General features: G+C 40.0%; 54 protein-coding genes and 1 pseudogene (1 of these 55 running past the window's edge). 22 read left to right on the forward strand and 33 right to left on the reverse strand.

Going from position 1 to position 57,671, the window contains the following annotated elements; translation table 11 throughout:
- The 9 genes from G6Q48_RS08745 to fkpA form a co-directional block, all read right to left on the reverse strand.
- The coding region (locus G6Q48_RS08745; protein WP_234369306.1) for a GTP-binding protein at positions 1 to 100 on the reverse strand (100 nt) is incomplete at its 3' end.
- Positions 101 to 177: 77 nt separating this feature from the next.
- Positions 178 to 2,304 (reverse strand): elongation factor G, encoded by a 2,127-nt coding sequence (gene fusA / locus G6Q48_RS08750; protein ID WP_102138914.1) that lies wholly within the window; start codon positions 2,302 to 2,304, stop codon positions 178 to 180.
- Between the two features lie 89 nt (positions 2,305 to 2,393).
- On the reverse strand, positions 2,394 to 2,864 hold the full coding sequence (gene rpsG, locus G6Q48_RS08755; protein WP_004262486.1) for a 30S ribosomal protein S7: 471 nt from the start codon (positions 2,862 to 2,864) through the stop codon (positions 2,394 to 2,396).
- Between the two features lie 97 nt (positions 2,865 to 2,961).
- On the reverse strand, positions 2,962 to 3,336 hold the full coding sequence (gene rpsL / locus G6Q48_RS08760; protein WP_004265905.1) for a 30S ribosomal protein S12: 375 nt from the start codon (positions 3,334 to 3,336) through the stop codon (positions 2,962 to 2,964).
- A 136-nt stretch (positions 3,337 to 3,472) separates the two neighbouring features.
- Positions 3,473 to 3,760: a sulfurtransferase complex subunit TusB gene (gene tusB / locus G6Q48_RS08765; RefSeq protein WP_166265862.1), complete on the reverse strand. Its 288-nt coding sequence runs from the start codon at positions 3,758 to 3,760 to the stop codon at positions 3,473 to 3,475.
- A 57-nt stretch (positions 3,761 to 3,817) separates the two neighbouring features.
- Positions 3,818 to 4,147 carry a sulfurtransferase complex subunit TusC gene (gene tusC, locus G6Q48_RS08770; protein ID WP_241098780.1) on the reverse strand — a complete coding sequence of 110 codons (330 nt, stop codon included), beginning with the start codon at positions 4,145 to 4,147 and terminating at the stop codon, positions 3,818 to 3,820.
- Positions 4,148 to 4,201: 54 nt separating this feature from the next.
- Positions 4,202 to 4,606: a sulfurtransferase complex subunit TusD gene (tusD, locus tag G6Q48_RS08775; RefSeq protein ID WP_166265865.1), complete on the reverse strand. Its 405-nt coding sequence runs from the start codon at positions 4,604 to 4,606 to the stop codon at positions 4,202 to 4,204.
- Positions 4,603 to 5,307, reverse strand: coding sequence for a helix-turn-helix transcriptional regulator (locus G6Q48_RS08780; protein ID WP_102138910.1), 705 nt, complete (start codon positions 5,305 to 5,307; stop codon positions 4,603 to 4,605). Before G6Q48_RS08780 ends, tusD begins: the two co-directional genes overlap by 4 nt.
- A 297-nt stretch (positions 5,308 to 5,604) precedes the next feature.
- Positions 5,605 to 6,348 (reverse strand): FKBP-type peptidyl-prolyl cis-trans isomerase, encoded by a 744-nt coding sequence (gene fkpA / locus G6Q48_RS08785; RefSeq protein WP_166265868.1) that lies wholly within the window; start codon positions 6,346 to 6,348, stop codon positions 5,605 to 5,607.
- Between the two features lie 244 nt (positions 6,349 to 6,592).
- Here fkpA and G6Q48_RS08790 point away from each other — a divergent pair, with 244 nt between their 5' ends.
- The gene (locus G6Q48_RS08790; protein ID WP_004262507.1) at positions 6,593 to 6,814 is read left to right on the forward strand and encodes a SlyX family protein; all 222 of its coding nucleotides are present in this window, start codon (positions 6,593 to 6,595) and stop codon (positions 6,812 to 6,814) included.
- 80 nt (positions 6,815 to 6,894) lie between these two features.
- On the opposite strand, the gene slyD is transcribed toward G6Q48_RS08790, so the two are convergent.
- From slyD to kefG, 4 genes are all read right to left on the reverse strand, one after another.
- Positions 6,895 to 7,500, reverse strand: coding sequence for a peptidylprolyl isomerase (gene slyD, locus G6Q48_RS08795; protein ID WP_004262508.1), 606 nt, complete (start codon positions 7,498 to 7,500; stop codon positions 6,895 to 6,897).
- A gap of 86 nt (positions 7,501 to 7,586) precedes the next feature.
- Entirely contained in the window at positions 7,587 to 7,790 is a 204-nt protein-coding gene (locus G6Q48_RS08800) for a YheV family putative zinc ribbon protein (RefSeq protein ID WP_102138906.1), read from the reverse strand.
- A gap of 9 nt (positions 7,791 to 7,799) precedes the next feature.
- Positions 7,800 to 9,608, reverse strand: coding sequence for a glutathione-regulated potassium-efflux system protein KefB (gene kefB, locus G6Q48_RS08805; protein ID WP_166265871.1), 1,809 nt, complete (start codon positions 9,606 to 9,608; stop codon positions 7,800 to 7,802).
- On the reverse strand, positions 9,608 to 10,162 hold the full coding sequence (gene kefG / locus G6Q48_RS08810) for a glutathione-regulated potassium-efflux system ancillary protein KefG (RefSeq protein ID WP_102138904.1): 555 nt from the start codon (positions 10,160 to 10,162) through the stop codon (positions 9,608 to 9,610). The genes kefB and kefG overlap by 1 nt, the downstream gene beginning before the upstream one ends.
- Positions 10,163 to 10,384: 222 nt before the next feature.
- Here kefG and G6Q48_RS08815 point away from each other — a divergent pair, with 222 nt between their 5' ends.
- On the forward strand, positions 10,385 to 12,310 hold the full coding sequence (locus G6Q48_RS08815) for an ABC transporter ATP-binding protein (protein WP_166265874.1): 1,926 nt from the start codon (positions 10,385 to 10,387) through the stop codon (positions 12,308 to 12,310).
- A 160-nt stretch (positions 12,311 to 12,470) separates the two neighbouring features.
- Here the strand turns inward: G6Q48_RS08815 and G6Q48_RS08820 are convergent, their stop codons facing one another.
- From G6Q48_RS08820 to G6Q48_RS08850, 7 genes are all read right to left on the reverse strand, one after another.
- Positions 12,471 to 13,712, reverse strand: a complete 1,242-nt coding sequence (locus G6Q48_RS08820; protein ID WP_166265877.1) for an HlyD family efflux transporter periplasmic adaptor subunit — start codon at positions 13,710 to 13,712, stop codon at positions 12,471 to 12,473.
- Positions 13,699 to 15,936 (reverse strand): type I secretion system permease/ATPase, encoded by a 2,238-nt coding sequence (locus G6Q48_RS08825; RefSeq protein WP_166266206.1) that lies wholly within the window; start codon positions 15,934 to 15,936, stop codon positions 13,699 to 13,701. The genes G6Q48_RS08820 and G6Q48_RS08825 overlap by 14 nt, the downstream gene beginning before the upstream one ends.
- A gap of 14 nt (positions 15,937 to 15,950) precedes the next feature.
- Complete coding sequence (locus G6Q48_RS08830) at positions 15,951 to 17,195, reverse strand: TolC family protein (RefSeq protein WP_166265880.1); 1,245 nt, start codon at positions 17,193 to 17,195, stop codon at positions 15,951 to 15,953.
- Between the two features lie 177 nt (positions 17,196 to 17,372).
- Positions 17,373 to 20,294: an Ig-like domain-containing protein gene (locus tag G6Q48_RS08835; protein WP_166265883.1), complete on the reverse strand. Its 2,922-nt coding sequence runs from the start codon at positions 20,292 to 20,294 to the stop codon at positions 17,373 to 17,375.
- Between the two features lie 63 nt (positions 20,295 to 20,357).
- Positions 20,358 to 20,867 (reverse strand): cell envelope biogenesis protein OmpA, encoded by a 510-nt coding sequence (locus tag G6Q48_RS08840; protein WP_166265886.1) that lies wholly within the window; start codon positions 20,865 to 20,867, stop codon positions 20,358 to 20,360.
- Between the two features lie 945 nt (positions 20,868 to 21,812).
- Positions 21,813 to 24,086 (reverse strand): arginine decarboxylase, encoded by a 2,274-nt coding sequence (gene adiA, locus G6Q48_RS08845; protein ID WP_166265889.1) that lies wholly within the window; start codon positions 24,084 to 24,086, stop codon positions 21,813 to 21,815.
- Between the two features lie 104 nt (positions 24,087 to 24,190).
- Positions 24,191 to 25,051: an SIS domain-containing protein gene (locus G6Q48_RS08850; protein WP_166265892.1), complete on the reverse strand. Its 861-nt coding sequence runs from the start codon at positions 25,049 to 25,051 to the stop codon at positions 24,191 to 24,193.
- 255 nt (positions 25,052 to 25,306) lie between these two features.
- Here G6Q48_RS08850 and murQ point away from each other — a divergent pair, with 255 nt between their 5' ends.
- The 4 genes and pseudogenes from murQ (at position 25,307) to G6Q48_RS08870 (ending at position 28,461) form a co-directional block, all read left to right on the forward strand.
- Positions 25,307 to 26,218, forward strand: coding sequence for an N-acetylmuramic acid 6-phosphate etherase (murQ, locus tag G6Q48_RS08855; RefSeq protein WP_166265895.1), 912 nt, complete (start codon positions 25,307 to 25,309; stop codon positions 26,216 to 26,218).
- Positions 26,219 to 26,244: 26 nt separating this feature from the next.
- Positions 26,245 to 27,708 (forward strand): PTS N-acetylmuramic acid transporter subunit IIBC, encoded by a 1,464-nt coding sequence (gene murP, locus G6Q48_RS08860; RefSeq protein ID WP_102138897.1) that lies wholly within the window; start codon positions 26,245 to 26,247, stop codon positions 27,706 to 27,708.
- 114 nt (positions 27,709 to 27,822) lie between these two features.
- Positions 27,823 to 28,178 (forward strand): annotated as a pseudogene (locus tag G6Q48_RS08865) (type II toxin-antitoxin system RelE/ParE family toxin).
- Complete coding sequence (locus tag G6Q48_RS08870; RefSeq protein WP_102138896.1) at positions 28,162 to 28,461, forward strand: helix-turn-helix domain-containing protein; 300 nt, start codon at positions 28,162 to 28,164, stop codon at positions 28,459 to 28,461. Before G6Q48_RS08865 ends, G6Q48_RS08870 begins: the two are co-directional and overlap by 17 nt.
- Before the next feature lie 44 nt (positions 28,462 to 28,505).
- Here G6Q48_RS08870 and G6Q48_RS08875 read toward each other — a convergent pair whose 3' ends face one another.
- The gene (locus G6Q48_RS08875) at positions 28,506 to 29,111 is read right to left on the reverse strand and encodes a LysE family transporter (RefSeq protein WP_166265898.1); all 606 of its coding nucleotides are present in this window, start codon (positions 29,109 to 29,111) and stop codon (positions 28,506 to 28,508) included.
- A 101-nt stretch (positions 29,112 to 29,212) separates the two neighbouring features.
- Here G6Q48_RS08875 and G6Q48_RS08880 point away from each other — a divergent pair, with 101 nt between their 5' ends.
- From G6Q48_RS08880 to G6Q48_RS08890, 3 genes are all read left to right on the forward strand, one after another.
- Entirely contained in the window at positions 29,213 to 30,196 is a 984-nt protein-coding gene (locus G6Q48_RS08880) for a hydrolase (protein ID WP_166265901.1), read from the forward strand.
- Positions 30,193 to 30,411: a YheU family protein gene (locus G6Q48_RS08885; protein WP_102138893.1), complete on the forward strand. Its 219-nt coding sequence runs from the start codon at positions 30,193 to 30,195 to the stop codon at positions 30,409 to 30,411. The genes G6Q48_RS08880 and G6Q48_RS08885 overlap by 4 nt, the downstream gene beginning before the upstream one ends.
- Positions 30,412 to 30,589: 178 nt before the next feature.
- Positions 30,590 to 31,459: a phosphoribulokinase gene (locus tag G6Q48_RS08890; RefSeq protein ID WP_004265947.1), complete on the forward strand. Its 870-nt coding sequence runs from the start codon at positions 30,590 to 30,592 to the stop codon at positions 31,457 to 31,459.
- A 90-nt stretch (positions 31,460 to 31,549) separates the two neighbouring features.
- Here the strand turns inward: G6Q48_RS08890 and G6Q48_RS08895 are convergent, their stop codons facing one another.
- Positions 31,550 to 31,951: an OsmC family protein gene (locus tag G6Q48_RS08895; RefSeq protein WP_166265904.1), complete on the reverse strand. Its 402-nt coding sequence runs from the start codon at positions 31,949 to 31,951 to the stop codon at positions 31,550 to 31,552.
- A 355-nt stretch (positions 31,952 to 32,306) separates the two neighbouring features.
- Between G6Q48_RS08895 and crp the strand changes: the two genes are divergently transcribed.
- Entirely contained in the window at positions 32,307 to 32,939 is a 633-nt protein-coding gene (gene crp, locus G6Q48_RS08900) for a cAMP-activated global transcriptional regulator CRP (RefSeq protein ID WP_006813718.1), read from the forward strand.
- Between the two features lie 191 nt (positions 32,940 to 33,130).
- Positions 33,131 to 34,897, forward strand: a complete 1,767-nt coding sequence (locus G6Q48_RS08905) for a hypothetical protein (protein ID WP_166265907.1) — start codon at positions 33,131 to 33,133, stop codon at positions 34,895 to 34,897.
- Positions 34,898 to 34,946: 49 nt separating this feature from the next.
- Here G6Q48_RS08905 and G6Q48_RS08910 read toward each other — a convergent pair whose 3' ends face one another.
- From G6Q48_RS08910 to ppiA, 3 genes are all read right to left on the reverse strand, one after another.
- Positions 34,947 to 36,161: an aspartate aminotransferase family protein gene (locus tag G6Q48_RS08910; RefSeq protein WP_166265910.1), complete on the reverse strand. Its 1,215-nt coding sequence runs from the start codon at positions 36,159 to 36,161 to the stop codon at positions 34,947 to 34,949.
- Positions 36,162 to 36,290: 129 nt separating this feature from the next.
- The gene (locus tag G6Q48_RS08915; protein WP_102138889.1) at positions 36,291 to 36,866 is read right to left on the reverse strand and encodes an aminodeoxychorismate synthase component II; all 576 of its coding nucleotides are present in this window, start codon (positions 36,864 to 36,866) and stop codon (positions 36,291 to 36,293) included.
- Between the two features lie 448 nt (positions 36,867 to 37,314).
- Positions 37,315 to 37,887 (reverse strand): peptidylprolyl isomerase A, encoded by a 573-nt coding sequence (gene ppiA / locus G6Q48_RS08920; protein WP_102138888.1) that lies wholly within the window; start codon positions 37,885 to 37,887, stop codon positions 37,315 to 37,317.
- A 322-nt stretch (positions 37,888 to 38,209) separates the two neighbouring features.
- Here ppiA and yihA point away from each other — a divergent pair, with 322 nt between their 5' ends.
- On the forward strand, positions 38,210 to 38,821 hold the full coding sequence (gene yihA / locus G6Q48_RS08925) for a ribosome biogenesis GTP-binding protein YihA/YsxC (RefSeq protein ID WP_102138887.1): 612 nt from the start codon (positions 38,210 to 38,212) through the stop codon (positions 38,819 to 38,821).
- Between the two features lie 113 nt (positions 38,822 to 38,934).
- Here yihA and G6Q48_RS23180 read toward each other — a convergent pair whose 3' ends face one another.
- From G6Q48_RS23180 to G6Q48_RS08945, 5 genes are all read right to left on the reverse strand, one after another.
- On the reverse strand, positions 38,935 to 38,982 hold the full coding sequence (locus tag G6Q48_RS23180) for a hypothetical protein (protein ID WP_438361642.1): 48 nt from the start codon (positions 38,980 to 38,982) through the stop codon (positions 38,935 to 38,937).
- Positions 38,983 to 39,319: 337 nt separating this feature from the next.
- Positions 39,320 to 42,112, reverse strand: coding sequence for a DNA polymerase I (gene polA / locus G6Q48_RS08930; protein WP_166265913.1), 2,793 nt, complete (start codon positions 42,110 to 42,112; stop codon positions 39,320 to 39,322).
- 397 nt (positions 42,113 to 42,509) lie between these two features.
- Positions 42,510 to 43,130, reverse strand: a complete 621-nt coding sequence (dsbA, locus tag G6Q48_RS08935; protein WP_102138885.1) for a thiol:disulfide interchange protein DsbA — start codon at positions 43,128 to 43,130, stop codon at positions 42,510 to 42,512.
- 33 nt (positions 43,131 to 43,163) lie between these two features.
- Positions 43,164 to 44,159, reverse strand: a complete 996-nt coding sequence (locus G6Q48_RS08940) for a serine/threonine protein kinase (protein WP_102138884.1) — start codon at positions 44,157 to 44,159, stop codon at positions 43,164 to 43,166.
- Positions 44,160 to 44,165: 6 nt separating this feature from the next.
- Complete coding sequence (locus tag G6Q48_RS08945) at positions 44,166 to 44,435, reverse strand: YihD family protein (RefSeq protein WP_004262581.1); 270 nt, start codon at positions 44,433 to 44,435, stop codon at positions 44,166 to 44,168.
- Positions 44,436 to 44,651: 216 nt separating this feature from the next.
- Between G6Q48_RS08945 and mobA the strand changes: the two genes are divergently transcribed.
- The 8 genes from mobA to G6Q48_RS08985 all read left to right on the forward strand — a co-directional run bounded on the left by mobA (position 44,652) and on the right by G6Q48_RS08985 (position 53,292).
- The gene (mobA, locus tag G6Q48_RS08950) at positions 44,652 to 45,245 is read left to right on the forward strand and encodes a molybdenum cofactor guanylyltransferase MobA (RefSeq protein ID WP_166265916.1); all 594 of its coding nucleotides are present in this window, start codon (positions 44,652 to 44,654) and stop codon (positions 45,243 to 45,245) included.
- Positions 45,242 to 45,778: a molybdopterin-guanine dinucleotide biosynthesis protein MobB gene (mobB, locus tag G6Q48_RS08955; protein WP_102138882.1), complete on the forward strand. Its 537-nt coding sequence runs from the start codon at positions 45,242 to 45,244 to the stop codon at positions 45,776 to 45,778. The genes mobA and mobB overlap by 4 nt, the downstream gene beginning before the upstream one ends.
- A gap of 224 nt (positions 45,779 to 46,002) precedes the next feature.
- Positions 46,003 to 46,845 (forward strand): BglG family transcription antiterminator LicT, encoded by an 843-nt coding sequence (licT, locus tag G6Q48_RS08960; protein ID WP_102138881.1) that lies wholly within the window; start codon positions 46,003 to 46,005, stop codon positions 46,843 to 46,845.
- 190 nt (positions 46,846 to 47,035) lie between these two features.
- Positions 47,036 to 48,940 carry a PTS beta-glucoside transporter subunit IIABC gene (gene bglF, locus G6Q48_RS08965; protein WP_166265919.1) on the forward strand — a complete coding sequence of 635 codons (1,905 nt, stop codon included), beginning with the start codon at positions 47,036 to 47,038 and terminating at the stop codon, positions 48,938 to 48,940.
- Between the two features lie 10 nt (positions 48,941 to 48,950).
- On the forward strand, positions 48,951 to 50,342 hold the full coding sequence (gene ascB, locus G6Q48_RS08970) for a 6-phospho-beta-glucosidase (protein ID WP_166265922.1): 1,392 nt from the start codon (positions 48,951 to 48,953) through the stop codon (positions 50,340 to 50,342).
- 142 nt (positions 50,343 to 50,484) lie between these two features.
- The gene (locus tag G6Q48_RS08975) at positions 50,485 to 51,789 is read left to right on the forward strand and encodes a carbohydrate porin (protein ID WP_166265925.1); all 1,305 of its coding nucleotides are present in this window, start codon (positions 50,485 to 50,487) and stop codon (positions 51,787 to 51,789) included.
- Between the two features lie 155 nt (positions 51,790 to 51,944).
- Complete coding sequence (locus G6Q48_RS08980; protein WP_102138877.1) at positions 51,945 to 52,643, forward strand: helix-turn-helix transcriptional regulator; 699 nt, start codon at positions 51,945 to 51,947, stop codon at positions 52,641 to 52,643.
- A gap of 49 nt (positions 52,644 to 52,692) precedes the next feature.
- Complete coding sequence (locus G6Q48_RS08985; RefSeq protein WP_102138876.1) at positions 52,693 to 53,292, forward strand: glutathione S-transferase family protein; 600 nt, start codon at positions 52,693 to 52,695, stop codon at positions 53,290 to 53,292.
- Positions 53,293 to 53,347: 55 nt separating this feature from the next.
- Here the strand turns inward: G6Q48_RS08985 and gorA are convergent, their stop codons facing one another.
- Both gorA and G6Q48_RS08995 read right to left on the reverse strand, forming a co-directional pair.
- Positions 53,348 to 54,700 carry a glutathione-disulfide reductase gene (gene gorA, locus G6Q48_RS08990; protein WP_166265928.1) on the reverse strand — a complete coding sequence of 451 codons (1,353 nt, stop codon included), beginning with the start codon at positions 54,698 to 54,700 and terminating at the stop codon, positions 53,348 to 53,350.
- Positions 54,701 to 54,838: 138 nt separating this feature from the next.
- Positions 54,839 to 55,681, reverse strand: a complete 843-nt coding sequence (locus G6Q48_RS08995; RefSeq protein WP_102138875.1) for a 23S rRNA (adenine(2030)-N(6))-methyltransferase RlmJ — start codon at positions 55,679 to 55,681, stop codon at positions 54,839 to 54,841.
- A gap of 233 nt (positions 55,682 to 55,914) precedes the next feature.
- Here G6Q48_RS08995 and G6Q48_RS09000 point away from each other — a divergent pair, with 233 nt between their 5' ends.
- Together G6Q48_RS09000 and yhjD are read left to right on the forward strand one after the other, a co-directional pair.
- Positions 55,915 to 56,319: a DUF1090 domain-containing protein gene (locus tag G6Q48_RS09000; RefSeq protein WP_166266209.1), complete on the forward strand. Its 405-nt coding sequence runs from the start codon at positions 55,915 to 55,917 to the stop codon at positions 56,317 to 56,319.
- Between the two features lie 204 nt (positions 56,320 to 56,523).
- Positions 56,524 to 57,516: an inner membrane protein YhjD gene (gene yhjD, locus G6Q48_RS09005; protein ID WP_102138873.1), complete on the forward strand. Its 993-nt coding sequence runs from the start codon at positions 56,524 to 56,526 to the stop codon at positions 57,514 to 57,516.
- Positions 57,517 to 57,556: 40 nt separating this feature from the next.
- Here the strand turns inward: yhjD and G6Q48_RS09010 are convergent, their stop codons facing one another.
- Positions 57,557 to 57,671, reverse strand: partial view of an NAD(P)H-dependent flavin oxidoreductase gene (locus G6Q48_RS09010; protein WP_102138872.1) — the end only. 953 nt of this gene lie beyond the right edge of the window; only the last 115 of its 1,068 coding nucleotides appear in the window; its start codon lies off the right edge, out of view; the stop codon is at positions 57,557 to 57,559.

Raw genomic sequence — 57,671 nt, forward strand, 5'->3', positions numbered from 1 at the left:
TAGTGATAGCTGCTGTCAGAGTAGTTTTACCGTGGTCAACGTGGCCGATAGTACCAACGTTAACGTGCGGTTTTGAACGTTCAAATTTTTCTTTAGACACGACTCTATTCCTTATGGAGTTCCCTCTTCACGATAAAGAAGGAACTTAAATTAAAGTAGTTAACCGATAAAAATCGATTATTTAGCGTTACGAGCTTCGATTACAGCTTGTGCAACGTTGTTTGGTGCTTCATTGTACTTCAGGAACTCCATAGAGTATGAAGCACGACCTTGTGTCTGAGAACGCAGGTCAGTAGCATAACCGAACATTTCTGACAATGGTACTTGTGCACGAACGACTTTACCAGTAGGCAGGTCATCCATACCTTCAATCATACCACGACGACGGTTCAGGTCACCAATAACATCACCCATGTAGTCTTCTGGTGTTTCCACTTCAACTTTCATGATTGGCTCAAGCAGAACTGGTTTAGCTTTTTTGAAGCCATCTTTAAACGCGATTGAAGCCGCAAGTTTAAACGCCAATTCAGAGGAGTCAACATCATGGTAAGAACCGAAATGTAAACGAACACCCATGTTAACAACCGGGTAACCAGCTAATGGACCAGATTTCAGCTGTTCTTGGATACCTTTGTCAACTGCAGGGATGTATTCAGTTGGAATCACACCACCTTTGATGTCGTTGGCAAATTCGTAATCCATTTGAACGCCGTCTTTATCGTTTTTGTTCAGTGGGAACATATCGATAACGACATGACCGTACTGACCACGACCACCAGACTGTTTCGCGTGTTTACCTTCGATATCAGTCACTTTCATAGTGATTGCTTCACGGTAAGCAACTTGAGGTTTACCAACGTTCGCTTCAACTTTAAATTCACGACGCATACGGTCAACCAGAACGTCCAAGTGCAATTCACCCATACCAGCGATGATAGTCTGATTAGTCTCTTCATCACTTGATACGCGGAATGATGGGTCTTCTTGAGCCAAGCGGCCTAATGCGATACCCATTTTTTCTTGGTCAGCTTTAGTTTTTGGTTCAATTGCAACAGAGATTACTGGCTCTGGGAATTCCATACGCTCCAGGATGATTGGTGCATCAACAGCACATAAAGTATCACCTGTAGTTACGTCTTTCAGACCGATTGCAGCCGCGATGTCACCAGCGCGAACTTCTTTGATCTCTTCACGTTTGTTAGCGTGCATCTGTACGATACGGCCAAAACGTTCTTTTTTCGATTTCACTGCGTTCAGAACTGTGTCACCTGAGTTAACAACACCAGAGTAAACACGGAAGAACGTTAAGTTACCAACGAATGGGTCAGTTGCAATTTTAAATGCTAATGATGAGAATGGCTCATCATCACTTGCGTGACGCTCTGCAGGTGTGTCTTTACCGTCATCCAGAATACCATTGATTGCAGGTACATCTGTTGGCGCAGGTAAGTAATCAACCACCGCATCCAGCATCGCCTGAACACCTTTGTTCTTAAATGCAGAACCACAGGTAACCAGGATAATTTCGCTTGCAAGAACACGTTGACGTAATGCAGCTTTAATTTCTGCTTCAGTCAGTTCTTCACCGCCCAGATATTTTTCCATCAGTTCTTCTGATGCTTCTGCTGCGGTTTCGATCAGGTTGTTGTGCCACTCTTCAGCTGCTTCTTGCATGCTCGCAGGGATATCTTCGTATTCGAAGGTAACGCCCTGGTCTTCATCGCTCCACTTAATTGCTTTCATTTTCAGCAAGTCAACAACACCTGTGAACGCTTCTTCTGCGCCGACTGGTAATTGCAGTGGAACTGCGTTAGCTGCTAAACGTGATTTTAATTGCTCAACAACACGTAAGAAGTTCGCACCCATACGGTCCATTTTGTTAACGAACGCGATACGTGGAACTTTATATTTGTTAGCCTGACGCCATACAGTTTCAGACTGTGGCTGAACACCACCAACTGCACAGTAAACCATTACTGCGCCATCAAGAACACGCATAGAACGTTCTACTTCGATTGTGAAGTCAACGTGTCCCGGGGTGTCGATGATGTTGATACGGTGTGGCTCATACTGTTTTGCCATACCAGACCAGAATGCAGTAGTCGCTGCAGATGTGATAGTAATACCACGCTCTTGCTCCTGCTCCATCCAGTCCATTGTTGCAGAACCTTCGTGAGTTTCACCAATTTTATGGTTTACACCAGTATAGAACAGAATACGTTCAGAAGTTGTGGTTTTACCGGCGTCGATGTGTGCACTGATACCGATATTACGATAACGTGCTATGGGCGTTTGACGGGCCATTTTTTCCTCTCTCGTGGGCGTTCAATGCTTCATATAAAGGGTAGCAAATGGCTACCCTGAGATACATCACTAATGTAGGTAAGAAATAATTACCAACGGTAGTGTGCGAACGCCTTGTTAGCTTCTGCCATACGGTGAACGTCTTCACGTTTCTTAACAGCGGAACCTTTATTCTCAGCAGCGTCTGATAATTCATTTGCCAGGCGAAGTGCCATAGATTTATCACCGCGTTTACGAGCAGCATCAACGATCCAACGCATTGCCAGGGCATTACGACGAACCGGGCGAACTTCAACTGGAACTTGGTAAGTTGAACCACCAACACGGCGGGATTTAACTTCCACAGTCGGACGCACGTTATCCAGTGCTAATTCGAATGCATCAAGTTCAGTTTTACCAGAACGCTGAGCAAGGGTCTCAAGTGCGTTATATACGATTGCTTCAGCAGTAGATTTTTTCCCGTCTACCATCAGGATATTTACAAATTTGGCCAGTAATTCTGATCCGAACTTAGGATCTGGAAGAATTTTACGTTGACCTATTACGCGACGACGTGGCATGGATATGACTCCGTTGTTAATTCAGGTTTGTCCAAAACTCTACGAGAGTATTTTGACATTAAGATTAAAATGTTTGGCCTTACTTAACGGAAATCCATTAAGCCTTAGGTTTCTTCGCGCCGTATTTAGAACGAGCTTGCTTACGGTCTTTAACACCAGAACAGTCCAGTGCACCGCGAACGGTGTGATAACGCACACCTGGTAAGTCTTTAACACGACCACCACGGATAAGGATAACGGAGTGCTCCTGCAAGTTGTGGCCTTCACCACCGATGTAGGAAGAAACTTCGAAACCGTTAGTTAAACGAACACGGCATACTTTACGTAATGCTGAGTTTGGTTTCTTAGGAGTGGTAGTATATACACGAGTACATACGCCACGTTTTTGCGGGCAAGCTTCCAGTGCTGGAACGTTGCTTTTAACAACTTTCGAGCTACGAGATTTGCGTACCAGCTGATTAATAGTTGCCATTATTAAAAAAGCTCCTGGTTTTATTGCTTCGTAAACACGGATTTTGACCTCGTTCGCCAACATGACGATACACGAGGACGCGAAATTTTATTGCTGACTGGCTCAGGTGTCAAGAAATATACAACTTTTAATGCCTTTATATGGCAAAATGTTGTTTTTGGACTTCTGTTAGCTTCACAAAACCTTGATATGTGATCACAGAAACTGTGGTTGAGAGGGTATTTTGCAACCCGCGAGCGTTGATGTCGACATCCAAAGCGTACAGCTGCGCACCTGTTTTTTGTAATGCAGCAAGAAAAGGCGACTGTCCGACTGCCGCAACCACGCCATCCTGCATCAGTAAAACTACGTCTTCAGCCGTAATAAAACCTAGCATCGCAGAAAAATCACATTTAAATGGAGATGTTGCTAATGTATACAGCATAGAAAAGATCCTACTATAGATCAAAACCTAACCCAAGCTCAAAATTCGCACAATAGATTAAAAATTAAGCACCACATCACATTCCGCTATTTTAGCTCTGATCTCTTTCTTGTTGAGAATTGTTGGAGTCACAACCCATTCACCATTCTCCCCCAACCCTCTTTCTTGTAGCGAAGCACCGCAGAGATAAATTTTTTCAATGTCATATAATGGCAATATTTTAAATGTAACGATGTAATCTCGGGCAAGCACTTCAGCAGGGTGTTGGTTTGCTAGAAGCTGGTAGACACCATCAGAGAGAAAAAACACCTGAATGTCTTCTGTCAGCGCTGAAGTTGCTAATAATGCATCTAGCCCTTCTCGGCCACTGGCATTTCCATGGGGCATGGTTGTAAAGACAAAAGCTATTTTTTTCACACGATACCTTGTATTGAGCTGTTCTTAGAATTGAATCGTTCGGTCTGTGGTTATCATCGCTTCAGCAAGGCTCCCTAACCCGCTCATGATAAAGCCCTCAGCAAGGTTAGCCGTTGGAAGAGATAAACTTTGCGCTTGTTCTTGGTCAACCACTCCTCGACGCAGCGCAGCGGAAACACAGATATGCATTTCACACCCAGATTGTTTTGCGAGTTCCTGCCAAGCTGGAACTAAATTAAATTCATCTGTTGCCGGTGATGTGAGCAGGTTCGCATTGAAAACACCATCACGATAAAAAAAGAGTGTTTTCAATATATGCCCTTCTTTAAGAAGGGCTTTGGCAAATTGATACGCACTTGCTGCTTGTTGTGTACCGTAAGCAGGGCCTGTCACAACTAAGCAGTAAGTTAACGAATTTATATTACTCATTCACCACTCTTGAATTGACGAATGTATAAGTAAACGGTGTGTTTAGAAATATTCAGGCGGTCTGCAACTTGGTTAATGGCATCTTTAATATCGAAAATACCTTTTTCGTATAAATTAAGGACCACTTGCTTGTTTTTCGCATTATTCGAAACATTACGGTCAGCGCCAACTTCTTCGATCGTATATTCCAATGTTTGCGCGACAAGATCATCAACTGAAGAGGCAAAATTCACATCTGAAGTGACTTCTTGTTTGGTTTCTGGAACAAACGATTGAATAATTTCAGAGAACGGCACATCTAGGTTCATATTAATGCATAGTAAGCCAATCACACGTTGCTTGCGGTTACGAATTGCAATAGTCACGGATTTCATTAAATCACCGCTTTTTGCTTTCGTAAAATAAGCCTTCGATACATTCGATTCTTCGTCTGCCATATCATGCAGCATTCTCAACGCAAGGTCTGTTATCGGTGAGCCGATTTTACGCCCAGTATGTTGGCCATTTGCGATTCTAACCGCAGAGCAGTTTAGGTCTTCTAAAGAGTGAAGAACAATTTCACAATGCCCACCGATTAGCATTGCCAGACCATCCACCGCGGCTTCATATGATTTTAAAATTTCATGGTCTGTCTCAGAAAAGGGTTGGTTATCCAATATGTTAATATCGCTGAGGTCGTGTGATTGTATAGAATCAGACATTTCAACATCATCCTTCTAATGTAAAAACTCATCCTGTTGACTAAAAAGGCGTTCATTATTCGACTATTTGGCCTTCATTACTTTGTTTGTAGCCAACAATTGTGATGATAAAAAATAAAATAGAGTCTTCTGAAGTTAAAACTCCAAGACGTTGCCGTCAAGCGAATGAATGCAAGACAGTCTGTTTTATCACAAGTTTTAAACAATTTGAGAATTTTTTTGATGAGAAAGACAAAAAAGCCCAAGGCATGAATGCATTGGGCTCAAAAATACACTTAGCTAATGCTTAGTGAGTGCTTATTTCGCGGCAGATTTGATATCTAATAATTCAACATCAAAGACTAACGTTGAATTTGCAGGGATACCCGGCACGCCATTTTCACCATAAGCTAATTCAGCTGGGATCACTAACTGCATTTTCCCGCCTTTTTTCAGGTTAACTAAACCTTCAGTCCAGCCTTTAATGACTGAGTTTAATGGAATAGTCAGTGGCTCGTTACGTGAATATGAGCTGTCGAATTCAGTACCGTCAATCAGTGAACCTTTATAGTGAACTACGACAGTTTCATCTGCTTTAGGTTTCGCACCTGTACCGTCTTTTTCAATTTTGTACAGTAAGCCAGATTTGGTTTTAACTACGCCTTTTTCTTTAGCGTATTTCTCGCGATACTCAGCACCTTTTTTCTCATTCGCTGCTGATTCGTCTTTCATTTTTTTGTCAGCTGCTTCTTTGACTTGGCCTTCAAATTGACGCAGGGTTTCTTCAACTTCTGCATCGGTCATTTTGCTTTTGCCGTTAAATGCATCTTGAACACCTGCCAGTAATTGAGCTTTGTCCAAATTAATACCGATTGTTTTCTGTTCTTCTAAAGAATTCTGCATGTAGCGACCTAAAGATGCACCCAATGCATACGCATTACGCTCTTCTGCGTTTTTGAATGCGCTGCTTTGTGCTTTGGCTTCCGCTGCCATCACTTGCGGAGCAGCAAAAGTAAATGCTAGCGTAGTTGCTAAAAGGCTTGCCTTAAACAGTGATTTCATCCTAGTCTCCGATAACTTTTATTCGATTATATTCGAATAGCGAACTATTCGTTTTGTGGATAGGGCTCTTTAAGTTTAGACCCGTTATCCCATTGAGTATTAAAAAATATAAGAACTACTGAGACCACATTAACAAAAAGTCGTTTCATCGCCTATATCTTTAACTAAAACTTATCTGTTGATTTGTAATGTTCGGTTATTATGATGGTTTAATTACGATATAAACGCTTAAGGAGAGTCGAATATGGACTCATCTGATACATTTGAACAACGTTTGGAACTTTTAGAAAGTAAAGTTGCCTTTCAAGAACTGGCTATTGAGCAACTTAATCAGGTTATTACTGACCAGCAAATGCAAATGAGCCGCCTTCAAGAACACTTGCGCATTGTGGCTGAAAGACTGAAATCATCCCAAGATTCTCACTTAGCAAGACCTGAAGAAGAAACGCCGCCACCGCATTATTAATTTAGAATGCAAAACCATTGATTTTAAATGTAAAAAAGGAAGCTTTCGCTTCCTTTTTTTACAAACACTAATACTGCGTATTAGTGGCAGCCGCAACCGCCTTGTTTGTGACCATGTCCGTGGCCTTCACCGCCACCGCAGCAGCCGCCTTCTGAACCGTGGCTATGACCGCCACCACCACAGCAACCACCTTCGTGGTCGTGGTCATGGTCGTGACCGCCTGCACCATGGACGTGGCCATGTGCAATTTCTTCTTCTGTTGCTTCACGGATAGCCATGATTTCAACATTAAATTTCAGGTTTTGGCCTGCTAACATGTGGTTACCGTCAACGATAACTTCATCACCTTCGATACCTGTGATTTCAACAGGAACAGGGCCCATGTCAGTGTCAGCTAAGAAACGCATGCCCACTTCTAGCTCATCAACGCCCATAAATACATCTTTAGGAACACGTTGAACTAAGTTGTCATCGTATTGACCATATGCGTCATCTGAAGCTACTTCAACATCGAAGTTTTCGCCTACAGAACGGCCTTCTAATGCTTTTTCTAAACCTGAAATTAAAGACCCACGACCATGCAAATAGTCCATTGGTGCGCTTGCTGGTGATTCATCAACTAAAACACCGTCTTCTGTTCTTACTTGATAAGCCAAGCTGACCACCAAGTCTTTTGCTACTTTCATGACATCTCCTACTACCCGTAAGGGAAAAATTTTTGCCAATTGTACCGAAAAACTATGATGATGTATTGAGAATTGACAAATTTCTATTATTCAGGTGTAAAAATTCCAATAACCTGCTCTTTTTGTCTAACATGCCCCGTTGCTTCATCCCCCGCTTGGCGCTGTTGGTCACCGCAATTGACACACTCCACAACATCAATTTTATCTTCACGCCACATCATTAAAGTGTCTTGTGACTTGCATTTAGGGCAAGTCGCCCCTGCAATAAAGCGTTTACGTGTTGAAGACATTTCTAACCCTTATTGTTCATTATTCCAGCTATGAGGCTGGCGATGCTCTCGTTGCATTTCTTTTTCAAAGAGCTCATTAAGTTCACGGCGCGCCTCTTTAATGCGTGAAATTTGCCCGCTATCACTATTTTCATTTTCAGGGTAGATATCCCTGAGCATTTTCATGTCTAAACGGCGGAAATGCTGTTTGGCACGATAGGCTTTATGAGGATGCATTCCTGTGCTAACAAGAGCTTTACTACCTAATTCAAGCGCACTTGAGAATGTTTCACGGCTGAAATCAGTGACCCCACATTGTAATAGCTCATGTGCCTCAAGACGACCTTTAGCGCGTGCAATAATATGCAAGTTAGGGAAATTTTCTTGGCAAATTTGCACAATTTCCATCACTTCTTCTGGTACATCACTGGTGATCACAATTGACTTCGCTTTATCTGCTCCTGCGGAACGCAATAACTGCAGTTCACGCGCATCACCATAATATACGGTATAGCCGTAGCGGCGCATGGTACCAATTGCTGTAACATCTTGTTCTAGCACGGTGATTTTAACCTTGTTAGCCATCAATAAGCGGCCAACCACCTGCCCCATGCGGCCAAAACCGACCAAAATAACATGCGGGTCATTGTCTTCCACAAACGGTTTTTCACTCGAGACTGGTTGTTGATTATAACGGTAGTTCAAATAGGCATCTATCAGCTGCATCACAAGTGGCGTAGTCATCATGGAAAGTGTGACAACCACCAGCAGTAAGTCCATTTGCCATTCATTAATCACACTTGCCCCAAAGGCAGTTCCATAGATCACAAAAGCAAATTCACCACCTTGGCTAAGTACCCCGGAAAATTGCGCTCTTGCACCATTTCGAAGCCTAGCCGCTAAACTCAGGCCGTAAAGTACCAATGCTTTGACTCCGACTAATACTGCAACGGCAATCAATACTTGTGGTAAATAGGCCCATAGCACATCTAAATTTAATGACATACCTACTGAAATAAAAAATAGCCCCAGTAATAACCCTTTAAATGGCTCGATATTAATTTCCAGTTCATGGCGAAACTCTGTTTCCGCTAACATGACCCCTGCCATAAAGGTGCCCAGTGCCATAGAAAACCCAAGGCTTTCCATAATAAGTGCGGAGCCTAATACCACCAGCAATGCTGCAGCCGTAAAAATTTCATGAACGCCAGATTTAGCGGCAAGCCTGAACATCGGCCGCAATAAATAGCGGCCAACTACCCATAAGCCTGCGAATGCTACTATTTTCAAGCCAATTTTTTGCCAATCACTGGTTGCGGAGTCCCCGGCTAACAATGGGATCAGCGCCATAATAGGAATAACGGCCATATCTTGAAATAACAAAACAGAGAAACCAAGTTGCCCGCTTTCTTTATTGGACATCCCTTTTTCGTTCATCAACTGAAGTGCCATTGCCGTTGAAGACATCGCCATTCCTAATCCACCGACAATGGCGGCTTGCCAAGAGAATTTGGCTAAAAATAACAATGACGCCATGATAGCAGCGGTCACAACCACTTGAAGCGTACCAACACCAAAAATCGAGCGCCTAAGTTCCCATAATTTAGAAGGTTTGAGCTCTAAACCAATGAGAAACATCAGGAACACCACCCCCATTTCGGAGAAGTGTAAAATATCATCAACATTACGAATAAAGCCGAAAACAAATGGCCCAATCATGATCCCTGCAAGCAAATACCCAAGCACAGCACCTAAGCGGATTTTCTGTGCGATAGGCACCATTATTACCCCTGCACAGAGGAAAATAATAACGGACTCAAATAGCCCCAGTTCTGACATTAGGATAACCCTCCCGCGCCTAGTGGTTGTTGCATCCATTGGCGGTAGTCATCAATAAGCTGTTCAAAGCGTTCTTTCGGCTGCCGACGTGCTGCATAAATAATGGTTGGTTCTAGCCACTGCATATCACACATTAATGCGGTCAATTCAAATGGGCGAAGTATTTCCGTGAGTGGGTAATGGTTATACCCATCATGTTGGTAAGCGTGAATGGGCTCTCCGGTGGTGATCACCGAGCGCCAGTATTTGCCTTTTAATTTTTGATACCCCACGTCGGTAGCAAAACGGCGAGTTAACACGCGGTCAAACCACTCTTTCAACAATGCAGGGCAACTATAAGTATAAAGGGGATGCTGAAAAACAATGATATCGTGCTGGCACAATAATTTTTGTTCCGCGGTAACATCAATAAAATAATCTGGATAAATTGCGTATAAATCGTGCACAGTTACATGGTCAAAATCATGTATAGCACCCAGTAACGCCTTATTAGCCATAGATTCGTCGGGGTCTGGGTGAGCATAGACCACTAGCACTTTCGGTGTATTTGACATCTTTCCCTCCTCAAAGGCGTGTCAGACGGAACATTTTCCGTTACCATGCAGCCTGCTATACTCGTCATACTTCACGTTGCTGTGTTGTTGACTACGCGCATTCGCACTAGTCACCTGCTTAAGTAGGCTCCTAGCGACTCATTTGCTTGTCGCCTAACAGTACCGTGAATTATTTAGAGTATATACGTTGATAATTTAACATATTTTTAATAGACGGTTGCTATGATTGTTTTCTCTTCACTCCAAATTCGCCGAGGTGTTCGTGTCCTGCTGGACAATGCCACTGCGACTATTAACCCCGGCCAAAAAGTTGGTTTAGTGGGTAAAAACGGCTGCGGTAAATCGACGCTTCTTGCGTTATTAAAAGGCGAATTACAAGCTGAAGCAGGTTCTGCAACCTTTCCAAGCAATTGGTCCATGGCATGGGTGAACCAAGAAACCCCTGCGCTTGATGTGCCCGCTCTTGAGTATGTGATTGATGGTGATCGCGAGTTCCGAGCCTTAGAACAAAAACTTCAGCAAGCCAATGAAAAAAATGATGGCCATGCCATTGCTGTCGTACATGGGCAACTTGATGCCATTGATGCATGGACTATCCGTTCTCGCGCATCCAGTTTGCTACATGGTTTAGGTTTCAGCCAAGCACAGCTAGATTCCCCAGTAAAATCATTTTCCGGTGGATGGCGAATGCGTTTGAACTTGGCGCAGGCTTTGTTATGCCGCTCAGATTTGTTGCTGCTCGATGAGCCGACCAACCACCTTGATTTAGATGCAGTAATTTGGTTAGAAAAATGGTTGAAAAGCTACCAAGGCACCCTGATTTTGATTTCCCATGATAGGGATTTCCTCGACCCGATTATTGATAAAGTCCTGCATATCGAACAAGAAACGATGTTTGAATACACGGGTAACTACTCGTCATTTGAACGCCAACGCGCAACAAAGCTCGCTCAACAGCAAGCGTTATATGAAAGCCAACAAGCTAAAGCGGCGCATTTACAAAGTTATATTGACCGCTTTAGAGTGCAAGCCACCAAAGCCAAACAAGCACAAAGCCGTATTAAGATGCTTGAAAGAATGGAAATGGTCGCTCCGGCTCATGTGGATAACCCATTTCATTTTTCATTCCGTAAACCAGAAAGCTTACCGAATCCATTATTAAAAATGGAAAAAGTCAGCGCTGGCTATGGTGAAAAAGTCATTTTGCAATCCATCAAACTGAACTTAGTACCGGGTTCACGCATTGGCCTACTGGGGCGCAATGGCGCGGGTAAATCAACTTTAATCAAAATGTTAGCGGGTGATTTACCACCATTGCAGGGAGAAATCGCCCTCGCAAAAGGGATTAAACTCGGTTATTTCGCCCAGCACCAATTAGAGTATTTACACCCTGAAGAGTCACCTTTGCAGCATCTTGCCCGCCTTGCACCAGAGCAAACTGAGCAGCAGTTACGTGACTATTTAGGTGGTTTTGGCTTCAAAGGCGACCAAGTGACTGACCCAAGCGGCCGTTTCTCTGGCGGTGAAAAGGCCCGTTTAGTACTCGCTTTAATCGTCTGGCAGCGCCCAAATTTACTGCTACTCGATGAGCCAACTAACCACCTGGACTTAGATATGCGCCAAGCACTTACCGAAGCCTTAATGGCCTTCGAAGGGGCTTTAGTTGTCGTTTCCCATGATAGGCATTTACTGCGTACCACCACCGATGAACTGTATTTAGTCCATGGCGGTTCTGTCGAGCAATTTGATGGTGATTTAGAAGATTACCAACAATGGCTAGCTGAGCAAAATAAGCTCGAATTACAGCAAGTTCGTGATCAACAAGAGAAAGACAAGCCAGCAGCCGCGGCAACGGTTACAGCACAAGATAGAAAAGATCAAAAACGTCGTGAAGCTGAATTTCGTCAGTTAACTCAGCCTATCCGTAAAAAAATTACGGAATTGGAAAAGCAGATGGATAAACACTCCAACGCGCTGAGTGAGCTAGAAGCAAAACTTTCTGATGCAGCCATTTATGAACAAGATAAGAAAGCTGAATTGACGGAATGTTTGAAAAAACAAACTGAACATAAAGCCGCGCTTGAAGATGTCGAAATGGAGTGGATGGATTTGCAGGAACAGTTAGAAACCATGACCAGTGAGTCATGAAGCATTACCCTGATATTTAGTTTGAGTAAGATGAGAGCTTAATAATGCTCTCATCTTGTCTTGTTGCGTATTCCGCTGAGTCATATATAACACAACACACGGAAATATAACTAAAATACTATTATTTTGTTATAAAAATAATATCGTTGACGTATGGAATTTATCTTTCGGTTAATGCCTGCTTCATCCGTGTGATCGGCTTAATAAGGTAATCAAAAACACTTTTCTCACCCGTTTTAATATCAACGGAAGCAATCATTCCAGGAATGATATCCATTTTATTGTTATTTTTATCGAGTAAGTAATTCGTTTCTGTTTCAACAATAATACGATAAAACGTTTCTTCTTGATTTAATTTTAAATCATTACGCTGATTGTTATTACTTAAAGTGTCAGGGCTGATCAATTTTACAGTCCCTTTTAACCCACCATAAATAGCATAGTCATAAGCGGTTATTTTTACTACTGCAGGCATCTCTGGTCTTAAAAAAGCAACATCTTGTGGCCGAATATAAGCCTCAACCATTAATTTGTCATCTAATGGAATAATTTCTAAGATATCTTGCCCGGTATTAACAACGCCACCCACTGTCGTGATTTTAATATTTTTCACGATACCACGTACAGGTGCGTGAATCTCTGAACGTATAACATGATCTTCACGCATGCCCATATTTTCTTTGGCTTGAGCAAGCTCAGAACCAACACGAATTAATTCCTCATTCGCCTCTGCAATATAATTATTTTCACGCTCATTAATTTGTGTTGCTAGCTCAACAGACTGTCTTTCCATGCGTAACACTTCCACATGTGATACCAAGCCTTCTTTAGCTAAAGGTCGAGTGATTGCAATTTCTCTATCTAATAAGTTTTTACTTTGTCTTAAACCCGCAATAGCTTCGTCTCTTTGCCTTTTTTTTGCATTAAATGCATTCATTTCACGTTCCACTAACTTTTGGTCATTGACTGCCGAAAAGTCAGGTTCTTCATTACGTGATTCACTATATAATCGGATATATATTGCTTCTAAATTTTGTACCTTCGCTTGGCTTTCCCGCAAGACTGCCATACTTCTTGCATCATCTAACTTGAGAAGAATTTGCCCTTTTTCAACGATATCACCTTCTTTAACAAACATTTCTTCAATATTACCGGGATCGATACTTTGAATGACTTGTTCACGACTACTAGGAATAATCGTTCCCTGGCCTCGAATTATCTCTTCTAAATCACTGAAATAAGCCCAAATAATAAAAACAGTCAATAACAGTGCTAAGAATAGGATCGGAAGAAACAGTAATGTATGGCGCTCTTTTTTCATCACTGACTGTAAATCATGTGAAAAATCATGAGATTGATAACTGTTTTTGCTCCTCTCGGAAGATTGCTTATGCTTGTTCATGTTCAACCTTCCCTTCATGTTGTTTTATAGCGTGTCTAACCTGTGAAACAATACGAACTTGTGGCACAGCTGGGCGCTGAACTCTCGGTTTATCTGTGTTCACTGCTTTTTCTATATCATCTTTCTTTTCTAATGTTTTAAGCACCGAATCTTTAGGGCCATCTAGTACAATTCGGCCATTATCAACAACAATAATACGATCGACTAAACTCAAAATAGGTAATTTATGTGTCACAACAATAAGTGTTTTATTTTTTGTCCATTCACCAATAGCCGCTAATACGTCTTTTTCCGTTTCAACATCAATTCCTGTAGTTGGCTCATCTAATAAAACAACTTGTGGATTATGCAATGTCAGTTGTACTAAAGAGACAATTTGCTTTTGGCCTCCAGAAAGACCTAAGCCATCTTCACCTAGTGGCATATCTAAGCCAGCCGGATGTTGGCGAATAATTTTATCTAAATGAAAACGCTGCAACGCATGAATTAAGTCGTCATCAGAGGAATAACCGTCAAGGCGGGCAAGGTCTAGATTTTCACGCAATGAACCAAAAAATAACCGTGGTTTCTGTGTTAACATCGCCAATTTACTTCTTAAGTAAATAGGGTCTATTTGGCGAATATCTATATCATCTAAAAATATATTGCCTTCTTGCTGCTCATATAGCCCAGTTAATAATTTTAAAAGGGTGCTTTTTCCACCGCCGATTTTGCCTAAAATGGCCACTTTTTCTCCAGCAGCAATATTTAAATTAATATCTTCCAAGGCTGGTTGGCTATCTTTATTATAACGATAGCTGACATTAGATAACGTCAACGCACCTCTAACGGAGGTTGGTGAAATATATTTTTTATGATCTTCGCGCTCAATTGGACGTTCAAAAATATTTTTAACACCATTTAACGCTGTCCGAGCAGATTGAAAACGCGTTGCTAAGCCTGCAATTTGTCCTAAAGGTGCTAATGCTCGCCCAGACAGTATTACACTAGCAATCAATCCCCCCATAGTAATGCGTGAGTCTACATCACTAGCATGGATCAAATAGGTACCAACAAAAACTAATGCAACAGTATTGATTTGTTGCATTCCCGCACTGAAATTCAACATAAAGTTGGTTAAATTACGGACCTTTATGGATGCGAATGCCGTTTTCTCTGTTAATATTTCCCACCGCTGTTGAGCCCAATTGACTGCATTATTCAACTTTAACGTTTCAATACCTTCGATAGCTTCAACGGCTAAACCCTGTCTCTGAGAGGTTTCTTTCATTGATGCATTAATGCCCTCAGCTAAAGGTTTTTGAATCAAAATACCAGCGATAATAACGATAGGAATAATAGTCAATGGAACTAATGCGAGATAACCGCCAATCATACTGATCACGCCAATGAACAACAGAATGAAAGGTAGGTCAACAAGCGCTATCAAGCTAGCACTCGTCATAAATTCTCGGATGGATTCAAAATCACGTAAATTATTTGCATAAGAGCCAGATGAAGATGGTTTTTTATCTAAGCGAATCCCCATTACTCGGTGAAATAACATAGCGCTTATTATGATATCAGCTTTTTTCCCAGCAATATCAAGAAGGTAACCCCTCAGTATTTTTGCTAAAAATTCAAAGCATATTGCTAGCAGAACACCTATCGATAATACCCATAATGTTTCATACGCTTGATTTGGGATCACTCTATCATAGACATTCATGACATATAGGAAGCTAATTAACGCCAAAACATTAATTACGAATGAAGCTACGATAACTTGATAATAATACTTTTTAAACTGCCAAATTATTTTCCAAAAATGATTTTTTTCGTATTTTTCAATTTCAGAACGGCTCTCAGATTTTATATTTCGTTTTATAAACCAACTATACCCTGAATAATTTTTTGATAGCATTTCAATGCTAATTGACTGACAAATTCCTTCTTTCGTTAAGATTTCAAAATAACGTTCATTATTGTTTTCTTCTATTTTATTAATAACAATAGACTCATTATTTTCAAGTAATATAATAAAAGGAACAGCAATAGTCGGGATAGTTTTTAAATCAATCTCAATCAACTGGTTATCGAATTGATGTGAATTTAACACGTTAACAAGAGAGGAGTAATCTATTGATTTATCACCCTTTCTTTTTGTTTGAGATAGTAATACCTCTGGCAGGATCGCATACCCTAACCGCGCAGTAACTAGGGATATATTATTAATAATATTCATGTTATTTTTAGCACTTATTGATTCATCCATGCAGACATTTTTGCCTGCACACTAAGATAACTAAGTGTCGCGTCTCTAAAATCATTTTTCAAAGTGACTGCACTTGTCTGTATATTTGCTAACTCATTATAAGCATCTAATAAATCAATCAATGAACGACGGTTAATCGTAAATTGTTTTTCATAATTGCTGACAACTTTTTTTTGTTCCAAAATATAATTTTTAGCTATAGCTTCTTGTTCTTCACTTTTCATCATATTTATAGCTGCGGATTGGCTCATTTCTTCAATTTCACGAAATGTTATTTTAATTCGCTCATTGGATGCTAATAATGCATACTCTTTTTGTGCTTCACTATAATAACTAGCTTGGTCAAAGATATTCCAAGAAACACGTAAAAAAACCTCTTTATTATCAGGAGTTGCATTTATTTCTAAGTTTAGTGCAGGTTTTCTCATTGCACTTGCGACTTTAACATCTGCATCAAGGCTTTTTGCATCGGCAACCTGTGCTTTATAACTTGGGTTATTTTCCAGATTACTCTCTTGAAAGTTCCGTAAAATCTCAGTGCTATCAGTATTTCGAAACGGGTCAAGAAATTGATCTGCTAATAATTTTCTTTGCGTTAATATCGATAGCTGACTTAACGCTAAATTTAAATTCCGCTCTACTTCAGCTCGGTTCATCTCAACTTTCAAAGTACGTGCTTTAACTTGCGTTAATTCACTTGAACGACCAGGGTCATACTGAATTATCGTATTTAATTTCTCTAATATATGTTGATGACGAGCTAAGTTTTCATCAATGACAACAAGTGTTTCTTTATTTCTTAAAATAAGTAAATAAAGCTGACTAATTCGAACGCTTATATCTTCTTGTGAAAGAACATATTGATTCTCATAGTATTCTTGTTTGAATTTTTCTCTATCAACACCAGCCTCTATTCCTCCCCAAGCATAAACATTCATTGTTGTTTTCACTCCTGGATGAAACCCTGATTCCATAGAATTACTTTCATATTTATGATGTTGAGCAACTGGCTGTGTCCCCATCACACTTACCACTGGATAGTGCCCGGAGTTTGCCATTTTCACATTACTTTGTGCGGCTTGGTAATTCGCATAAGCTTCTTGAACTTCAGGCGTATTATATAAAGAATCTTTAAGTAAATTTCTCAGTTCAATAACATCAGCTACTGTATTCACAGAGAATACACTCAATAAGAATATAGCCAGAATATTAAAAGCTCTTAATTTCATATTTTAAATATATGTCTATAAAGAAGGATGTAAATACATTTCAACCTATTAATATTAGGAATATTAATAAAATAAAGAGGCAGGGTTAACCAGCCTTATTACTCATTAACATTTCCATTCATATAAATATATTAAAATGTTGGGGGCATTATTTTTAATACCCCCATAATTATAATTTTAGATTATTGCAGCTTGGTTTTCTTGTAACGCATCTAACGATGAATTCATGAAACCACTCAAATTGGTTGATGCAATACTCCCATCAACATCCATTTCATGCAGCTCCATAGTATTTTCTTGTGAAAATAGCTTCAGTAATGAAAGGTCACTCGTTATTGGTGATACACTAGTAGACTCTTTAAGATCACTTATATTCACAGTAATTGAAGGTTGATAACTCGTACCGTCATTATCTGTTAGAGTTAAAGTAAACTCTTCTTTATCAACACCAACTGGGCGTGTTGTACTTGGTCGATAAGAGAAATCACCGAAGTTTTTCTCTCCTAAAGAAATTGAAAAGAGCCCACCTGCATTGGTTTTAATCGCAATTTCACCGTTACCGAAATCAGCCCAATTACTTTTATCATTTCCATCAAATGACACTGATTTATTTAATGGATCATATTTGTAAGTTATACCATCGACTTCAACACTAATTGATTTCATTCCATCTGCACCAAAGGTTAAAGATGAAGTTGCATCTTTACCTTTAGAAAAACTACTTTCAATGACATTTTCATTTGGCACATATTTACTCAAAATATTGCCTAAAGAGCTCATGTCTTTCAACACAATCACGTCACTCTGGTCATTATCAGTGCCATGTTTACCATCGAAAGCAACGGGTTTCAGATAATCTGAACCAGTTTTTCCATTATTGACAGTCACCATGTCTTGACCAATTCCGATTGCAACAGAACGAATTCCATTATCTACCAAAAATTCAGTCCACTTATCTTCACCAATATCGGTATCAGCACTTCCTGGAACATAATCTTGAGGTGACTGCTCACTTATTCCTGGATCATAAACATTATTCCCCATATTAGGTGTTCCATCACTAATAAAGAAGAAGGTATTATCAACAGATTGCTCCGTCACAGGACCTGTACCACTTGCAGGAAGATTATTATAACTATCTACGATTTGCTGTAATGCCGCGTCATAGTTAGTATTAACCCCAATATTTAAGCTATGTGATATCTTACCTTGATTACCTTTTAGACTATTGATCAAATCTTTAGCTTCATCCAAAGTAAACCAATGTGAAGTACCATGCGTTGTTTGTAATGATGGATTGATAACCGATGCTTCATCCGCAAAACCATTCAAACTTACACGAACATCACCTGAATCAGCACTATTTAAGCGCTCTTCATAGCTATTTAATAAACTCTCGATTGAATCTAGCGCGGCATCATAGCGTGTTTTTATCGCTGTTCTCGAACTTTCATCTGAAATTCCGCTATCCCTTTTCCCCATGCTGCTAGATAAGTCTAATGAAATAATTACATTCGCATAGAATGTATTATTAGTTGGGGCTTGCACCACGACTTCAACATTATCAGAGAATGGCTTATCATCATGAATAATAATTTCAGTATCAACAATATCTATGCCATTACTTAATCCAAAATCAATTTTGAGTGAATCTGTACCTGCAGGATGATCAACAAGGCCTTTCAAATCAATATGATAATCAACACTAGTTTGGCCATTTTCATTCTTGATATCTGTGACGGTAACAGAAATAACGTCTTTGCCTTCTGAGGTTTTGCCTACAAAGCCATCACTTGTTACTTCCCATATAACAGGTTTACCGCCTGATGTCAGAGTCGTTGTAGGCTCTGTGATTTTGAGATCCTGCTCTGTAGTCGGCTTATCATTAGGGTTTGCTAATATTATTGTCCCTGTTGTCACGGCTAAAGCACTATCCGCAGTACCATCTGTTCTGAGCCCTTTTTCATAAACATCCACAACTGATGGTAATGATGGTGTAATTTCAATCGTTACTTCAGCTATGTTGGACACGTTGCCGTTTTTGTCTTTGACGGTGTAAGTGATGGTATCGGTGCCCACTTCACCACGATTTGGGGTGTAAACCAGTTTGCCATCGGCATCGAATGTTGCCGTGCCTTTAGTGCCGTTAGTCACGATCACCGCAGTGCTTGGGTCGATATCGCCGTCTAAATCGGTGTCGTTGTGCAGCACATCGATTGTCACTGGCACACCGTCTTTGGTGACTCTGCTATCGTCGTTTGCTATTGGCGCGGCATCGATAGTGACGGTGACGGTCGCGGTATTGGACACATTGCCGTTTTTATCGGTCACTTGGTAGGTGATGGTGTCGGTGCCCACTTCCCCACGATTTGGGGTGTAAACCAATTTGCCATCGGCGTCGAATGTTGCCGTGCCTTTATTACCGTTGGTCACGATCACCGCGGTGCTTGGGTCAATGTCACCATCTAAATCGGTGTCATTGTGCAGCACATCGATTGTTACTGGCGCACCCTCTTTGGTCACACCACGGTCATCTTTTGCTTCGGGGGCATGCTCTACTGGTTTAGAGCTACTACTTCCGCCACCTGAACTTGAAGCAATAACACCAGCAATAGGAATAAGTGCAGCTAACCACCATGGGTTAAATGCCCACACTGGTGCTAATGCATCACCGCCAATGGCTTGCCCTGTCGCTTGACCATCCGCTAATTGACTAATTGCATCACTTTTTTCGGCACTTTCTGGAATGTATGGGAAATACTGGCCATTTTCATGTTGACCAATAATTAGATTAGAACTTCCCTCGTGATAGCCAATTTCACCATTATCTGCAAAATAATTTTCGATAATAATATCTGGTTGCTCGATATCACTACCTTCAAAAGCAATAAATAAATTTTTATCAACTCGTTTGACTGCGATATTTTCTGGTGCAAAATTAGTTTCTTCATCAATTAAGAGATAATTAACATTTTTTTTTGCATTAATATGTAATGGCTGATTTTGTTGGCCTATACCCTGTTGCCCGGCAATAATAGAATGTTGCTCAATTGTTTTTTCGCTATTATTAATCTTAATTGATATTTTTTTTATAGACATAGTTATCCATTGCCTCATTGAAGACAATTATTCATTGTTTTAAATTTATTGGATTATTTTCAGTTATTGACAATCTTTGAGCATGTCAACACGCGATAAGGTATGAGACTGAACACTTATATTTCCTTTAATATCATTCAGTTCCTTCTCATCCATCGCTCTTAGTTTAGTTTTCCCATCAACTTCAACAATCAAAAATAGATGCTTTTTTCCAGCGTCTAATTGGAAAAAATCGGAAGAATTTAATTTAGTATTATAGCGTTCTTTTACGTCTGTCTTATGAGCTGTTAAATTGTTTCTTCCAGCACACAGCTCAATGCCCTTAACGGAATTACTTTCTAGCGAAGTTAAATATTCATTATTCACAAATATATTAATTGTTTTCCCTTTGACTTGATTGTCTAGGCGATAAAATAAAACCAATGCTTTATTATCATTGACCACATTATATTCTTTAAGAGTGTTCTTATTGTTCCATGACTCTTTATTATAACCATGCAGTCCATTATTCTTCATGCAGCCAGAGAGTGCAATTACACACAGTATTATTGCAACCCCATATACTTTTCTCATAACAACCCTTTTTGATACAGTCAATTTTTATTTAAAACGGAAGCTATTCCCTTATTTAAATAAGGAAATTAATATTGAATTGGTGACATCTAGAAATTGGATTTAATTAGAACCCAATAGCAAAAATATATGATTTGTACTCTATTGTTCTAACCTTATAATTTCCCCTCGCAAGGTAAAATATTTAGTTACATGTTGAAACTTTTGGCATTATATAGTTTGCAATTGATATACGTCAAATAAATAACCAATAGCTATATCAATCGAATGAATAGATATCAATATTGGCCGTTATTTTTTCGATTGACTTTAACTTGCTGTTTTATAACACAAAAAAATTGTTTAAAGTTTAAAATATTTTTTTATAACTCTTAAGGAGTAAAGAGCAAAAGATTAAAAAACAATTAAAATAAATATATTAATTTGAAAATATCACCTTTGTAAGTGTTTTAAATATTTTCAATCCTCTCTTCAATATGTTGCCAATTTGTTTTTTATTTGTTTAATTTGCGTATAATTTAGCCATGAGTAAGCAGAAAAACAGATATTTTCATAGCGTAATATTCCTATTATATATAGGGTTATTAAAGCATGATGTGAATATTCACATATAAAAATTAAATACGTTCTTTATCGAAACAATTATAAATTAGGAAATCTAGACTTTATTCAGGAATTATTATTCTCTTTTTTAGCATGATTATTCCTAGTTGAACGTTATCAAAGTATTCTTATTTAGATGAATAGAACTATCACATAATACCCATATAAATAATTGGGTTAATACCCTCTTTCACGTAAAACATAATATTAGAATAACTTTTAAAGATATTTAATTATTAAGTCATTAAATATTTCTAATGACTTAATAATTCCTGATAGCTTAATAGTTAAATATACTTACCCTATGATTATTTCTCTTTCTTAATGTTTTACTAAAAAAGATTAGTTAATTTCCCGTACACACATCACATAATACTGGCCATCAATAATTTCAGTGCCTTCGGTTTCATGCTCAAAACCCGGAAACTCGCTGTCCCATGCTTGAAGACTATGCAAGTAGCCGATATGCGGGCTGTTTTTATCGCCAAAGCTTTCACCCGATAACAACATAGGGATACCCGGTGGATAAGGAATAATCGAGTTAGCCGCAATACGTCCGGCAAGTTTCTCTAAAGGAACCGCTTCAACGCGGTTAGCGACAATTTCTTGATAGGCATCGCGTGGGCTCATCATCACGGCAGGAAGTTGCTCATAAGCCTGATTTAACTGTCCACCTGGGTTATTTTTTTGCAGATACACAAACATTTTATTGCCTAGATCACGGAGCCCCATCTCACCATAGATCTCAGGAGCCGCTTCAACGACTTCAGGTAATACCTTTTTCAGTGCCGTATTGTTGTCATAATGGCGCTTAAACGACAGCAGCGCATTGACCAGTGTTCCCCATTTCCCTTTTGTAATTCCCATCGAAAACAAGAACATAATTTGGAAATCAGTCGTACGGGTCGGCACAATACCATAGTGATTTAACCATGCCGTGACTAACGCAGCTGGGACGCCGCTACCCAGTAATTTACCGTCATCTCCCATTCCCGGTGACAAGATACTCACTTTAATCGGGTCCAGCATTGCCCAATTTTCAGGGATATCTTTAAAACCATGCCATTTATCTTCGGGGTTCATCACCCAACAGCTTTGTTCTTTCATCAACAGCTCAACAGGGGCGTCTTCAAAAGCATAGCGCTTGCCTGTTGCTGGGTCTTTTACCATTTCTTGATTCCATGGTTTGAAGAACCATTCATCGTCATTAATAAATTCTTTGTATAGATAGCCCAGTGATTGACGGAAGTCTATGGCTTCACGGATCACTTCATCAGTAAGTGAGCGCCCACTGTTACCGTCCATCATGTCTGCGGCAATATCATTTGAGGCACAAATTGCATATAGCGGCGAAGTGGTCGCATGCATATGATAGGCTTGGTTAAAACGATTGAAATCAATCGAATTACGGCCATTTCGAACGTGGATAAATGAAGCTTGCGAAAGCGCATTCAATAATTTGTGCGTAGAGTGAGTCGCAAAAACAGTGGGTTCATCGTCTTTTCTAGGATCATCACGCATCGCAAAGTGGTCATGGTAGATAGGGTTAAAACGTGCGTAGCCGTACCATGCCTCGTCGAAATGGATTCTATCTAATGATTTATCCAGCAAATCCTGTACTTTACGTGCGTGATAACATACGCCATCGTAAGTACAGTTGGTTACGACGCTATATGCAGGTCGTTTGCCTATTTTATCCGAAGTTAATGGATTTTCAGCGATTTTATCAGCAATCGCTTCCGGTGTCATTTCTTGAGGGTAAATCGGGCCAATGATGCCATAACGATTGCGGCTTGGTGTCATATAAACCGGTTTTGCTCCGGTTAAAATCAAACCTTGCTCAATAGATTTGTGGCAGTTGCGGTCAATCACAACAACATCGTCATCCGTCATGCAAGCTTGCATGATCGTTCGATTCGAACCTGATGTTCCTACGACCACGGAATAAGATTGATCAGCCCCAAAAATGCGTGCGGCATTCCTTTCACATTCACCAAATGCGCCAGTGTGGTCTAACAGTGAACCCACAGCAACCCGCTCTATACCAATATCCGTACGAAATAAGTTCTCCCCAAAGAAATCATGATAGATGCGACCTGCGGGGGTTTTGGTGAACCCAACACCACCTTGATGCCCCGGTGCTGCCCATGAATATTCATGTACATCACTGTATTTAATCAAGCTTTTCATCAACGGGGGTAATAAATTAGCACGGTAACGGATAATCGCGGCAAGGACACGGCCTGCAATAAAATCTGCGGAATCTTCTAAAATCCACGCAAATTCATCGACTTGTTCCATCATCTTACGGTCAAATGCCGTCAAGGCTTCTTCACGATCACTTAATAAAAAGACAGGGACATCTTCTTGCCTGCGGTGAAGTTGGGTAATTAACTGATGTGCTTGCGTTTGTTCCTGCGTGTCTGACATATCACGACCATATAACAAACAGTCAATACTGGTATTTGACCGAATGTATGCCATCCCATCTTCAAAATTACGAATGATCACGGTTTCTACGTGCTCATCTTTAAGTTCACTGGCGAGTCTTGCTACGGCATGGCTAATAACGGAGTCGTCATCGGTTAATTCCGTATAAACTATGAGTGCTCTCATCAATAACTCCCTTTTAACGTTTTAAAATCAAAATACTTATGATATTAGTCTTAACGCAAATAAGGCTTGATTGCAAAGTTATCGATGAGGATCTAAGCCATCAATCATTCATCTAATTTATTAATCACTACTCTTGCATTCATAACCAATGACTTCGCTTTCGCTTCCCTTCGTTGCAATAACGCCATAAAGATCAAATCAGTCAGTGTGTTTTGTGCAGTTCTTGATGAAATTGACGAACTACGCCATTCATCTTCCTCTGCGATACTTTCAAGAACATAATCAGCAATTTGCCCCAATGGTGAATCACCATCACGAGTAATCGCGATAACGCACGCCCCTTGTTTACGTGCAATGTTCGCTGCTGTTAGCATGTCTTTACGCCTTCCTGTAAAAGAAATGACGATTTGTACATCATGGGTATTAAGCGTGAGCGCAGCCGCTATTTGCACATGATGGTCTGACTCCACGAGTGTTGTAATACCAATTTTTTGTAATTTGTAACTTAAATCTTTCGCTGTTAATCCTGACCCACCAATACCGACAATTTGAACTCTCTGTGATTGGTCTATTCGTTCAACAATTCTTTCAAATTGATTGAAATCAATTAGTTTTGTTGTTTCTGTGATTGAATGATTTTTTTCCATTGCCAATTTCTGAGCAACAACCATCAAGTTGTCATCAGGCGCAATACGATTATGTAGAGCAGAATGAGGCGCTCCTTCCTTAAGTTGCTGGCGCCCAATAATCTCACTAAGTGCGAGTTTCAAAGCGGGATACCCCTTTACCCCAACTTTCTGACTAAACTTAACGATAGCAGACTGGCTGACATCTAAAATTTCCGCTAATTGCTGAGATGACAGATTCAGTACATTTTCGGGATTTTTAAGGATAAATTGTGCAATTTTGCGTTGGTTTTCCGCTAATCGCGGTAATGAGCAAGTAATGATATCTAATAGTGTCATGACACCCTCTCGAGATTAGCGTTCTTTTTTCGTTTTACAGAATAAATTAATAATAAATTATTCCTATTTTATTTGACCGATGACTTGAAAATAATTGTTTAAATTCAATCAACAATAGACATTCAATCTAAACTAAGTAACAAAATATTCTTTTATATTCGCAAATTAGAATAGGTAACACCGTGATTTTAATCACACCAAAGGAATAAATAATTCCTTAATATTAGTTCAATAACTGATTTAGGAGCAATTTTTATGACTATCGACTTAAGCAAAATGGTAACTGAAAGCCGTAATGAGGCCAGTACCAATATCGACCAACTCTCAACGGCTGAAATGCTGAAGGTCATTAATGATGAGGACAAGCTCGTTCCGTTAGCGGTTGAAAAAGTGCTCCCTGAAATTGCCCAACTGGTTGATAAAGTTGCAGAAGCCTTTTTAAAAGGGGGTCGTTTGATTTACTCGGGTGCAGGAACCTCTGGCCGTTTAGGGATCCTTGATGCCAGTGAGTGCCCACCAACTTATGGAACGCCCCATGAACAAGTTGTCGGTTTAATTGCCGGTGGTCACCAAGCTATCTTCCGTGCCGTAGAAAATGCAGAGGATAAGCCTGAGCTGGGTGAACAAGACCTCAAAGATATTCAATTCAATAAAAATGATGTACTCGTCGGCATCGCGGCCAGTGGGCGTACTCCCTATGTGTTAGGCGCGCTCGCTTACGCACACCAAATTGGTGCCACCACCGCGGCTATCAGCTGTAACCCTAATAGCCCTGTGGCTAATAGTGCTGATATCGCCATCACACCCGTTGTTGGCCCAGAGGTCGTTACGGGTTCCTCCCGTATGAAAGCGGGAACAGCCCAAAAATTGGTACTAAATATGATAACCACAGGGGCAATGATCCGTATCGGAAAAGTGTTTGGTAATTTAATGGTCGATGTCGAAGCAACAAATGCCAAACTTATTGAAAGACAAACAAAAATTGTGATGGAAGCGACACAATGCGATAGAAACACCGCAGAGTCTGCGCTTCAACAATGTGATAGGCACTGTAAAACCGCCATTTTAATGGTGTTATCTGGCTTGAATGCCGATGAAGCACGCCAGTTACTCTCTAATAATAATGGCTTTATTCGCACAGCACTCAATATCGCTACCTCCGCCTAACCTGCGGATTTTATGAGATAAATAGCATGGCTAAAATAACAATAGAAATGATGCAGCAAGTTCTGCAACACGTTGGTGGTCGTCGCAACATTAAGTTAGCAGGCAACTGTATGACACGCCTACGCTTGACGCTCAATGACGATCAGTTGGTCGACAAAGCCGCACTTAAACAAATCGCAGGAGTCCTTGGTGTTATTGAAAGTGATGAACAACTGCAAATCATCGTGGGCCCCGGCAAAGCACAAACTGCTGCGGATTTAATGAATCAATTGCTAGAAAGTGAAGATGACGACCATCAGGAGCCATCTTCCCCTCAAGACCTGAAAGATATTGCATCCGCAAACAAGCAGCAACTGAAAAAGAAACAAACCAGTGCCGTTCACCGATTTTTATCAAAATTTGCCACGATATTTACACCATTAATTCCGGGTTTTATTGCTGCTGGCTTATTATTAGGTTTTGCAACACTGGCAAAACAGAGCTATTTTCCTGCGGGTCTCCCGACAAAGCCTGAAGAGCAAACCCTACTCGTACATACTATTTTATATATGTCAGTATTTAGCAAAGGGCTGTTTAGCTTTCTAAGTATTCTTATTGGTTATAACACTCAAAAAGCCTTTGGCGGTAGCGCAGTAAATGGCGCCATCATCGCTTCACTGTTTGTTCTTGGATACAACCCAGAAATAGCCAAAGGGTTCTATTCTGACATGAATAGCTTCTTCGGGTTAGCTATCGACCCAAGAGGTAACATTATTGGGGTCTTGATTGCATGTATTTTTGGCGCATGGGTCGAAAAACAGGTACGTAAAATCATCCCAGCTAACCTTGATATGATTTTAACTTCAACAATTACCCTGTTAATTGTTGGTGCTGCGGTGTTTATCTTCATCATGCCAATTGGCAGTTGGTTATTCTCTGGCATGTCATGGCTTTTTGTGCATTTAAGCAGCAACCCATTCGGAACGGCAATACTAGCAGGGCTGTTCTTGATTGCAGTAATGTTTGGCGTGCACCAAGGTTTTGTTCCGGTATATATGGCATTGGTTGAAACTCAAGGCTTTAACTCACTTTTCCCTATCCTAGCGATGGCAGGTGGTGGGCAAGTTGGTGCCGCAATGGCGTTGTATGTTAAAGCCGCGAAAGATTCGATATTACGTAACCAAATTCGTGGGGCCATCATTCCAGGTTTCTTAGGTGTCGGTGAGCCGCTGATCTACGGTGTCACTCTTCCGCGGATGAAGCCGTTTGTCACAGCATGTTTAGGTGGTGCTGCGGGAGGTTTCTTTGTTGGATTAGTGGCTTGGATGGGGTTACCGGTTGGTTTAAATACTGTCTTTGGCCCATCCGGCTTAGTCGCTATCCCAATGATGACCTCTGCTGATGGCGTGTTCCCAGGAATGTTAGTTTATGTAGGCGGGTTATTCACATCCTACTTATTCGGTTTTATTTTTACTTACTTCTTTGGGACAAAAAATGTCGATTTAGACTAATAACTCGATCAAACAAAAAAGCAGCTAGTTGGCTGCTTTTTTGTTCTTGAGATCATAAGCCACAGCTTATACTTTCTGTATACGTCATAGCTTATGCAAGGATGCATCGTGTGGATAGTCATATTAACACCTCGTTTTGAAACCTGGCTAAACAAACAAAATGGGCGCACTCAAGAAAAAATTTTAGCTGCACTCAGAAATTTAGAAGTTTTGGCCCAAGATTGCCTCGCCCCTATGCCGATACAATAAAAGGCTCTAAGTACAGCAGCATGAAAGAACTCAGGGTTCAACATGCAGGCAAAGCCCTCCGCGCATTTTTTGTATTTGATATTCAGCGGCAAGCGATTGTTTTATGTGGTGGTGATAAAAGTAATGACAAACTTTTTTATCAAACTATGGTACGAATCGCGGATGATGAGTTTACTGCATATCTAAAATTGATGGAGAAAAAAAATGAAGACCCTACATGATGTAATTGCTGAACGCTGCCCAGAAAGCCAAGCAAGAATTAACGAGTTAGCGGATGAAATGATACTTGCAACGGGGCTTCAGTTAATGCGAGAGGAACTTAATATTTCACAAAAGATGCTAGCCAGCCGCCTTGGTATTTCTCAACCAGCTATTACTCAAATTGAACAACGAGGCAATGATCTTAAACTGGCAACATTAAAACGCTATGTCGAAGCAATTGGAGGTAAACTCAGCCTTACGATTGAATTACCGACAGGTAATAGCCGAGTCTTTCATATCTAGATTCACCAAGAAGCTCAATTATACTCGCTTCTTGGTAAAGCTGATCATTCCAACCAAATTAACGGCACACACAGTGCGGTTAATAAGCCCATTACCCAGTTAAAAATAAACCAAGCACGGCGGCTGCGCAAAAATAAGCTGATTAATGAACCAAATCCCATCCAAATTAAGCCTGCCACTAAGTTAACCACCACGAATGCGATACTCATCATTAAAATTGATTGGGTAAATAACTCACCGGGGAGGCTAAATCCCCCTACAGCACCTAAACCCATCATCCACGCTTTTGGGTTTAAAAATTGCAATAAGCCCCCTTGATACCAAGTCACGCTTTTCGCGACTTCGCTATTGGTCTTAAGTGGTGCATAATTAGCGGTGGCGGTTTTCCATGCGAGCCAAAGTAAATACAAGCTCCCAGCAATTTTTAATGCGATATAAATGGCGGGATAAAGCAGTAAAAGTGCAGCAATACCGAATGCAGAAAGATAAAGTATGGATTGCATGCCTAACATAATACCAAAGCATAATGTTATCGTATGGCGAAAACCGTAGTTTGCTGCACTTGACGTTAGCAACATATTGTTAGGGCCGGGAGTGACTGCAGCAATGAATAAAAACGTAAAAAGAGAAAAAACCAGCCCCAATGTCATTTATAATTTAGCCTCAAACTCAAATTTGTTTACTTGCATCACAAAAAAATAACAGTATGTTATGTGACTCACAAGAGTCTCCATTAAATAAAAATAAGGCTATGTCAGAAAACTTTCGTCCAATAAGTTGGGCTAAAAATCCACACCTCCAAACATTACTGCCAAGGATTTTCCGTAGAACACCGAAAATCAAACCGATATGGCAGCGCCTTGAATTGCCAGATGGCGATTTTATCGATCTCGCTTGGAGCGAAAAACCTGAGCTAGCGGCGCACAAGCCACGTTTAGTGATATTCCATGGCCTAGAAGGGAATTTTAAGAGCCCTTATGCCCACGGGATGCTAGAAGCTGCCCAAAATAACGGTTGGTTGGGTGTGGTGATGCATTTTAGGGGTTGTAGCGGTGAGCCAAATCGCCAGCAGCGAATTTACCATTCAGGCGAAACAAATGACGCCCGCTATTTCCTACGTTGGCTAAAAAAGACCTTTGGGGATGCACCAACCGCAGCTGTTGGTTATTCTCTTGGGGGCAATATGTTAGCCTGCTATCTCGCTGAAAGTGGGCAAAATGCAGATATCGATGTGGGTGTTGTTGTTTCTGCCCCTTTGATGTTGGAAGCCTGTTCTTTGCGAATGGAAAAAGGGATATCTCAATTCTATCAACGCTATTTACTAAATGGCTTAAAACGTAATGCAACGCGTAAATTAGTGCGCTACCCGGGATCACTCCCTTTAAACCTACTGCAATTGAAGCAGCTTAAGCGGATCCGTGAGTTTGATGATGTGATTACTGCGCGTATTCATGGGTTTGATGATGCTACCGATTATTATCAAAAATGCAGTGCATTGCCCAAATTAGCTTATATCACTAAACCAACGTTAATTATTCACGCCAAAGATGATCCATTTATGGCACCTGAAGTTGTGCCTGATTTATCATTTTTACCCCACAATGTGGAATACCAAATGACGGAACATGGCGGACACGTAGGCTTTGTGAGCGGTACCTTGAGAAAACCGCAAATGTGGTTAGAAACCCGCATTCCCCAATGGTTAATGCCTTATTTAAATAAGGAAATAATGTGATTGTTCCATGGCAAGAACTTGCCCCTGAAACATTGGAAAATCTGATTGAAAGCTATGTTTTACGAGAAGGGACAGACTATGGCTCCCATGAAAAAAGCTTGCAAGATAAGGTTAACGATGTGAAACGGCAGTTAGTTTCTGGTGAAATTGTGCTAGTCTGGTCTGAATTGCATGAATCGGTTAATTTCATGCCTAAGGGAAGTTTTTCTTTATGATATTTTTATTCCGTGGTTCATTTTGACGTCATCATCTACCATAAATTAAGTTGGGTGTTTTCTAACGCAACCATGTTGTAAAACTATCAAATAAGGCTCATAACCCTAACACCCGTTAATCCGCTTCATGCACTGTTGATTAAAATAGTGCTTATTAGCGCAACACAGGGAGTCTGCGATGTCCAAAAAGCACCCAATCATAGCCATCACCGGTTCAAGCGGTGCTGGCACAACCTCAACTAGCCAAGCATTTCGTAAAGTTTTTCACCAATTAAATATCCAACCGGCAACACTGGAAGGGGATAGCTTTCACCGCTATACACGTCCTGAAATGGATATGGCTATCCGTAAAGCCAGAGAACAAGGGCGGCACATCAGTTATTTTGGCCCCGAAGCGAATGATTTTGCTTTGCTTGAACAAACCTTAGTCGACTACGCAAAAACCGGCTGTGGGCAGTCCCGTAAATATCTACATACTTATGATGAAGCGGTACCTTATGGCTTGCAACCTGGGACATTCACCCCTTGGGAACCGCTGCCAGACAAAACAGATATTTTATTTTATGAGGGGCTGCATGGGGGTGTTGTTACTCCAGAACATAATGTTGCACAACATGTTGATTTGCTTGTCGGTGTAGTCCCTATTGTCAACTTAGAATGGATCCAAAAATTGATCCGCGATACCACAGAGCGAGGGCACTCTCGCGAAGCAGTCATGGACTCGGTTGTGCGTTCTATGGGGGACTATATTAATTACATCACGCCACAATTTTCTCGCACTCACATCAATTTCCAACGTGTTCCAACGGTAGACACATCTAACCCATTCTCAGCAAAAGCAATTCCGTCACAAGACGAAAGCTTTATTGTGATCCGTTTTCGTGGGCTAGAACAAATTGATTTCCCCTATTTGCTATCAATGATATCTGGCTCATTTATTTCCGCAATGAATACAATTGTCGTTCCAGGAGGGAAATTGGGGTTAGCAATGGAATTAATTATGGCACCAATAGTCGAAAAATTAATTAATCAAAAGAACAACAATTAAATTATTTTTTGATTAATAAACAAGATGCTTATCATTAATTAAGATAAGCATCTTTCAATTCAAATATATTAGTAAAAATTAAATTTATTTTTAGTTTTTTATTTCAAAGCTGTGTGTGACTTCAACGGTTTTCTCTAACATCAATGCCACTGAGCAATATTTTTCAGCAGAAAGTTGAACAGCACGTTCGACCGCTTTTTCCGTTAATTCATTCCCAGTTACAATAAAATGCAAATGGATTTTCACAAAATAACGCGGGGCTTCTTCACGGCGCAGTGAGGTTAATTTAACTTCACAATCAGTAACATCGTAACGGCCCTTTTGTAAAATCGAAACGACATCAATCGCGCTACAGCCGCCGGCCGCCATTAGCACCATTTCCATTGGACTTGGCGCTTTATCGCCCGCATTGCCATCCATCATCACTTGGTGCCCAGACGCTGACTCCCCTAAAAAAGAAAGTCCTTCAACCCACTTTACTCTTGCTTCCATTGTATTTCCCCTTGAAATGAAATCGATTTAAAGGCTACATTGTTCCATAGATACAATGAATGTTATATCAACTTTATTTGGCTGAAGCGATACAGGGGAGACTTTCTGTATTGGATATGCTACAAACAATACTTAGTTGATAGGATTAAGATCAAAACTCAACGGTTTAATTGATCATATTATAGTGTTGATATCAATTTGCGTTACCAAAAGCAATCAAAAGCGCTGAAGTAATCAGCCTCTTGATTATTTAAAGGTATATAAGGCAAATTAATATGCTAAGCTAGTGACTTTAAAGCCAGCCTTTCTAGACGTTTTTCCGAATGGCTGCAATAACATACAGAGGATAACGCTAATGGTTCTCGGCAAGCCACAAACAGACCCTACTCTTGAATGGTTTTTGTCACACTGCCATATTCATAAATATCCATCCAAGAGCACTCTTATCCATCAGGGTGAGAAAGCAGAAACCCTTTACTATATCGTTAAAGGTTCGGTGGCTGTTTTAATTAAAGATGAAGAAGGCAAAGAAATGATCCTCTCTTACCTGAATCAAGGGGATTTCATTGGTGAGCTTGGGTTATTTGAAGAAGGGCAAGAACGCACTGCGTGGGTTAGAGCAAAAGTCGCCTGCGAAGTTGCTGAAATTTCATATAAAAAATTCCGTCAATTGATTCAGGTAAACCCTGATATTTTAATGCGCCTTTCTGCGCAAATGGCTAGTCGCCTACAAACAACATCTGAGAAAGTCGGTAACCTCGCATTCTTAGACGTTACAGGCCGTATTGCTCAAACTCTATTAAATTTAGCCAAACAACCTGATGCGATGACACATCCAGACGGTATGCAAATCAAAATTACCCGTCAGGAAATAGGCCAAATCGTGGGTTGTTCCCGTGAAACAGTTGGCCGTATTTTGAAAATGTTAGAAGACCAAAACCTGATCTCTGCACATGGTAAAACAATTGTGGTTTACGGCACACGTTAATTAACCTTTCAGCCTGGCCACCTTTGGCTGGGCTATTATTGTAAACAGCGGTATATCAATGATATAGCGCTGTTTTTCATTTCTTTGCTTATGGCCCCTTTATTGACTTTCTAGCACACTCGCGTTTTTTGATATTAATTAAAATATACTTATATAAAATAATTAATAATTAATCATCCGAGATTTTATATATGCGCACTATTACTAGCACAAAAAACCAAGTTATTTCGCCACAATTAGAAAATAACAAAAAAGATTTTATTAAGAATAAAACCTTTTTTGAAAACTTACAATATGCAAATCAAGCATCTGTAAATTCCCCCACATTAGTGAAACAACCTACAGAACAGATAAAAAAGACACCACGTGAAAACTTTGTATCTTCATTAAATATAGGAAGTTTGCTACCTAATACCCAGCCAACTCATAAGACATTTTATCCTAAGCATAAAACTATTTTTGAAACTCAAAAAAATAAAAATATTGACATCCGCTCTATCGATTTCAAGACTAGCCTTGATTTTTTTAAAAATATGCCTAGTTCTCAAGATCAGAGCTTAGTTTCTCGCTATCCCCTCATATTTAAAAATTCGAGAAAAATAGAAAAAAATTTTACCCCAGTAGAAGACCATTCAATTACCCATAAAACTCAGGAAGACTTACCAATGCAAACAAGTAAAAAAAACAGCGTTGAAACCTCAACGTTTGTAGATTTTCATTTAAACCGTTCCGCAGGTATGCTATCTAATTTTAAATATAAAATAAAATCCATTCATGAGAAAAGCACTCGTTATTTAGAAAATAAATTAAAAAAAAACAATAATGAAGAACTATGCGTTAAGTTTGAAAATGGGAAGGCTAAAATTACTGATGAGGCTACTATAGCCAGAAAAAACTTAATGAAACAACATGAAAAAACTAATCATGCCAAGGCTACGAGTGATATCATTTATACAATACAGCAAGAAAAATCAGATTTATATAATAACTATAAAATCCTACTCGATGAAATGATCCGAGTTGAATCGAAAATTAATAAACTGATAAGCGGAGAGTCAAAACCTGAAGAGGAAATCCACCCCCTGTATCAAAATCATAAGCAGTTCGAAAAATTAAATATCATCGATATTATAGATTTCCCAATATCACCAAATGGTAAAGTTCGTGATATTAATGTTATCTTCAATAAAATGAGAGCAACCATCGAAATGCTGGAAGATGAATACAATAATTTTAAACAAGTAATTGAAAAAGAAGAAAAAAATAAAGATGATAAAATCAAAAATACAGATAAAATATCTTCTTTTGAACTCACCCACTCATCAAGTAATGTAAGTTTAAGCTCATCTGGCTATCATTCTGATGATATAAGTAATTATAAAGAAAAACAAAAAAGCCTAATACCTAAACGAATCAAAATGTACGATTTTTCACAGGTTAAAAAAATAGAGCACCCAATTAAATCAAAAAAAAGCCATATTCCTCAGTTAATTAAAGCTAATAGACCATCAACGACGAATAAAACAGAAATACCTACTGCAATAATGGACAACTATTTACGAAAAACAAGCTTAAAAAAAACGCTTTATCAAATTCCAGAACCAGGAAAAATTAGAAAGGCCGACAAAATTACCTATGGACACAGTGATTCTACCAATCGACTCCACAAAGGAGAGAAAGCAATCGTTAATTTACCTGAACACCTAAAAGCAAATAATGCTAGCTCCTTAATAATTAAACAAACGCAATCATCTAGACTAAGACAACGTCTGCCTATTAATAAAACTTCCCAAATTCATAAAGCAACCTCAATAACCCCAATGAAATTGAGTAAAATAGAAAAAGAAATAGAAAAAACGTCTAATGAATTAAAGCAACTTAGTAGCAAGATGGGGAAAGAAATACAGTTTCAAAAAAATACTATTTCAAAATTAAATTCAATAAAAAAAATTAAATAACATTAAAAAATAGATTGCAGAAAATATTTTCTGCAATCTTATCTCATGGTTAACTCAGCAATTTCCCGATCGCCGCATCTAATTTCGCCATCCCACTATTAATTTCTTCCTCAGAAATAATCAGTGAGGGCGTAAAACGCAATACGTTAGTGCCTGCATTTAACATCATTAAGCCTTCTACAGCACTGGCTTGCAAAATATCTTTCGAACGTTTTAATAATTTGCCATCTAACTCCGCGCCGATTAATAACCCCATTCCTCTGATCTCAGAAAAGATGTGGTATTTATCGTTAAGTTTATTTAAATGAGCAACAAATAATTCACGACGCTTTTCGACACCACTTAACACTTCTTCAGTATTAATAATATCAAATGCCGCATTCCCCACCGCACAAGCTAATGGATTGCCACCATAAGTCGTACCGTGCGACCCCACTTCCATGGTTTTTGCCACTTCTTCAGTGGTGATCATTGCACTGATAGGAAAACCGCCACCCAATGCTTTTGCCGTGGTTAAAATATCAGGCACAACGTTGTAATGCATATAAGAAAATAGTTTGCCTGTACGCCCCATACCGCTTTGTACTTCGTCAAAAATGAGTAGTGCGTTATTGTCGTCACACAGCTTACGAACTCCTTGCAGAAATTCTGATGTTGCTGCGGTTACACCACCTTCCCCTTGTACGGGCTCTAACACCACTGCACAGGTATTTTCATCAATCACCGCTTTGACTGCATCAAGGTCATTAAAAGGCACATGAATAATATCCGCGGGTTTTGGCCCAAAGCCATCTGCATATTTCGCTTGCCCACCAACCGAAACGGTAAATAATGTGCGCCCATGAAAAGCTTGTTTAAAAGCAATAATCTTCGTTTTATATGGGTTATATTTAGTAATGGCGTAGCGACGCGCTAATTTAAACGCGGCTTCGTTAGCTTCTGAGCCGGAATTCACAAAAAATGCACGGTCAGCAAATGTCGCATTCGTGAGCTTTTGTGCTAACTTCAGCGCCTGCTCGTTAGTGAAAATATTACTGACATGCCATAGCTTTTCGCTTTGTTCACGCACAGCCGACACCAAACTAGGGTGGCAATGCCCCAAAGCAAGAACAGCGATCCCACCGGCAAAATCAATATATTCTTTACCTTGCTGATCCCAAACGCGGCTCCCTTCGCCTTTAACTGGAATAAATTCCGCCGGCGAAAAAATAGGCAACATAACTTGATCAAAAGTCTGCCGATTTACTACTGGTTGCTCTGACATACCCCTCACCTGCTCTTATTTAATGCGAAAATGAAAACATAAGCATTAAATATGAATAAAAAATCAAAAAAGAGCAATAGCAAAGGGCATAATATGCATAATTAATTTATTCTGAACGATATTTCTAAATTAATATTTCAGAAAATTATTGAGTAATTCATGACCTTGTTCACTCAGAATGCTTTCAGGATGGAACTGAACGCCCTCTATAGGCAAGGTTTTGTGCCGTATTCCCATGATTTCATCAACATCACCATTATTCAGTGACCACGCTGATACATCAAAAGAAACAGGAAGCGTCTCTGCCGCAATCACCAGAGAATGGTAGCGTGTCACTGTCAAGGGGCGGTTCAAGCCCTTGAATACACCTTGATGGTTATGGTGGATAGCAGAGGTTTTACCGTGCATAACTTCTCGTGCTTTAACGACTGATGCACCAAAAGCTTGCCCAATCGCTTGATGCCCTAAGCAAATGCCTAAAATAGGTAGTTTACCTGCAAAGTATTTGATCGCCTCAAGGGAGATGCCAGCCTCATCCGGTGTACATGGCCCAGGTGAAATCACAAGATGTGTAGGCGAAAGCTGTTCAATTTCTTCGATGGTAATTTCATCATTACGTTTTACAACAACTTCAGTCCCTAACTCACAAAAGTATTGGTATAAGTTGTAAGTAAATGAATCGTAATTATCAATAAGTAGAAGCATATTAGCCTATCCGACTGATTTTTATCATTATGTATTAATTCTTATGCATATTTTTATCGTGTTGGCAATCAGAACGATGATTAAAACACCATAAAAATAATAAGGGCGGCTATCATAGCACAGCCAAAGCAGGAAAATAGCCTATTTAAGTCAATGATTGTTTTTTATCGGAGATAAGTTTCCATATAAAAATCATGGAATTATATTTACATCCCTATAACAAACCCGTATTTTGATTAAGATTTACTTTAAATACAACGAAATAAAAGGTTATTAAAAATGAGTAGAAGCTGACACATTTTAGTTAAGGCAGTCAATGAAGGGAAACTCAAAGGGGGGGTGAAAACGTTGTTTTTTATAAAAGTGGGCACGTTAAAGCAACCTACCCACTGTATTCGACACGATAGTTTTTAATCACTACCGTTTTTGATCGCTACCATTTTGATCACTATGGCTTTTTAATCACTTCAGCAGAAATGATTGTAATAGGGTCAACCGGGACATTCTGATATGGCCCCACGTTTTCCGTTTTTACTTTAGAGATTTTATCTGCAACATCCATCCCTTTCACCACTTTACCAAATACAGCGTAACCAAAATCACGTTGGCCGTGATCTAAGAAAGCATTATCTGCAACATTGATGAAAAATTGGCTCGTCGCACTGTCTTTATTCGCTGTACGCGCCATTGAGATAGTACCGCGCAAGTTACGTAAGCCGTTATCCGCTTCGTTTTTAATCGGTGCACGGGTTTGTTTTTGTTGTAAATCTTTATCAAACGCACCGCCTTGGATCATAAATCCAGGAATAACACGGTGGAAAGTGGTTCCGTTGTAATAACCTTCATTAACATACTGAACGAAGTTTTCTGTCGTAACAGGGGCTTTTTTGCTATTCAGTTCTAATTCGATATCACCCGCTGACGTGACTAATTTGATATAAGTCTCACCCGCAGATAATGCAAGAGAAGATGCGCTCATTGCGCAGACGGCCAAAAGTGGCACAAAAATTCGTTTTAACATGTAAGATCCCTTTCGTTATAGCTCATTACAACTGCAATCTAGCAATTCTAGAGTGAAGCCAACAAGAATGCTGAAGATTTACCTATATTTACGCCAAAAAATAGAAACACACTAAATACGCTAAATTCTAGACCAATTTCAGTAAAAGACGTCATGAATAATGGCTATTTCTCTATTATTGCCATTTCATCGCACACAACACATAAAAATAAGACCGTCCTCAAAAGGAAAAGTGGCTGAGAGGATATTTCGAGTTGTCGTGAAGCGCTAAGCAAAGCTATAATCCCCGAGCCTTTTGAGGCTAACTCAGGGAGAACGACAAATGGCAATTAAAAATCATAACTACCAGATGGCAAAATTTGTCATCAGTGCACCCGATATCCGTCATCTACCTAAAGATACCGGAATTGAGGTGGCTTTTGCTGGCCGCTCTAATGCGGGGAAATCCAGTGCATTGAATGCATTAACACAGCAAAAAAGCTTAGCACGTACCAGTAAAACACCAGGAAGAACTCAGCTAATCAACCTATTTGAAGTTGAGGAAGGCGTTCGCCTTGTTGACCTTCCGGGATATGGTTATGCCGAAGTTCCTGAAGAAATGAAACGTAAATGGCAACAAGCACTCGGAGAATATCTCCAAAAGAGAGAATGTATTAAGGGGCTTGTTGTATTAATGGATATTCGCCATCCATTAAAAGACCTCGATATGCAAATGATTGAATGGTCTGTTGCAATGAATGTACCCGTTTTAGTTTTGCTCACTAAAGCAGACAAACTTGCCTCTGGTGCAAGAAAGAAACAGTTAACGGAAGTTCGCCAAGCACTTGCTCCACTTGAAGGGGATATTGAAGTGGAATACTTTTCAGCGCTGAAAAAGATTGGTGTTGATAAACTCCGCATTAAGCTAGATAGCTGGTATAACACACCTGCTTGATTTCTCTTATTGTGAGCCAGAAATGGCTCATTACAGCCTTATATCTTCTAATTCTCTGAATTTTAGATAAAAAAATGCTCCAGTCAAAAAACTTTGACTGGAGCAGCTAATATTCAGCTAAATCCGATTACGTGAAGTAAAAGGTCTGAAAGATAGAACATCTTACCTCTGTACCCTACGCCTATTAATGTACTTTATTTTTCGCTCGAAAAAAAGCCTTTTTGTAATTTTTTTTCAAAGCTTTCTACGATTCAGCACTGAAATATGAATAGAATGAGCCAAAAAACGGATTTTAATTACATATTTATGAGATGCATGTCGCATAAAAATGTTAATCATTTTCTTGACTGTCATCACAAAAATAATTGATTTATTGCAGAGTTAGATTAAATTTCTAGTAAATAATTTCAAATGCATAATTATCTGTTATGCCTTTGCTGAACATAAAAAAACCTCCAATGACGTCTTGGAGGTTTGTATATTCAATATGGTTAAAAATTAATGAGCTTCATCCCAGTTATCACCAATTCCCACATCCACTTTTAATGGTACATCGAGTTTCATACTTTGTTCCATTAATGACTGAACTTGAGCTTGGACACGCTCTAATTCTGACTCTTTGACCTCAAAGACTAATTCATCGTGAACTTGCATTAGCATGTCTGCATGTGGTTTTTCCGTTTGCAACCAATTATCAACGGCAATCATGGCTTTTTTAATGATGTCCGCTGCGGTTCCTTGCATTGGTGCGTTGATTGCTTCGCGTTCTGCTGCTTTACGGCGCATTCCATTACTGGATTTAATGTCCGCTAAATATAAACGACGCCCCTCAAGTGTTTCAACATAGCCTTGTTCGGAAGCCTGTAAGCGTGTGTTTTCCATATAACGCAATACACCTGGGTAGCGTTCAAAGTAGAGATCCATATAGCGCTGAGCTTCACCACGAGGGATCCCCAATTGGCGTGCTAAACCAAATGCGCTCATGCCATAGATAAGCCCAAAGTTAATCGCCTTGGCACTTCGACGTTGATCGCTAGTAACTTGTTCCAGTGGCACACCAAAGACTTCAGCGGCCGTCGCCTTATGGATATCTTTCCCTTCAGCAAACGCGGTTAATAGGCCCTTATCTTGGGATAAATGCGCCATAATACGTAATTCAATTTGTGAATAGTCCGCTGCCATCACTTTGTAGCCTTCACGCGCAATAAAGGCTTGGCGGATACGACGCCCTTCTTCAGTTCTCACTGGGATGTTTTGTAGGTTAGGATCCCGAGAAGACAAACGCCCTGTTGCTGTGACAGCTTGGTGATAAGAAGTATGAACACGCTGAGTCCGCGGGCTAATCATTAGAGGGAGTTTATCCGTATACGTGGATTTTAATTTGGCTAAACTACGGTGCTCGAGTAACAATTTTGGCAATGCATGGTTCAGCGCCAATTCTTCAAGCACTTCTTCATTGGTCGACGCAGCCCCACTTGGCGTTTTCTTTATCACTGGCAGTTGTAATTTTTCGAATAAAATCGTTTGCAATTGCTTTGGTGAAGCGAGGTTAAACTCTTCCCCTGCAAGCTCAAAAGCCTCTTTTTCCAATTCAGCTAAACGGGCAGTAATCACTTTCGACTGCGCAGCAAGCACGTTTGCGTCAATTAAAACGCCTTTACGCTCCATTCGGACTAACACAGGCACAAGTGGCATTTCAATATTTTGGAAAATGTGATTAAGCTTAGGTTCAGCCTCTAGTTGTGGATATAACGCTTGATGCAGTAATAACGTGACATCTGCATCTTCCGCCGCATAATTAGCGGCTTGCTCTAAAGCAATTTGGTTAAATGTCAGCTGTTTTTTGCCCTTACCCGCGATTTCTTCAAAGCTCACGGTTTTATGGTTCAGATGGCGGTCGGCCAAGCTGTCCATATCATGGCGTCCCATCCCCGCAACACTGTTTAACACATATGACTCCAGCATTGTGTCATAACCAATGCCTTTTAATTCAATGCCATAATTTTCAAGAACTTCTGCGTCATATTTCAAATTTTGGCCAATTTTGAGGATTTTTTCACTCTCAAGTAAAGGTTTCATAACTTCCAAAACCTCTTCCAGAGGAAGTTGTACTGGCGCATCCAAATAATCGTGACCTAATGGCAAATAAGCAGCATGCCCTGGCTCAATTGCAAATGACATCCCCACTAAACGGGCTTCCTGAGTATCTAAGCTGTCCGTCTCAGTATCAAAAGCAAATAATGGTGCTTTGCTCAACTTTTCAACCCACTGCTCTAAATCGGCTTTTTCCAAAATCGTTTGGTAATTTTCAGCACTCAATGTTGGGACTGCTGGGCTTGATGACTTCACCGGTGACGCTGCTGGTGTTGGGCTTGCTTTTGTACTTGCGCCTTTCCCCTCCATCCAAGTCCCATTCTCAACATCAGTTAACCAACGTTTAAATTCATAACGGCTGAATAATTGATGCAGTTTATCCACATCAGGCTGAGCAACTTGCAGCTCTTCACAAGCTTTATCAAGTTCCACATCGGTTTTGATCGTCGCGAGTTGATAGGATAAAAAAGCCAATTCACGGTTTTCCGCCATTTTAGGGGCTAACGTTTTAGAACCTCTAAAGCCTAATGGGGCAATCGCGTCAAGATCACGATAAATTGCTTCTAAGCTACCAATGCCTTGGAGCAAGGCGAGTGCTGTTTTTTCACCAACACCAGGCACGCCTGGAATGTTGTCTGATGAATCTCCCATTAATGCTAAAAAGTCGATGATAAGTTCAGGGGGAACTCCGTATTTTTCTTTAACTTCATCAGGCCCTAGAATAGTGTTATTCATGGTATTGATTAGCGTAATATTAGGCTCAACTAATTGCGCCATATCTTTATCGCCCGTACTGATTAACACAGGCATACCTTTTCGGCTTGCTTCACAGGCTAATGTCCCGATAACGTCATCAGCCTCTACGCCTGAAACTACAAGTAAAGGCAACCCCATCGCTTCAACCATCTCATGTAATGGGGCGATTTGAGCGCGTAAATCATCAGGCATGGGTGGGCGATGAGACTTATAGCTTTCAAACAATTCATCACGAAATGTTTTTCCCTTCGCATCAAAGACAACCGCTACATGGCTAGGTTTATACTGCATAACTAAACTGCGTAGCATATTAAGCACGCCATACATTGCCCCAGTAGGCTCACCAGCACTATTGGTCAGTGGAGGGAATGCATGATAAGCACGGTATAGGTAAGAAGAACCATCAACCAAAATAAGGGGGTTTTCTGCAATCTGAGCCATAATCTGTCATCATCTTTTTAGTCAGGAACGAATACTAATAGGATGCCATAATGTGGCCTCAGATACATCCCAAGTTTTATATTCTGCTTAGTTAGATAATTAAAAACACACCAAATCATCCACTGTTATAAGTACCCCATTGATTACAGTTAATTAAAATTAATCACGCCGATTAACTAAGTATCTGACTAACATCCTGTGGATAAGCTTGTGTGTAAATTTGTGTTACTCAGTAAATTCAATAAGTAATATGACTATTAACAATATAAACAGAAAAGTAAAATCAAAGGGTTAGCACAAAATTGAATGGGTTTAATACAGGTGAGAGAAAGTCTTTGAATTGTGGATATTAATAGAAAAAAGAGACGATGGCGAGTATACCACCGTCTATTTACGATTATTTTTTATTTACTAAGAAGTTCACAACATTAGAGAACTCTTTACCGTAGTCAGCTGCGTTATCAACTGAGATACCGTTATTGCGAATTTGGTATTTACCATCAACAAATAGTGCAGGAACACCACGCAGTTTTAAGTCTTGCGCTGCATTTTGCTGTTTCGCAACGATAGATTTCACAACGAAGCTATTTAACGCTGCATCATACTCTTCACCAGAAATACCTGCTTTGATAAAGGCATTACGGATATCGGCTTTACTGTTAATAGTTTGCGTTTTTTGGATACCTTCAAACAGGATAGGTGTGACTTTGTCTTCTGCTTTCAGGACAATCGCAACGGCCCAAGCTTGAGTTAAATCAGCGCCTAAAGGACCAAGAAAGTCAACGTGATAGCGTTCCATCTTCACGCCTTCTGGCAAGTTTTTCTCTACTGTTTGAGGCACTTTATACACACTCTCAAATTGATAACAGTGTGGGCAATAAAATGAGAAGAACTCCAGAACTTGAGGTAAATTTGGTACAGCTTTAACATCAGTATACTCTTTACCTTCCGTGTAGTTTGCCGCTGCAGCACTAAAAGACATGGCAATACCAAGCAAAGCCAACATAATTTTTTTCATAGACTACATTCTCCAAAAACAAAAACTTAAAAGTTAAAACTGAGGGGTTAACTGCAAAGGGGCGTCTTGCAACCGTTCAATTTGTTGATTAAATTCGAGCGATTGTTTTTGCCAAAAATCATCAGCTTGTAGCCATGAAAATGCTCGAGGGAACGCAGGGTCTTGCCAACGGCGGATAACCCACCCGAGGTAATGTACCATGCGCATTGCTCTAAGAGGTTCAATAAGCTTCAGCTGTTTTACATCAAAATCACAAAACTCATTATACGTTTCTAATAACGTATCCAATTGAATGACTTGATCTTGACGAGAACCATTAAGCAGCATCCAGAGGTCTTGGATTGCAGGCCCGTTTCGGGCATCATCAAAATCCACCATCCAAGCTTCATCACGCCATAGAATATTGCCTGGATGGCAATCACCTTGTAGGCGAATAGATGAATGTGAATCAGGCCATTGTAATTTTACTTGTGCAATCAATGCATCTAAAGACGCCATAAATTGGGCTTTATACCGTTCTGCAATCAAAGGGCTTGATGCCATCACTTGGCGGGGTTGCGCCAAATATTCATCGAGACCTATTGTCGGACGAAATGCAAAGTTTTTACGCTGACCAATTTGGTGTATACGCCCTAGTAAGTGGCCTACACTTTCTAATTGAAACAAATTGTCGGTTTCATATTGCCGGCCACCGATACTCGGAAAAATTGCAAATATAAACCCACCAAATTCCAATACCGTTTGCCCTGCAAACTCAAGAGGTGCGGCTACAGATAACCCTTCGTCTCGCAGTTCTAAAGTAAAATCGTGCTCTTCTTGAATTTGTGAGCGGTTCCAACGTTCAGGACGGTAAAATTTAACCACATAACGTTGCCGATTTTCGTCTTGGAACTGATAAACACGATTTTCGTAGCTATTTAATTCAAGTAGCCCTGATTCGGGGTAAACCCCAACTTCCATTAAGGCATCTAAAATTAAGTCAGGGGAAATTCCACTAAAATGGAAATTCGAATGTTCTATTTCATCCATCGCGCTTTAGTCTTTAATGATGCCACGGGCACGCAAAATAGCGGTTTTAAAGTCATCTTCATAATCTTTTTTTAAACCCGGGATCGCTTCATTGCTGTCCGAGCCACGCATTTTTAAATGATAAATCAGCACATCGTCTGTTAACTCAGATAAACTACCTTTAAAGCCAGCTTCATCAGCTAATTTTTGCAATAATTCTACCAAGTTTAAATCTGAATTATCTTTCCAGACAGGATGCAGAAGCTCAATAACTTCATTTAAGCGATGGCATTTCATGTTTATTCCTTTATCACGAATATTTGATACAAGTTACCAATAATCATACAAGAGAAAAAGCGAACTGTTGTCAATCTACGTAAAGTTTAACGGCAATACGCACGAATATTCATTGATTTTATAGCAAAATAGAATAAATTTTAGTAATTACTATACTCGAAAGTGTTTTATAGGAATGTTGAAACATTTTCTTGAAGATATTCAGGGATATTGAACATGTCATTTCGTCAGTCAATAACCGGTGTGATACTCGCTGGTGGCCGAGGCACTCGAATGGGGGGGCAAGATAAAGGGTTGGTACTTTTATCGGGAAAACCGCTCTATCAACATATTTTAGCACGCTTACAACCCCAAGTTGGCGAAGTACTCATCAATGCAAACCGTAATCAGGCACGTTACAGCGAAAGCCTATTGACCGTCATTTCTGACTTAAATAACCATTTTTCTGGCCCATTAGCAGGAATGCAATCTGCTTTGCACCACGCGACAACTGACTGGTTACTGTTTGTGCCTTGCGATGTTCCCGCTTTTCCTCTCAATTTAGTGGAGAAAATGTTTAATGAGAAAGAAAAACATTTAGCCTGCTACGCTTGTGATGCAGAACGAGAACACCCTACATTTGCTTTATTACACCGTTCACTAAAAACTCAACTCGATGATTACCTTGCAAGAGGTGACCGTAAATTAATGCTATTTATGCATGAAGTTAATGCAAAAGGCGTTATTTTCTCACCTGAGTCTGGTTCATTTGCGAATCTTAATACACTGGAAGATAGCCGTAACTGGGAGCTACAACAAAAAGAATCATGAAGCAAAATACTCTACCCCTACTTGGAATTACCGCTTACAGCGGCACAGGAAAAACAACCCTATTAAAAAAAGTTATTCCTCTGCTCAAGCAGCGTAACGTACGCGTTGGTTTAATTAAACACACTCACCATGACATGGAAGTGGATAAACCAGGCAAAGACAGCTTTGAATTACGCAAAGCTGGTGCTGACCAAACGCTTGTTGCCAGTGAAAAACGCTGGGCACTGATGACTGAAACCCCCGACGCGAATGACATGGATCTACGCTATTTAGCCAGCCGTTTCGATCCCGCTTCATTAGATCTGATCCTCGTTGAAGGATTCAAACATGAGACGATCGACAAAATTGCCTTGTTCCGTTCTGAGGTGGGTAAACCGTTAAACGGCTTAATAGATGACTATGTGGTTGCTGTTGCCAGTAATGAAATCATTGATACTCACGTGCCGCAGTTAGATATCAATAGCCCAGAACAAATTGCTGATTACATTGTGTCTTGGTGGCAAAAAAGTGTCTTGGCAGCAAAAAACAATTAAATAAGCACGATACCGTCATTAGCCATGCAAAAAAGAGATTGGCTGAATTGAGCGTGTGAGTTCACATTTTCATACTTTGCTGTTTGAATAACCCAAAAAGTTTAATTACAGTATTTGAAAATTAAGTTATTGGATTGTTACTGCACTTATTACGCAGGCAAAACCTGATTAGTCAATGAATTGTCATTGTGCTATCAGGTTTTTTTCGTTTCAGGGGAAACAAAATGCAGATCGCAAAAATTTTAAACAACAATGTGGTCGTTGCCCTAAATGAACAACAGCAAGAAATTGTCATCATGGGGCGTGGACTCGCCTTTCAAATGAAGGTTAATGACTTTATCGATCCTAAAAAAATAGAAAAAATCTTTGAGTTACGTAGCCATGAATTAACAAACCGATTAAGTGAATTGTTGAGCCAAATACCGATTTCTGTCATGAAAGTCTGTGACAAGATAATTGAAAATGCGAAAAGTAAACTTGGCAGCCTACATGAAAGCTTATATATCGTTTTAACTGATCACTGTAATTATGCAATTGAAAGGCAACAAAAAGGCCTCGCTATCACTAATACCATGTTATGGGAAATTCAGCGACTTTATCCCAAAGAGTACCAGTTGGGATTAGCGTCACTGGCCTTAATTAAGCAAGATTTAGAGATTGAATTACCCATCGATGAAGCTGGGTTTATCGCGTTACATTTCGTTAATGCACAATTGACGGGTGAAATGCCAATTGTCATGGAAACGATGGAAATCATGAATGAAATCATGAATATCGTAAAATATCACCTACAAATTGAATATCACGAGGACACGCTAAGTTACCAGCGGTTTGTGACTCACTTGAAATTTTTCACCCATCGAATGATGAGCAATGAACCTGTTCCTAATGACGATATTGCAATGCATCTTGTCATCAAAGAAAATTATTCAATTTCTTGGAAATGTGCCGAAAAAGTCAGTACTTTTTTAGCCAAGAAATATCAACGCGACTTAACAGATGAAGAACGAATGTATCTCACCATTCATATAGAGCGTATTAGGAAAGAAAAGTCGTCACATAAATGACAGGAAGTAAGCCTAAAACTATTTATTAATACAAACTAATAAAAACCAGATGGATTGTTACTGCCTTCCGGCAGGCAAAACCTGATTTATACCACTAATCTTATTCGTATTGGTGGTAAGTCAGGTTTTTTTTTGCTTATTTATCAATAGTAATGTGGCTTTCATTATTGAGGTAATAAAGGAATTAATTATGAAATACCAAGCCTTAGCGGAACAAATTATCGAAAACGTTGGAGGAAAAGACAACGTTGTTGATTTAATACATTGCGCAACACGCCTACGCTTTAAACTAAAAGAAAGCCAAAAATCCAATGCAGAGCAATTAAAGCAAAGCCCTGAGATTATTACCGTGGTCGAAAGTGGTGGTCAGTTTCAAGTTGTAATAGGCAATCACGTTAACGAAGTTTTCCAAGCCGTTAACCAATTACTCGATACAACGCCAAATTCAATCAATCAGCGCCCAAAAACAGATGAAAACGCAGTAAAAAAAGATAAAGAAAACCTATTTAGTTACTTTATCGATATCGTTTCTAGCATCTTTACCCCTATTTTAGGCATTATGGCCGCTTCGGGTATTTTAAAAGGGTTGCTATCATTATCAGAAGCATTAGGTTGGTTATCCTCAAGCAGTGGTACTTATCAAATCTGGTTTGCGGCAAGTGACGCTTTATTCTATTTTTTCCCTCTCGTGCTCGGCTATACCGCAGGAAAAAAATTTGGTGGAAGCCCATTTGTTACGATGACGATTGGTGGGGCACTCATTCACCCAATGATGATGAGTGCTTTTCAACAAAGCCTCATTGCTGGCACTCCACCTGAATATTTTTTAGGTATCCCAGTCACTTTTATTAATTATGCGGCTTCTGTTATTCCGATCATTTTCGCTGCTTGGTTAAGCTGCCTGCTTGAGAAGCGACTAAACCAAGTTTTACCTTCAACAATGAAGAATTTCATTACGCCTTTCCTGTGCTTACTCATTATTGTCCCGCTTACTTTCCTTGTTGTTGGGCCTTTAGCAACATGGGTAAGCATGTTAATTGCGGAAAGCTTCCAAGCTATTTATAACTTTGCCCCTGTTATCGCTGGTGCCTTCATGGGTGCAGTTTGGCAAATATGCGTTATTTTCGGCTTACATTGGGGAATTGTCCCAATTGGTATTAATAACTTAAGCGCCCTAGGCCACGATGCGCTGTTCCCTCTACTACTTCCCGCTGTAGCAGGGCAAATTGGCGCCACTTTAGGTGTTTTGTTAGCCACAAAAAATGCAAAAATGAAAATCATGGCGGGCTCTTCAGTCACGGCTGGCTTATTTGGTATCACGGAACCTGCCGTTTATGGTGTTACCCTTCCTCTTCGCCGACCTTTTATTTTTGGCTGTATTGGCGGTGGTGTTGGCGGTGCAATTGTCGGCTATAGCCAAACACTGACATTCTCATTTGGCTTGGTTAATATTTTCACTTTTGCACAGATCATCCCTGAACACGGTATTGATAATACCGTTTGGGGAGCCATTATTGGTACAGCACTCTCTTTCTTATTTGCTGCTACCGCAACCCGTTTTTTTGGTATAAAAAAAGAAGCAATATCTCCTGAAACACCCATTAAAGCGGATATTGCCTCTACACCTCATGAAGCACCTAATGAAGTTCTTGCCCCCCTGAGCGGTGCAGCTATCCCATTAAAAGATACCCCAGATGAAACTTTTGCAAGTGGTTTACTTGGGCAAGGTGCCGCCATTATTCCAAGTACAGGGGAAGTCTATGCGCCATTCGATGGTGAAGTGAGCTCATTATTTAAAACAGGCCATGCATTAGGGCTGTTAAGTCAAAGCGGCATTGAACTGCTCATTCATGTGGGGATCGATACCGTAAAACTAGATGGGCTTCATTTTTCACCTCAAATTAAACAAGGTGATGTATTCAAAGCAGGTGATTTATTGCTGACATTTGACCGAGAAAAAATTCTCGAGGCAGGATATGACTTAACAACCCCTGTCATTGTTAGCAACAGTGATGATTATGCGTCAATCGAGTTTGTTGAACTCAATAAATCAATTCAACGCGGTCAAAAATTTATCACCGTCAACCACAAATAAGGAGCTAGGCATGGTTAAATTTCCAAATTCATTTTTATGGGGTGGCGCAATTGCAGCCAATCAAGCTGAAGGTGCTTATTTAACTGCGGGTAAAGGACTCAGCACATCTGATGTTCTGCCTCATGGCATATTTGGCTCATTAATTGAAAGAACGCCAAATGAGAGTTTTATTAAAGATATTGCCATCGATTTTTATCATCAATATAAAACCGACATCGCACTTTTCGCTGAAATGGGTTTTACCTGCTTACGCACCTCTATTGCATGGAGCCGTATATTTCCACTTGGTGACGAATTAACAGCTAATGAAGAAGGCCTCGCTTTTTATGATAGTTTATTTGATGAAATGGCGAAATATAACATTCAACCTGTTATTACTTTATCCCACTATGAAATGCCCTACCACCTAGTGACACAATATGGCGGTTGGGGAAACCGTAAAACAATTGAATTTTTCGAACGTTATGCGCGTACAGTCTTTGAGCGCTATAAAGATAAAGTCAAACTGTGGCTGACATTCAATGAAATCAATATGTCTTTACATGCACCAATGACTGGCGTAGGCCTGCCTGAAAATAGTTCTCCTTCAGCGGTTTACCAAGCAATTCACCACCAGCTCGTTGCCAGTGCAAGAATCACGAAAGCCTGCCATGACATTATTCCTGATGCCAAAATCGGTAATATGTTATTAGGGGGGCTTGTTTATCCATTAACCTGTAAACCTGATGATGTGTGGGAAACCCTGACGGAAAATCGTAAATGGCTGTTTTTTGGTGATGTACAGTGTAGAGGGCAATACCCAGGCTATATGCTGCGTTATTTTAAAGACCAGCAAATTAATATTACGATAACAGAAGAAGATAAGCGTGATTTACAGCATACCGTGGATTTTATCTCATTCAGTTATTATATGACGGGCTGTGTGACTGCAGATAAAGATGAATATGAGAAAAAACGCGGAAATATTCTCAGCATGGTTCCAAATCCTCATTTAGAAAGTTCAGAGTGGGGATGGCAAATAGATCCCAAAGGGATTAGAACACTTTTAAATTTATTATGGGATAGATACCAAAAACCATTATTTATTGTTGAAAATGGATTAGGCGCTATTGATGAAATAACGCCTGAGGGAGAAATTATTGATGATTATCGTATTCAATATATAAACAACCATTTAGTTCAGATACACGAAGCCATCCAAGATGGTGTAGACATTATGGGCTATACCAGCTGGGGGCCAATCGATATTGTTAGCGCATCCAAAGCTGAAATGTCAAAACGCTATGGTTTTATTTATGTTGACCGTGACAACCAAGGCAATGGCTCTCTCGAAAGAAAACGTAAAAAAAGCTTTTATTGGTATCAAAGTATTATTAAGAGCCAAGGAGAGTTATTACGCTAATAAAATAAACACCTCAATATAATAAAAACCATCTCGGGATAATTTATTTATCTCGAGAGCCCTTAGATTAAAAAAACAACTGCATAAACCCATTATTTACTATTGGGTTAAGGCAAACTATTGCTAATAGGTTATTTCCGACATGAATAAAAAATTATTATTCTCTTTGTTATTTTTAACGTTACCAGCTATCGCGAATGAGCAACAATGGAATGGAACTGTTTTAGGCTTTGAACCCGCCCCTAAAGGAATATTTGGCGATATGTTAGGAATACGTCCTATATTATCCGACCACGGTTTTTCATTTCACAGCAATTATTTGAGCCAAATCGCCTATAATGCAGGGGGTGGCTACAATAATGATAAACATACTGCTTATATCGACCAATTTGCTTTTACATTCACACAAGACCTTGAACGTTGGACAGGTATTCCTGATGCCCGTATTGAAGGAAATATTGTCAATCGAAACCATGAAGACAACCTGACCGTTAAACGCCTGCAAGACCCTCGGGTACCGAATAACGACCTTGCACAAGAAAGCTATGGGGGCGGCTCCATAACACGATTAGGATGGCTTACTTTCGCTCGTAGCTTTGATGACCGCCGATTAACCTGGCGTATTGGTATGATGAACAAAGTACAAGAGTTTGACCAAATTATTCCTTGTGATTTCCAATTACTCAGCCAATGTGGTGGAAAATCAGCTAACGCCCTGACATGGAGTAACTGGAATATTCATACTTGGGGAACAACTGTTAGCTATAAAATCACCCCCGGAATCACCATCAAAACAGGGGTTATGGAGCAAAATCCTCAAGCGACAGATAGAAGCCATGCATGGAGTTGGTCAACCAAAGGCAGTAAAGGCATTTTATTACCTTTAGAAATTGAAAACCGTACTTTCGTCAATGGGTTGCCTGGTGCTTATAACCTGGGATTATTATATACCAATGCCAAACAGCATGATCTGTATAAAGATAAAAGCTACAACAACACATGGTTTGCCTATGGCGGAATGAACCAACAATTAACTCGCCACCAAGACGATGAAAATCGAGGTTTAAGTCTATCTGTTAGTGGTAGTTACCATGATGAGCGCAGTAATTTCATGAATTATGTTGTCTCAAGCTCCCTTCGCTACCGCGGGGCTTTTGATGCCAGACCTGAAGATTGGATTGGCCTCGGAGTTTCCTATATTGAGCTCAGTGACCACTTTGCAAAAAACCAAAAAATACAAAATGAGCAGCTAGGGATCACCGATTATAATGACCCGTTATATCATCCTATTACTTCAAACGCATTAAATGCAGAACTCTATTATCGCTTTAAGCCTGTTCATTGGTTAGAACTCCAACCAAGTATGCAATATTGGCATCAACCGGGTGGTGTCAAAAAAACATCAGATGCATGGGTCTTGGGGCTGAAAACTGTTTTAACGTTTTAAATGATATTACCGTTTATTCTATCTCTATCGATAAAGGGAGCTCCCCACTCCCTTTATCACCAATAAATTAGCATTCCGCTTATTATTTTTTTACTATAGATAGACAAATTATCTTTGCTGTTTTTCTCACTCTATAATATTAAGCAGACAACTTCATGACCCGCACGCAGCGCCTACTCACATTATTGCAGATACTCAAAGAGAATCGCTATCCTATTACGGCAGAAGCACTTTCATCACAACTGCAGGTCAGCGTGCGTTCGATCTATCGGGATATAGAGTCATTACGTGACCAAGGTGCGGAAATTATTGGTGAAGCCGGTATTGGCTACCAATTAAAAACAGGTCTGTTATTACCGCCTTTAACTTTTGATGAAAATGAGCTCGAAGCCTTAATATTAGGTTTGCGTTGGGTAAAAAGTAACACAGATACAGAACTTAAAAACTCGGCAATACGAGCGATAAGTAAGATTAATGCGGTGGTGGCAGGTCATTCACAGAAAATCTTAAATCAAAATACCTTATTTGCCCCAACCACTCATTTCTATGACATTAATGACACAATAGCTAAAGATTTGCGTTTAAGCTTGCGCGAAGAATGCAAAGCTCAAATGACTTACCTAGATGGCCAAAACCAACCTAGCGAACGTATTATTTGGCCAATTGCGATTGGTTATATGAAAGATTCACAAGTGTTGGCCGCTTGGTGTGAATTACGTGAAAGTTACCGCCATTTTCGTTTAGATCGCATTCAGTCTTATCATGCTCTTTCAGATAAACTACCTTATCCCAAAAATTACCTACTAGAGCGCTGGCAAAAAGAAGTATTGTGCGTCTCTCCTGACAATTTCTGACACTCCGCTCCCTTATAGTAAGCACTCAACTTCATATAAGGAAATCACCATGAGCGAACTGGTTCTGTTTACTAATTCAATGTCACGTGGCAATACTGTCGACCTACTTTTAAAAATTTTAGACGTTCCTTACAAACGTATTGAATTAGACTATGGTGCAGATATGCACACAGCTGAATATCTTGCAATTAATCCCATGGCAAAAGTCCCTGCGCTTGTTGATGGTGATGCCGTCGTCACTGAAACCGCTGCAATTTGTTTGTATTTAGCAGATAAGTTTATTGAAAAAGGTTTAGCACCAGCTTTGAATGACCCTAAACGTGCAGATTACTACCGTTGGTTCTTATTTACTGCTGGCCCAATTGAATCTGCCTTTACCATCAATAATTTAGGCATTCAATTAGACGAAGAGCAACAAAAGTCTTCTGGTTTTGGTTCTGTCGAACGCACAATGGCTTGTTTAGAAGTGGGTTTAAACAGCGCGAAACCGTTTATTTGTGGTGAACAATTTACTGCTGTCGATGTGTATGTTGGCGCATTTGTGATGTTTTTAGTCAAATACCAAGTCATGGAAACCACCCCTGCGATGCAAAAATACCTTGATAGCTTAGCGACCATCCCCGCAATTACAGAACTGTTGGCGAAATAATGCAAAAAAAAGCTAAGTTCATTCGAACTTAGCTTTTAATTTAAATAACCAAGACTTAACGCATGGTCACAAATTCTTCTGCCGCTGTTGGGTGAATAGCAACAGTATTATCAAAGTCTTTTTTGGTTGCACCCATTTTTAATGCAACTGCGAAACCTTGTAACATTTCATCCATACCAAAACCAATACCATGGATACCGACGATTTTTTCATCGTCGCCAACACAAACTAGCTTCATGCGGCAAGGCTGACGGTGCGAAGTAACCGCGGTGTACATTGCTGTGAAAGATGACTTATAACATTTAACTTTATCCGCGCCATATTTTTCAATCGCTTCTGGTTCAGTTAAACCAACAGTGCCAATTGGTGGGTGTGAAAACACCACAGTTGGAATATTACTGTAATCTAAGTGCTCATCCGGTTTATTATTAAATAAACGCTCAGATAAACGACGACCAGCCGCAACCGCAACTGGGGTTAATTCAACCGCTCCAGTGTTATCACCCACCGCGTAGACACCCGGTACATTGGTGTTCTGGTATTTATCAACCTTGATATAGCCTTTTTCATTCAGTGCGACACCTGTGGCTTCAATATTCAGGTTATCAGTCATTGGTTCACGGCCAATTGCCCAAATTAATGCATCTACTGTTTGTTCTTGGCCATTTTCCAATTTTAATGTCAGTGAACCATCTGCATTTTTCACGACTTCTTTTGGAATTGATTCTGTGTGCAGTTTTGGACCTTCCGTATTCATGACTTCCACTAATGTTTCAACAATAAGTGGGTCAAATGAACGTAACGGGGCATGTTTACGCACGAATAAATGCGCCTCTGCACCTAAACCATTTAATACACCAGCGAGTTCAACGGCAATATAACCGGCTCCCACAACCGCAACACGTTTTGGCAAGGCTTCAAGTTCAAAGAAACCGTCAGAAGTCATCCCGTATTGTGCCCCTGGGATAGCAGGGATCACCGGGCGACCACCTGTCGCAATCAAAATATGGTCGGCCGTATAGGTTTCACCATTCACTTCAACAGTATGCGCATCAATAAAACGCGCAAACCCATTGATAACATCAACTTTATTATTACCTAAGACACGGTCATAAGATTGGTGAATGCGGTCAATGTAAGCAGTACGGCTATCAATCAATGTTTTCCAGTCAAAACGATTAATTGTCGCATCAAAACCATAATCAGGGCCATAATTGCGAATAGCTTCAGAAATTTGTGCCGCATGCCACATTACCTTTTTAGGTACGCAACCCACGTTAACACAAGTCCCACCTAATGCTTTCGCCTCAATTAAGGCACATTTTTGCCCATACATTGCTGCACGGTTCATCGACGCAATACCACCGCTTCCGCCACCAATTGCGATATAGTCGTAATGTTTGCTCATAATTTGGTTATTCCCATTGATTGAATGATTTATGAATGCATTTTCTCGCATCATGCTATTGATTGTCATGGCATAAATAGCGCTTTACGATAGATAACACCTGTTAATTTAATTGGCATTATCTATCAAAAATATAGGTTACTCTGGCACAATCCAGTCAACTAACGTATGTCCAGTGCCTTCTGGGACGAGTGTTTTATGTAACCACGGCAGCACATTCTTCATTTGCTGCTCAAGTTTCCAAGGTGGGTTGATCACTATCATACCAGACGCTGTCATTCCACGTTGGTCGCTATCAGGGCGTACCGCCAATTCAATTTGCAGTATTCTACGAATACCCGTTGCTTCTAATTGATTGACCATACGCTTAATTTGTTGACGTAATACAACAGGATACCAAATTGCATAAGTTCCTGTTGCGAAGCGTTTATAGCCTTCTACCACCCCTTTCACGACCGCTTCATAATCCGTCTTCATTTCATAAGGAGGATCCATCAGTGCAAAGCCACGTCGGCTCTGTGGGGGTAATTTCGATTTCAGCTGTTGATATCCATCTTCCTTGAAAACTTGTGCGCGGTTATCCCGTGAAAATTCGGTGCGCAATAATGGATAATCGCTCGAATGTAATTCAGTTAATACCAGTTTATCGTGTTCACGTAATAGATATTTTGCTAATAATGGTGAACCTGGGTAATAGCGTAAACGCCCATTATCATTCAATTGGCGCACAATATTCATGTACGGCAATAATTCCTCAGGCAAATCAGGTTGCTCCCAAATACGCGCAATCCCTTCAAGATATTCACCTGTTTTTTCTGCATGCTCCCCCGTTAATTGATAACGGCCAGCACCTGAGTGCGTATCTATATACAGAAACGGTTTTTCTTTCTCTTTCAGAGATTCAATGATCAAGCTCTGTACTGTGTGTTTTAACACATCAGCATGGTTGCCTGCGTGAAAGCTGTGACGATAACTTAACATGTAACGTTTATTTCCTGAGGAAATTCAATATTAGCCACTAGGATGACTATTATTAAATAGATTCTTTAAAGATAGCCTTTTTGAACAAAAAATAGACCGGATTTATTCTTCCGCCCCATTATAGCTAAATTTGGCTACAAATGTCATAACCATAGTCACGCTAAAATTCACATGACTGAAAAGAAACAAAACGCTATCCTAAACACAAATACCAAAACAAACAGAGGTAAATGATGAATAAACTACTCCTTACAACTAGTATTTGTATTGCTTTTTTTACTAGTGCATCAGTAATGGCAGCAAAAACACAAAATGGCTGCGAAATAAAAAAACAACGCATTGAAGAGCAAATTAATTACGCTAAACAACATGGAAATCAACATCGAGTTAGAGGATTAGAAGAAGCACTAGATAATGTGAATCGTTATTGCACACCAGAATCTTTATACCGTGATAGCCAAAAAGCGGTGGATGAAAAGACAGAAAAAGTGCAAGAGCGAGAGGCTGAGCTACAGGAAGAAAAATTAAAAGGTGATGACAGCGACAAAATTAAAAAACGTGAAAGAAAACTCGCAGAAGCTCAAGCTGAATTAAAAGAAGCCCAAGCTGAACTGCAAGTTTATAAAGATGCGCTTTAATTTCTAACGTCCCTTTTTCTCTGATTAATTAACCAGTTGCTTTGACTTTAAACAAACGTTCCAATGACTATTCATCTCTTAAAATAGTCATTGGGATGAAGTTACTGGCCAATTTAAGCTATAGTATTATGCATATCATTCATTTATAGGCATTAAATAGGTCGAAAAGTCAGACAATTTTTAGTTGCGGGAAAAGGGGATTAAATGTCGAATACGCAGGAAGAAGAACAAAAAGATACCAATAAACTGAAAGCGACACTGAATAGAAGCATTGATGGCAGTAAAAAAGCAGTGACCTTCTCAATGCGAGTTGTGGACTTTATTTGTGCAATTCCTTTTATTGCTCATATCATTCGTACCGTGCAACGCTTTAACGACCGAATGGGGAACCAGTTTGGGGCTGCAATTACCTATTTCTCCTTTCTCTCTTTAATTCCTGTTTTAATGTTTTCATTCGCCGCTGCCGGTTTTGTATTAGCCAGTAATCCTGAATTACTTGAAAAATTAGTTCGTGGAATTTCTGCAAATATTACTGACCCTACGCTCGCAAATACATTAGAAAGAACAATAGATACCGCAATACGTCAACGTACGACAGTGGGGCTGACAGGGTTAGCTTTAGCGGTATACTCAGGGGTTAATTGGGTTAATAACTTACGTTTAGCTATTTTGGCGCAATCACGCCCTGTGTGGGAGCGCAATGAAGATGAACATGAAAATATTATCTTCCGCTATATTCGCGACTTCTTTGCTTTAATTGGCCTACTTATTGCCTTAATTGTGACAATTACGCTTACCTCTGTTGCTGGCTCTGCACAAGCGACGATTGTCAGTACACTTGGGTTAGATGGTATAGAATGGCTTAAACCTGCTTGGACACTGATTGGCTTAACAATATCAATTACAGCTAATTTCCTGTTATTTTTATGGATTTTTTGGATCCTACCTCGCATGCAACATCGCCGTAAGTCACTCTTTAAAGGAACATTACTGGCTGCCATTGGGTTTGAAATCATTAAATCCATCATGACCTGGATTTTGCCTAACCTTGCTTCATCGCCTTCTGGAGCCGCATTTGGTTCAGTGCTTGGGCTAATGGCATTCTTCTACTTCTTTGCGCGTTTAACCTTATTTTGTGCAGCTTGGATAGCGACTGATGAACCAAAAGGTTCATTGGATAACGAAATGATTAAATAACAACTTGTTGGGGCGGTAAGACAAACCGCCCTACCACCGTTTAAAGCGAGCGTTTCATTTCTTCGGCCAACGTTCTAACCAATAAAGACGCTGACATCTCGCGAGCTTTCGCCACATTCTGCCCCGCCCAATACGCCGCAAACTCATCACTACCT

The sequence above is a fragment of the Providencia sp. M-27 genome, from assembly GCF_011077905.1.
Lineage (GTDB): Bacteria > Pseudomonadota > Gammaproteobacteria > Enterobacterales > Enterobacteriaceae > Providencia > Providencia huaxiensis.

Bases quoted from the DNA above. Each gene is read 5' to 3' on its own strand.
- fusA (WP_102138914.1), bottom strand. From the start codon at position 2,304: ATGGCCCGTCAAACGCCCATAGCACGTTATCGTAATATCGGTATCAGT.
- rpsG (WP_004262486.1), bottom strand. From the start codon at position 2,864: ATGCCACGTCGTCGCGTAATAGGTCAACGTAAAATTCTTCCAGATCCT.
- rpsL (WP_004265905.1), bottom strand. From the start codon at position 3,336: ATGGCAACTATTAATCAGCTGGTACGCAAATCTCGTAGCTCGAAAGTT.
- tusB (WP_166265862.1), bottom strand. From the start codon at position 3,760: ATGCTGTATACATTAGCAACATCTCCATTTAAATGTGATTTTTCTGCG.
- tusC (WP_241098780.1), bottom strand. From the start codon at position 4,147: ATGCCCCATGGAAATGCCAGTGGCCGAGAAGGGCTAGATGCATTATTA.
- tusD (WP_166265865.1), bottom strand. From the start codon at position 4,606: ATGAGTAATATAAATTCGTTAACTTACTGCTTAGTTGTGACAGGCCCT.
- G6Q48_RS08780 (WP_102138910.1), bottom strand. From the start codon at position 5,307: ATGTCTGATTCTATACAATCACACGACCTCAGCGATATTAACATATTG.
- fkpA (WP_166265868.1), bottom strand. From the start codon at position 6,348: ATGAAATCACTGTTTAAGGCAAGCCTTTTAGCAACTACGCTAGCATTT.
- G6Q48_RS08790 (WP_004262507.1), top strand. From the start codon at position 6,593: ATGGACTCATCTGATACATTTGAACAACGTTTGGAACTTTTAGAAAGT.
- slyD (WP_004262508.1), bottom strand. From the start codon at position 7,500: ATGAAAGTAGCAAAAGACTTGGTGGTCAGCTTGGCTTATCAAGTAAGA.
- G6Q48_RS08800 (WP_102138906.1), bottom strand. From the start codon at position 7,790: ATGTCTTCAACACGTAAACGCTTTATTGCAGGGGCGACTTGCCCTAAA.
- kefB (WP_166265871.1), bottom strand. From the start codon at position 9,608: ATGTCAGAACTGGGGCTATTTGAGTCCGTTATTATTTTCCTCTGTGCA.
- kefG (WP_102138904.1), bottom strand. From the start codon at position 10,162: ATGTCAAATACACCGAAAGTGCTAGTGGTCTATGCTCACCCAGACCCC.
- G6Q48_RS08815 (WP_166265874.1), top strand. From the start codon at position 10,385: ATGATTGTTTTCTCTTCACTCCAAATTCGCCGAGGTGTTCGTGTCCTG.
- G6Q48_RS08820 (WP_166265877.1), bottom strand. From the start codon at position 13,712: ATGAACAAGCATAAGCAATCTTCCGAGAGGAGCAAAAACAGTTATCAA.
- G6Q48_RS08825 (WP_166266206.1), bottom strand. From the start codon at position 15,936: ATGAATATTATTAATAATATATCCCTAGTTACTGCGCGGTTAGGGTAT.
- G6Q48_RS08830 (WP_166265880.1), bottom strand. From the start codon at position 17,195: ATGAAATTAAGAGCTTTTAATATTCTGGCTATATTCTTATTGAGTGTA.
- G6Q48_RS08835 (WP_166265883.1), bottom strand. From the start codon at position 20,294: ATGTCTATAAAAAAAATATCAATTAAGATTAATAATAGCGAAAAAACA.
- G6Q48_RS08840 (WP_166265886.1), bottom strand. From the start codon at position 20,867: ATGAGAAAAGTATATGGGGTTGCAATAATACTGTGTGTAATTGCACTC.
- adiA (WP_166265889.1), bottom strand. From the start codon at position 24,086: ATGAGAGCACTCATAGTTTATACGGAATTAACCGATGACGACTCCGTT.
- G6Q48_RS08850 (WP_166265892.1), bottom strand. From the start codon at position 25,051: ATGACACTATTAGATATCATTACTTGCTCATTACCGCGATTAGCGGAA.
- murQ (WP_166265895.1), top strand. From the start codon at position 25,307: ATGACTATCGACTTAAGCAAAATGGTAACTGAAAGCCGTAATGAGGCC.
- murP (WP_102138897.1), top strand. From the start codon at position 26,245: ATGGCTAAAATAACAATAGAAATGATGCAGCAAGTTCTGCAACACGTT.
- G6Q48_RS08870 (WP_102138896.1), top strand. From the start codon at position 28,162: ATGAAGACCCTACATGATGTAATTGCTGAACGCTGCCCAGAAAGCCAA.
- G6Q48_RS08875 (WP_166265898.1), bottom strand. From the start codon at position 29,111: ATGACATTGGGGCTGGTTTTTTCTCTTTTTACGTTTTTATTCATTGCT.
- G6Q48_RS08880 (WP_166265901.1), top strand. From the start codon at position 29,213: ATGTCAGAAAACTTTCGTCCAATAAGTTGGGCTAAAAATCCACACCTC.
- G6Q48_RS08890 (WP_004265947.1), top strand. From the start codon at position 30,590: ATGTCCAAAAAGCACCCAATCATAGCCATCACCGGTTCAAGCGGTGCT.
- G6Q48_RS08895 (WP_166265904.1), bottom strand. From the start codon at position 31,951: ATGGAAGCAAGAGTAAAGTGGGTTGAAGGACTTTCTTTTTTAGGGGAG.
- crp (WP_006813718.1), top strand. From the start codon at position 32,307: ATGGTTCTCGGCAAGCCACAAACAGACCCTACTCTTGAATGGTTTTTG.
- G6Q48_RS08905 (WP_166265907.1), top strand. From the start codon at position 33,131: ATGCGCACTATTACTAGCACAAAAAACCAAGTTATTTCGCCACAATTA.
- G6Q48_RS08910 (WP_166265910.1), bottom strand. From the start codon at position 36,161: ATGTCAGAGCAACCAGTAGTAAATCGGCAGACTTTTGATCAAGTTATG.
- G6Q48_RS08915 (WP_102138889.1), bottom strand. From the start codon at position 36,866: ATGCTTCTACTTATTGATAATTACGATTCATTTACTTACAACTTATAC.
- ppiA (WP_102138888.1), bottom strand. From the start codon at position 37,887: ATGTTAAAACGAATTTTTGTGCCACTTTTGGCCGTCTGCGCAATGAGC.
- yihA (WP_102138887.1), top strand. From the start codon at position 38,210: ATGGCAATTAAAAATCATAACTACCAGATGGCAAAATTTGTCATCAGT.
- polA (WP_166265913.1), bottom strand. From the start codon at position 42,112: ATGGCTCAGATTGCAGAAAACCCCCTTATTTTGGTTGATGGTTCTTCT.
- dsbA (WP_102138885.1), bottom strand. From the start codon at position 43,130: ATGAAAAAAATTATGTTGGCTTTGCTTGGTATTGCCATGTCTTTTAGT.
- G6Q48_RS08940 (WP_102138884.1), bottom strand. From the start codon at position 44,159: ATGGATGAAATAGAACATTCGAATTTCCATTTTAGTGGAATTTCCCCT.
- G6Q48_RS08945 (WP_004262581.1), bottom strand. From the start codon at position 44,435: ATGAAATGCCATCGCTTAAATGAAGTTATTGAGCTTCTGCATCCTGTC.
- mobA (WP_166265916.1), top strand. From the start codon at position 44,652: ATGTCATTTCGTCAGTCAATAACCGGTGTGATACTCGCTGGTGGCCGA.
- mobB (WP_102138882.1), top strand. From the start codon at position 45,242: ATGAAGCAAAATACTCTACCCCTACTTGGAATTACCGCTTACAGCGGC.
- licT (WP_102138881.1), top strand. From the start codon at position 46,003: ATGCAGATCGCAAAAATTTTAAACAACAATGTGGTCGTTGCCCTAAAT.
- bglF (WP_166265919.1), top strand. From the start codon at position 47,036: ATGAAATACCAAGCCTTAGCGGAACAAATTATCGAAAACGTTGGAGGA.
- ascB (WP_166265922.1), top strand. From the start codon at position 48,951: ATGGTTAAATTTCCAAATTCATTTTTATGGGGTGGCGCAATTGCAGCC.
- G6Q48_RS08975 (WP_166265925.1), top strand. From the start codon at position 50,485: ATGAATAAAAAATTATTATTCTCTTTGTTATTTTTAACGTTACCAGCT.
- G6Q48_RS08980 (WP_102138877.1), top strand. From the start codon at position 51,945: ATGACCCGCACGCAGCGCCTACTCACATTATTGCAGATACTCAAAGAG.
- G6Q48_RS08985 (WP_102138876.1), top strand. From the start codon at position 52,693: ATGAGCGAACTGGTTCTGTTTACTAATTCAATGTCACGTGGCAATACT.
- gorA (WP_166265928.1), bottom strand. From the start codon at position 54,700: ATGAGCAAACATTACGACTATATCGCAATTGGTGGCGGAAGCGGTGGT.
- G6Q48_RS08995 (WP_102138875.1), bottom strand. From the start codon at position 55,681: ATGTTAAGTTATCGTCACAGCTTTCACGCAGGCAACCATGCTGATGTG.
- G6Q48_RS09000 (WP_166266209.1), top strand. From the start codon at position 55,915: ATGAATAAACTACTCCTTACAACTAGTATTTGTATTGCTTTTTTTACT.
- yhjD (WP_102138873.1), top strand. From the start codon at position 56,524: ATGTCGAATACGCAGGAAGAAGAACAAAAAGATACCAATAAACTGAAA.